This window comes from Pseudomonas sp. (assembly GCF_036387035.1).
GTDB lineage: Bacteria > Pseudomonadota > Gammaproteobacteria > Pseudomonadales > Pseudomonadaceae > Aquipseudomonas.
On the sequence record NZ_DASVUM010000187.1, the window covers coordinates 1 to 48,986 of the forward strand.

General features: G+C 58.9%; 41 protein-coding genes and 5 pseudogenes. 18 read left to right on the plus strand and 28 right to left on the minus strand.

Annotation, left to right across the window (positions count from 1 at the left end; genetic code table 11):
• Positions 1–99: 99 nt before the first annotated feature.
• The 5 genes from iolD to VF672_RS17585 form a co-directional block, all read right to left on the minus strand.
• A complete protein-coding gene (iolD, locus tag VF672_RS17565; RefSeq protein ID WP_331105830.1) occupies positions 100–2,031 on the minus strand; it encodes a 3D-(3,5/4)-trihydroxycyclohexane-1,2-dione acylhydrolase (decyclizing) in 1,932 nt (643 codons plus the stop codon).
• Positions 2,032–2,257: 226 nt separating this feature from the next.
• The gene (locus VF672_RS17570) at positions 2,258–3,757 is read right to left on the minus strand and encodes a CoA-acylating methylmalonate-semialdehyde dehydrogenase (protein WP_331105831.1); all 1,500 of its coding nucleotides are present in this window, start codon (positions 3,755–3,757) and stop codon (positions 2,258–2,260) included.
• A gap of 26 nt (positions 3,758–3,783) precedes the next feature.
• A complete protein-coding gene (iolB, locus tag VF672_RS17575) occupies positions 3,784–4,593 on the minus strand; it encodes a 5-deoxy-glucuronate isomerase (protein WP_331105832.1) in 810 nt (269 codons plus the stop codon).
• A gap of 2 nt (positions 4,594–4,595) precedes the next feature.
• Positions 4,596–5,531 carry a myo-inosose-2 dehydratase gene (gene iolE / locus VF672_RS17580; protein WP_331105833.1) on the minus strand — a complete coding sequence of 312 codons (936 nt, stop codon included), beginning with the start codon at positions 5,529–5,531 and terminating at the stop codon, positions 4,596–4,598.
• A gap of 76 nt (positions 5,532–5,607) precedes the next feature.
• Complete coding sequence (locus VF672_RS17585; protein ID WP_331105834.1) at positions 5,608–7,545, minus strand: bifunctional 5-dehydro-2-deoxygluconokinase/5-dehydro-2-deoxyphosphogluconate aldolase; 1,938 nt, start codon at positions 7,543–7,545, stop codon at positions 5,608–5,610.
• Positions 7,546–7,784: 239 nt separating this feature from the next.
• On the opposite strand from VF672_RS17585, the gene VF672_RS17590 reads away from it, so the two are divergent.
• The 3 genes and pseudogenes from VF672_RS17590 to VF672_RS24690 form a co-directional block, all read left to right on the plus strand.
• Positions 7,785–8,711 (plus strand): MurR/RpiR family transcriptional regulator, encoded by a 927-nt coding sequence (locus VF672_RS17590; RefSeq protein ID WP_331105835.1) that lies wholly within the window; start codon positions 7,785–7,787, stop codon positions 8,709–8,711.
• Between the two features lie 263 nt (positions 8,712–8,974).
• Positions 8,975–9,658 (plus strand): annotated as a pseudogene (locus tag VF672_RS24685) (PAS domain-containing protein); the annotation flags it as partial.
• 105 nt (positions 9,659–9,763) lie between these two features.
• Positions 9,764–10,195 (plus strand): annotated as a pseudogene (locus VF672_RS24690) (methyl-accepting chemotaxis protein); the annotation flags it as partial.
• A gap of 658 nt (positions 10,196–10,853) precedes the next feature.
• On the opposite strand, the gene VF672_RS17600 reads toward VF672_RS24690, so the two are convergent.
• From VF672_RS17600 to glsB, 8 genes are all read right to left on the minus strand, one after another.
• Positions 10,854–11,855, minus strand: coding sequence for a lysylphosphatidylglycerol synthase domain-containing protein (locus VF672_RS17600; RefSeq protein ID WP_331105837.1), 1,002 nt, complete (start codon positions 11,853–11,855; stop codon positions 10,854–10,856).
• Positions 11,852–13,093: a cardiolipin synthase ClsB gene (gene clsB / locus VF672_RS17605; protein WP_414705626.1), complete on the minus strand. Its 1,242-nt coding sequence runs from the start codon at positions 13,091–13,093 to the stop codon at positions 11,852–11,854. Before clsB ends, VF672_RS17600 begins: the two co-directional genes overlap by 4 nt.
• Positions 13,094–13,107: 14 nt before the next feature.
• On the minus strand, positions 13,108–13,821 hold the full coding sequence (locus VF672_RS17610) for an endonuclease/exonuclease/phosphatase family protein (RefSeq protein WP_331105869.1): 714 nt from the start codon (positions 13,819–13,821) through the stop codon (positions 13,108–13,110).
• A gap of 77 nt (positions 13,822–13,898) precedes the next feature.
• Positions 13,899–14,816 (minus strand): DUF72 domain-containing protein, encoded by a 918-nt coding sequence (locus tag VF672_RS17615; RefSeq protein WP_331105838.1) that lies wholly within the window; start codon positions 14,814–14,816, stop codon positions 13,899–13,901.
• A 139-nt stretch (positions 14,817–14,955) separates the two neighbouring features.
• Entirely contained in the window at positions 14,956–15,591 is a 636-nt protein-coding gene (locus VF672_RS17620; RefSeq protein WP_331105839.1) for a CGNR zinc finger domain-containing protein, read from the minus strand.
• Between the two features lie 167 nt (positions 15,592–15,758).
• A complete protein-coding gene (locus VF672_RS17625; RefSeq protein ID WP_331105840.1) occupies positions 15,759–16,754 on the minus strand; it encodes an Abi family protein in 996 nt (331 codons plus the stop codon).
• A gap of 245 nt (positions 16,755–16,999) precedes the next feature.
• On the minus strand, positions 17,000–20,407 hold the full coding sequence (locus VF672_RS17630) for a PAS domain S-box protein (protein WP_331105870.1): 3,408 nt from the start codon (positions 20,405–20,407) through the stop codon (positions 17,000–17,002).
• A 278-nt stretch (positions 20,408–20,685) separates the two neighbouring features.
• On the minus strand, positions 20,686–21,594 hold the full coding sequence (gene glsB / locus VF672_RS17635) for a glutaminase B (RefSeq protein ID WP_331105841.1): 909 nt from the start codon (positions 21,592–21,594) through the stop codon (positions 20,686–20,688).
• 239 nt (positions 21,595–21,833) lie between these two features.
• On the opposite strand from glsB, the gene VF672_RS17640 reads away from it, so the two are divergent.
• Entirely contained in the window at positions 21,834–22,604 is a 771-nt protein-coding gene (locus tag VF672_RS17640; RefSeq protein ID WP_331105842.1) for an SDR family NAD(P)-dependent oxidoreductase, read from the plus strand.
• Positions 22,605–23,544: 940 nt separating this feature from the next.
• Positions 23,545–23,748: pseudogene (locus VF672_RS17645) on the plus strand (isochorismatase family protein); the annotation flags it as partial.
• Positions 23,749–23,851: 103 nt separating this feature from the next.
• Here VF672_RS17645 and VF672_RS17650 read toward each other — a convergent pair.
• Positions 23,852–24,715: an alpha/beta hydrolase gene (locus VF672_RS17650; RefSeq protein ID WP_331105843.1), complete on the minus strand. Its 864-nt coding sequence runs from the start codon at positions 24,713–24,715 to the stop codon at positions 23,852–23,854.
• Between the two features lie 323 nt (positions 24,716–25,038).
• On the opposite strand from VF672_RS17650, the gene VF672_RS17655 reads away from it, so the two are divergent.
• Positions 25,039–25,677: a glutathione S-transferase family protein gene (locus tag VF672_RS17655; protein ID WP_331105844.1), complete on the plus strand. Its 639-nt coding sequence runs from the start codon at positions 25,039–25,041 to the stop codon at positions 25,675–25,677.
• 18 nt (positions 25,678–25,695) lie between these two features.
• Entirely contained in the window at positions 25,696–26,802 is a 1,107-nt protein-coding gene (locus VF672_RS17660; protein WP_331105845.1) for an alkene reductase, read from the plus strand.
• Between the two features lie 67 nt (positions 26,803–26,869).
• On the opposite strand, the gene VF672_RS17665 is transcribed toward VF672_RS17660, so the two are convergent.
• The 6 genes from VF672_RS17665 to VF672_RS17690 form a co-directional block, all read right to left on the minus strand.
• A complete protein-coding gene (locus tag VF672_RS17665; protein ID WP_331105846.1) occupies positions 26,870–27,592 on the minus strand; it encodes an SDR family oxidoreductase in 723 nt (240 codons plus the stop codon).
• 188 nt (positions 27,593–27,780) lie between these two features.
• On the minus strand, positions 27,781–28,335 hold the full coding sequence (locus VF672_RS17670) for a carboxymuconolactone decarboxylase family protein (protein ID WP_331105847.1): 555 nt from the start codon (positions 28,333–28,335) through the stop codon (positions 27,781–27,783).
• Positions 28,336–28,472: 137 nt separating this feature from the next.
• Positions 28,473–29,399 (minus strand): NmrA family NAD(P)-binding protein, encoded by a 927-nt coding sequence (locus VF672_RS17675; RefSeq protein WP_331105848.1) that lies wholly within the window; start codon positions 29,397–29,399, stop codon positions 28,473–28,475.
• A 20-nt stretch (positions 29,400–29,419) separates the two neighbouring features.
• On the minus strand, positions 29,420–30,859 hold the full coding sequence (locus VF672_RS17680) for an MFS transporter (protein ID WP_331105849.1): 1,440 nt from the start codon (positions 30,857–30,859) through the stop codon (positions 29,420–29,422).
• 178 nt (positions 30,860–31,037) lie between these two features.
• Complete coding sequence (locus VF672_RS17685; RefSeq protein ID WP_331105850.1) at positions 31,038–31,694, minus strand: peroxiredoxin-like family protein; 657 nt, start codon at positions 31,692–31,694, stop codon at positions 31,038–31,040.
• Positions 31,695–31,880: 186 nt separating this feature from the next.
• Positions 31,881–32,528 (minus strand): redoxin domain-containing protein, encoded by a 648-nt coding sequence (locus VF672_RS17690; protein WP_331105851.1) that lies wholly within the window; start codon positions 32,526–32,528, stop codon positions 31,881–31,883.
• Between the two features lie 102 nt (positions 32,529–32,630).
• Here VF672_RS17690 and VF672_RS17695 point away from each other — a divergent pair, with 102 nt between their 5' ends.
• The 5 genes from VF672_RS17695 (at position 32,631) to VF672_RS17715 (ending at position 37,478) form a co-directional block, all read left to right on the plus strand.
• Positions 32,631–33,536, plus strand: coding sequence for a LysR family transcriptional regulator (locus tag VF672_RS17695; RefSeq protein WP_331105852.1), 906 nt, complete (start codon positions 32,631–32,633; stop codon positions 33,534–33,536).
• A 546-nt stretch (positions 33,537–34,082) separates the two neighbouring features.
• Entirely contained in the window at positions 34,083–34,784 is a 702-nt protein-coding gene (locus tag VF672_RS17700; RefSeq protein WP_331105853.1) for a glutathione S-transferase family protein, read from the plus strand.
• A gap of 245 nt (positions 34,785–35,029) precedes the next feature.
• Positions 35,030–35,593 carry a TetR/AcrR family transcriptional regulator gene (locus tag VF672_RS17705; RefSeq protein ID WP_331105854.1) on the plus strand — a complete coding sequence of 188 codons (564 nt, stop codon included), beginning with the start codon at positions 35,030–35,032 and terminating at the stop codon, positions 35,591–35,593.
• 236 nt (positions 35,594–35,829) lie between these two features.
• Positions 35,830–36,630 (plus strand): enhanced serine sensitivity protein SseB, encoded by an 801-nt coding sequence (gene sseB, locus VF672_RS17710; RefSeq protein ID WP_331105855.1) that lies wholly within the window; start codon positions 35,830–35,832, stop codon positions 36,628–36,630.
• Between the two features lie 374 nt (positions 36,631–37,004).
• Entirely contained in the window at positions 37,005–37,478 is a 474-nt protein-coding gene (locus VF672_RS17715) for a T6SS immunity protein Tdi1 domain-containing protein (protein WP_331105856.1), read from the plus strand.
• A 217-nt stretch (positions 37,479–37,695) separates the two neighbouring features.
• Here the strand turns inward: VF672_RS17715 and VF672_RS17720 are convergent, their stop codons facing one another.
• The 4 genes from VF672_RS17720 to VF672_RS17735 form a co-directional block, all read right to left on the minus strand.
• Positions 37,696–38,034, minus strand: a complete 339-nt coding sequence (locus VF672_RS17720) for a hypothetical protein (RefSeq protein WP_331105857.1) — start codon at positions 38,032–38,034, stop codon at positions 37,696–37,698.
• A gap of 233 nt (positions 38,035–38,267) precedes the next feature.
• Entirely contained in the window at positions 38,268–38,573 is a 306-nt protein-coding gene (locus tag VF672_RS17725; protein WP_331105858.1) for a hypothetical protein, read from the minus strand.
• Positions 38,574–38,697: 124 nt separating this feature from the next.
• Positions 38,698–38,973, minus strand: a complete 276-nt coding sequence (locus tag VF672_RS17730) for a YrhB domain-containing protein (RefSeq protein ID WP_331105859.1) — start codon at positions 38,971–38,973, stop codon at positions 38,698–38,700.
• 412 nt (positions 38,974–39,385) lie between these two features.
• Entirely contained in the window at positions 39,386–41,128 is a 1,743-nt protein-coding gene (locus VF672_RS17735) for a hypothetical protein (RefSeq protein ID WP_331105860.1), read from the minus strand.
• A 23-nt stretch (positions 41,129–41,151) separates the two neighbouring features.
• On the opposite strand from VF672_RS17735, the gene VF672_RS17740 reads away from it, so the two are divergent.
• From VF672_RS17740 to VF672_RS17750, 3 genes and pseudogenes are all read left to right on the plus strand, one after another.
• On the plus strand, positions 41,152–41,337 hold the full coding sequence (locus tag VF672_RS17740) for a hypothetical protein (RefSeq protein ID WP_331105861.1): 186 nt from the start codon (positions 41,152–41,154) through the stop codon (positions 41,335–41,337).
• A 306-nt stretch (positions 41,338–41,643) separates the two neighbouring features.
• Positions 41,644–41,877: pseudogene (locus VF672_RS17745) on the plus strand (aldehyde dehydrogenase family protein); the annotation flags it as partial.
• A 42-nt stretch (positions 41,878–41,919) separates the two neighbouring features.
• Positions 41,920–43,014 carry an alkene reductase gene (locus tag VF672_RS17750; protein WP_331105862.1) on the plus strand — a complete coding sequence of 365 codons (1,095 nt, stop codon included), beginning with the start codon at positions 41,920–41,922 and terminating at the stop codon, positions 43,012–43,014.
• A 730-nt stretch (positions 43,015–43,744) separates the two neighbouring features.
• Here VF672_RS17750 and VF672_RS17755 read toward each other — a convergent pair.
• Together VF672_RS17755 and VF672_RS17760 are read right to left on the minus strand one after the other, a co-directional pair.
• The gene (locus tag VF672_RS17755; RefSeq protein WP_331105863.1) at positions 43,745–44,518 is read right to left on the minus strand and encodes an alpha/beta hydrolase; all 774 of its coding nucleotides are present in this window, start codon (positions 44,516–44,518) and stop codon (positions 43,745–43,747) included.
• Between the two features lie 494 nt (positions 44,519–45,012).
• The gene (locus VF672_RS17760; RefSeq protein WP_331105871.1) at positions 45,013–46,038 is read right to left on the minus strand and encodes a hypothetical protein; all 1,026 of its coding nucleotides are present in this window, start codon (positions 46,036–46,038) and stop codon (positions 45,013–45,015) included.
• Positions 46,039–46,279: 241 nt separating this feature from the next.
• Between VF672_RS17760 and VF672_RS17765 the strand changes: the two genes are divergently transcribed.
• The 3 genes and pseudogenes from VF672_RS17765 to VF672_RS17775 form a co-directional block, all read left to right on the plus strand.
• Complete coding sequence (locus VF672_RS17765; protein ID WP_331105864.1) at positions 46,280–46,579, plus strand: hypothetical protein; 300 nt, start codon at positions 46,280–46,282, stop codon at positions 46,577–46,579.
• Positions 46,580–46,757: 178 nt separating this feature from the next.
• Positions 46,758–47,078 (plus strand): type II toxin-antitoxin system RelE/ParE family toxin, encoded by a 321-nt coding sequence (locus VF672_RS17770; RefSeq protein ID WP_331105865.1) that lies wholly within the window; start codon positions 46,758–46,760, stop codon positions 47,076–47,078.
• Positions 47,079–47,080: 2 nt separating this feature from the next.
• A pseudogene (locus tag VF672_RS17775) lies at positions 47,081–47,404 on the plus strand (addiction module antidote protein); the annotation flags it as partial.
• Between the two features lie 705 nt (positions 47,405–48,109).
• Here VF672_RS17775 and VF672_RS17780 read toward each other — a convergent pair.
• Both VF672_RS17780 and VF672_RS17785 read right to left on the minus strand, forming a co-directional pair.
• The gene (locus tag VF672_RS17780) at positions 48,110–48,493 is read right to left on the minus strand and encodes a GFA family protein (protein ID WP_331105866.1); all 384 of its coding nucleotides are present in this window, start codon (positions 48,491–48,493) and stop codon (positions 48,110–48,112) included.
• A 79-nt stretch (positions 48,494–48,572) separates the two neighbouring features.
• The coding region (locus VF672_RS17785) for an N-acetyltransferase family protein (protein ID WP_331105867.1) at positions 48,573–48,986 on the minus strand (414 nt) is incomplete at its 5' end.

Consider the following 48,986-nt stretch of genomic DNA (forward strand, 5'->3'; position numbering starts at 1 on the left):
AGGAGCCGGCTTGCTGGCGAACGCGGTGGGTCAGCTGCAGAGATGTTGACCGATCCAACGTATTCGCCAGCAAGCCGGCTCCCACAGTGAAGGTGCTTCTCAATACTGACGGGCCTTGGCCAACGCCGCTGTTTGCCGCTCATACGCCTGGGCCGTGGTGCCCGTGGTCGACACCTGCGCCACGCCCACGCGCCACCACGACAGGTAGCCGTGAATCATGGTTTTAGGCAGCACCTTAATGTCGATCAGCGTCGAAACCGTCTGCGTGCGCGCATCGGCCAGTGCCGCTTCGAGCTCCCGGGCGTTGCTGACCTTGTAGGTTTTGCAGCCATAGGCCGCAGCACTCATGGCGAAATCCACCGGCACGAAGTCACCGTCCAACTGCCCGGTCTCGGGATTGCGGTAGCGAAATTCCGTGCCGAAACTGCCCATGCCGTTGCCCATCTGCAAATTATTGATGCAACCGAAGGCCATGTTGTCCAGCAGCACCACGTTGATCTTGCGCCGCTCCTGAATCGAGGTGGCCAGTTCCGAGTGCAGCATCATGTAGGAACCGTCACCAACCAGCGCATACACCTCACGCTCTGGCGCCGCCATTTTTACGCCCAACGCGGCGTTGACCTCATAGCCCATGCACGAATAACCGTACTCAACGTGGTAACTGTCCACGCTGGTGCTGCGCCATGCCCGCTGCAAATCGCCGGGCAGACTGCCGGCCGCTGCGACGATCACTGCGTCCGCAGGCAATTGTTGGTTGAGTACGCCCAGCACCCGGCTCTGGGTCAGGCACGAGCCGGTCATCTCGATGAAATCGCGCAGCACCTGCGGATCGAGATGGCCGCTGACTTCCGGCTCGAAATCCTCGGCCTGGTATTCCACGGCGTACAGGCGATCCACTTCTGCCTTCAGCGCCGCCCTTGCTTCCTGAGGCTGATGACCCCACTGCGCGCGGTAATCACCCAATTGGTCCGCCAGAGACCGAAGCGCCAGGCGCGCATCGGCCAGCACTTGCACGCCATCGAGCTTCTGCACGTCGAACGCGCCGACGTTGAGGTTGAGGAACTGCACGTCAGGGTTCTGAAAGAGGGATTTGGACCCGGTGGTGAAGTCGCTGTAACGGGTGCCGACGCCGATGATCAGGTCCGCTTCCCGCGCCAGAGTGTTGGCCGCCAGGGTGCCGGTCTCGCCGATGCCGCCCATGTTGAGCGGATGGGCCGAGACGATGGCGCTCTTGCCGGCCTGGGTTTCACTGAACGGAATGCCGAAGCGCTCGGCAAACGCCTGCAGTTCGGCGGCCGCGCCGGAATAGCGCACGCCGCCGCCACAGATCAGCAGCGGTTTGCGTTTGCCTTTGAGCAGCGTCACGGCGTCGTTGAGCATCGCTTCGGTGGGCGGACGGCGGTCGAGGCGGTGCACGCGTTTTTGCAGAAAGCTGTCGGGATAATCGTAAGCTTCGGCCTGCACATCCTGAGGCAGCGCCAGGGTCACGGCACCGGTTTCGGCGGGGTCGGTGAGCACGCGCATGGCGTTGAGGGCCGCGCTCATCAGTTGCTCGGGCCGGTTGATGCGGTCCCAGTATTTGCTCACGGCTTTGAAAGCATCGTTGGTGCTGATGCTGAGGTCGTGAAATTGTTCGATCTGTTGCAGCACCGGATCGGGCTGGCGACTGGCGTAGACATCGCCAGGCAATAACAACAGTGGAATGCGGTTGGCCGATGCGGTGGCGGCGGCAGTGAGCATGTTGGCGGCGCCGGGGCCGACCGATGAGCTGCATGCGTAGACCTTGCGCCGCAGGTGCTGCTTGGCGAACCCCATGGCGGCGTGGCACATGCCTTGTTCGTTGCGGCCCTGATGCACGATCAAATCGCCGCTGTCCTGCTCAAGCGCCTGGCCCAGGCCCAGCACATTGCCGTGACCGAAAATAGTGAACACCCCGGCGACGAACTTGCTCTGCACGCCGTCGACTTCGACGTACTGGTTATCGAGAAACTTCACCAGGGCCTGGGCCATGGTCAATCGAGTCGTGGTCATGCTTGCACCTTGTTGTTATTAGAGGTGTTGAAGCCCTGCTGTGCTGACTCCGCTGTTGGCGGGCTCACTACACGATCTGTGGGAGCCGGCTTGAGGGCGAATGCGGTGGGTCAGTCAACATATCTGGCACTGATCAACCGCGTTCGCCAGCAAGCCGGCTCCTACGGAGCGAACCCTCGCCAGCGCGTCCGTACAGGCCCAAACGAATATCGGCGTTGGACGCGTGTTACTTGGCCGTCGGCATGCTGAATTCCGCGCCCTTGGCGATGCTGTCCGGCCAGCGCTGCATGACGCTTTTGTAGCGGCTGTAAAAGCGCAGGCCTTCTTCGCCGTAGGCATGGTGATCCCCGAAAAGCGAGCGTTTCCAACCGCCGAAGGAATGCCAGGCCATCGGCACCGGGATCGGCACGTTGATGCCCACCATGCCGACCTTGATGTTGCGCGCAAACGCGCGGGCGATGCCGCCGTCGCTGGTGAAACAGGACACGCCGTTGCCGAACTCATGGGCGTTGATCAGCTCGACCGCCGAGGCGAAATCAGGGACGTGGACGATGCCCAGCACCGGCCCGAAGATTTCTTCTTTATAGATGGTCATTTCCGGGGTCACGTCATCAAACAGCGTGGCACCGACGAAAAAGCCCGCTTCGGCCCCCGGCACCGTGAAATGACGCCCGTCGACGATCAGTTTCGCGCCTTCCTGCACGCCCTGGGCGATGTAGCCTTCGACCTTGGCCTTGTGCACCGCCGTGACCAGCGGGCCCATGTCCGAATCGGCGTTCATGCCGTTGCCCACCTTGAGCGCATCGATGCGCGGCAGCAGCTTATCGATGAGTTTCTGCCCCACGTCACCCACCACCACGGCGATGGAGATCGCCATGCAGCGCTCGCCCGCCGAGCCGTAAGCCGCGCCGATCAGGGCGTCAGCGGCCTGATCGAGGTCGGCATCGGGCATCACGATCATGTGGTTCTTCGCACCGCCCAACGCCTGCACGCGCTTGCCGTGGGCCGTGCCCTGTTGATGAATGTACTCGGCGATGGGCGTGGAGCCGACGAACGAAATCGCCTCAATGCCCTTGTGCTGCAACAAGGCATCCACCGCGACTTTGTCGCCCTGCACCACGTTGAACACGCCATCCGGGAGCCCGGCCTGCTTGAGCAGGCGCGCCATCAGCAGGCTCGCCGACGGGTCGCGCTCGGACGGCTTGAGAATGAAGCAGTTGCCGGTGACCAGCGCCATGGGGATCATCCACAGCGGCACCATCACCGGGAAGTTGAACGGCGTGACGCCCGCGCACACGCCCAGGGGCTGACGCAGGTTCCAGTTGTCGATGCCGCCGCCGATGTTGTCGCTGTAGTCGCTTTTCAACAGGCTCGGCGCGCCACAGGCGAATTCGACGATCTCGATGCCACGGACCACTTCGCCCTTGGCGTCGGAAAACACCTTGCCGTGCTCACGGCAAATGATGGCCGCCAGCTCGTCATGATGCTGATCGAGCAGCTCCTTGAACTTGAACATCACCCGCGCCCGTCGCAGGGACGACTGATCGGCCCAGGCCGGAAAAGCGGCCTGCGCTGCAGCGACGGCTTCGTCAACGGTTTTCTGCTCGGCCAGCGCTACGCGGCCCTGCACGGCACCGGTTGCAGGATTAAACACGTCGCTGAAACGCTCGGCGCTGTCGTGCACCTCGCCGTTGATGTAGTGGCCGATGATCGGGGCAGTGTTCATTGCGGGGCTCCTGCAAAAAAAGGGGATTACAAGTCGAGCAGCCAACTGTGCTGCGGATCGTTGTGAAATTGCCAGGCGCGTTTCGGTCCGGCCATCACGTTCAAATAATAGGATTCGTAGCCATACGGCACGCTGACCGGGTGGTAACCCTTGGGCACCGTGACCAGATCGTTGTTCTCCACGGCCATGGCCTGATCGATGCTGCGGTCGTCGGTGTACACGCGCTGGAACACATAGCCTTGGGGCGGGTTGACCTGATGGTAATAGGTTTCTTCGAGGAAGCTCTCGTGGGGCAGGTCGTCCTTGTCGTGCTTGTGCGGCGGGTAGCTCGACGAGTGACCGGAAGGCGTGCGCACTTCCACCACCAGCAGCGAATGCGCAGGCTCGGAATCGGGAAGGATGTCGCACACGTACCGGGTATTGGCCGCCCTGCCGCGCACGCTGCGTTTCATCGTGTCCGGGGTGATGAGCCGCGCCGGCAAATTACCGGAGGCATTACCCGGCGCGGCGCACACAGCGATCTGCACCGCGCTCAACGCCGTGACTTCGGCCTGACTGCCCGGCGGCAGGTACACCGCGAAGGGCGATTTATCCTCGAACACTGATTGCCGGTCGCCGAGGTTTTCCCAGCTGAAACTGCCCTGCCCCGGCGCTTCGCCACTGACGCTGACGCGGCCGCTGAGCAGCACCAGACAGATTTCCTTGTCGCCGGCGTTCACCGGCAGACGTTCGCCAACGCTCAATCGGTGGGCGGAGAAACCCACGTACGTCAGCACGCCGTCCGCCAGCGCTACCACATCGCGCCCTTCGGGCTTGCTCTTGACCAAGAGGTTCATGTTCACAGGCTCCTGTGTTCAGGCGATTGTTGAGGCGTGTGCTGCAGTTGCGCGGCGGACAGCAACGTTCGCAGCGTTTCATAGCCCTTTTTGGCGTAGGCGTAACTCGGCGCAACGGCCGGGTCCTGTTCGGCCTCGACCACCAGCCAGCCTTGGTAACCGGCCTGCATCAGCACCTCCAGCAGCGCAGCGAAATCGATGTCGCCGTCGCCGGGCACCGTAAAGGTGCCATTGACGATGCAGTCCGGAAAGCTCCAGAGGTTGTTGCGCGCCAGTTGCACCACCGGTTTGCGCACGTCCTTGAAATGCACATGGCAGACGCGGCTGACGTGTTTGCTCAATACCTGCAGCGGGTCGCCCCCGCCCATGTAGCAGTGACCGGAATCGAACAGCAGGCCAACCTCGTCGCCGGTCAGCGCCATCAGCGTGTCGATGTCCTCCGGCGATTCGACGTACGCGCCCATGTGGTGGTGATAGGCCAGACGCACGCCTTGGGACAGGGTGAACCGCGCCAGCTCGGTGAGTTTGTCGGCGTAGGCCTGCCAGGCACTGGCGCTGTGCAAGCGCGGCCGCTCGACCAGACGAATGCGCTGGCCCTGAATGGAATCGGCGACTTCACCGTAGACCAACACCGTCGCGCCGTTGTGTTTTAGCAGCTCGACGTGGCTGGCAATGGCGTCGATCTCTTCGGCCGCGGAGCGACTGGCGAGTCGCCCGGAATACCAGCCCGACACCAGCGCCAGTTCATGGGGACGCAACACATCGGCAACGCCCTGGGCATCTTTCGGAAATTTGCCGTTGAGTTCGAAGCCTGCGTAACCGATTTCCTTGCCCTCACTGAGCGCAGTGCTCAGCGGCGTTTCCCCGCCGAGGGCCGGCAGGTCGTCGTTGCTCCAGGATATCGGGTTGATGCCAATTCGGATTACGGAAGCGGGCATGGCTGCACCTTTATTGTTTTATGACGTTCGACCGAGCACTCGGTCCAGACGCTACGTTCAGACGTCGAGTCCAGCATCAGGCCCGGGCGTCGCGCCAGGATTCGATCAGGAAACCGAAGTTGCTTTGCACTCGATTGATCAGGTCCGCGTCGTCGACTTCCCCCTCCAGCCAGGCGCGGCTGGGTTCATGAAAGATCGTGCGGCCGACAGCGAAACCCCGGCAGGTGGTGCTGTTTGCCGCCTCGCGAAAGCCGGCCGCGAGGGTTTCGGCGGGGGCGTTCAGCCCCAGCAACACCACGCCCCGGCAATACGGATCGCGCTCGTGTATCAGCGCGTCGAGCTGTTCCCAGACCTGCGCCGGTTGCGATTCGATTTTCCACCAGGCCGGGTAGATGCCGAGGTTGTACAGGCGCTTGAGGGAACGGTAGATCACGTCCGGATGGGGCGAAGGATGATCCTTGGGCGGAATGACTTCCAGCAGCAGCTCGTGACCGCTCACCAGCGAGGCCTGATAAAGGCCCAGCAGTTGAGCCTCCTGCTCAAGACGCAGCATCGGCTCGTCGTCAGGGTGGTATTGCACCAGGCACTTGATGATCTGCTCTTCGGGCCAGGCCTGCAGGGTACTCCCGACCGAACGGCCGTGCTCGAACGCCAACGGGCGCGAGCCCTGCACTTCCACCGGTCGGGCTATCCACCAGCCGCGCCCACTGGCCGCATTCAGTGAATCCTGACCAAAGCGCTGATCGGCGAGCAAACCGACATCCGCCGCGATGCCGCGTTTCTGTAAATCAGCCTCGACCCGCGCGACCGCCTGGACAAACAGCTGCTTGAGCTGGCTGACGCACGCCGGATCGCGTCCGGCCTTTTGCGCCAGCTCCACCAATTGCCCGCGATGATCGAAGGCGAAAATGAACAGTTGTTGCCATGCGCGACGGGCCACGCTGACGCGGTGCAGACGTTGCAAAACCGGGTCTTGATCGGGTCGCGTAATCGGCACCGGGCTGTTGAACAGGTATTCCAGCTCGGCCAGGGTCGGCATCGCCGGTGCGCAAGCATGCCGCGACACCACCAACCCGCCGCAGGCATTGGCCAGCTGGCAGCAGCGCTCGTCGCTTTCATCGTTGAGCCAACCCTTGAGAAAGCCCGACATGAACGCGTCGCCCGCACCCAGCACGTTCAGCACTTCTACGCGGACGCCGGGATAGAGGGCGCCGTCTTCGAGCTTCTCGGGAATGGCGCCGTGAATCACCGTGCAACCTTGCGGCCCGAGCTTTACGACCAGCGTTGCCGCCGTGAGCGAGCGCACCCGACGCAAGGCGCTGAGCAAGTCGGTCGAGCCGCCCGCGATAAGGAATTCTTCTTCGGTGCCCACGATCAGGTCGAAGCGCGGGAGGATGCGCTGCACGTGCTGGCTGACGGTGTCATCGGCGACAAAGCGGGTTTCCCCGTCAGCCTTGCCGGCCAGACCCCACAGCACTGGGCGGTAATCGATGTCGAGGACGCGTTTGACGTTGTGTTTTTCGGCGTAATCCAGCGCCTGGCTGCTGGCGCGGAACACCTGATCAGTGGAGAAATGCGTGCCGGTGATCAGCAGCGCCTTGCTGGAGGCGATCTGCGCTTCATGGACGTCTTCCGGCTGCAGCGCCATGTCGGCGCAATTCTCGCGGTAGAAGACTAATGGAAAGGTTTCGCGGTCCTTGATGCCGAGCAGGACCATGGCGGTCAGGCGTTCGGCGTCGACCCTGATGCCGCTGACGTCGCAGCCCTCCCGCGCCAGGGATTCAACCAGGAAACGGCCCATGTGATCATCGCCGACGCGGGTCAGCATGGCCGACTTCACACCCAGGCGGGCGGTCCCGAAAGCTATATTGGCGGAGGAGCCGCCGAGGTATTTGGCGAAACTGCTGACGTCCTCCAGACGCGCGCCGATCTGCTGCGCGTAAAGATCGACGCCCAGCCGCCCGAGACAAATGACGTCCAGCTGACGCCCAGTGGCAAAACGAGTCTGGCCCATGCCGGCCCCTCTTCTTTTATTGTTATGAGTTTGAGTGCTGTGCGCCCGGCAGCAAGGGGTGCTTACGGCGAGTGCGTGGGTGCAGACTAGAACGGCGCCGAGGCTTGATCAATGAATTTTTCTAAATTATTTTCAGGTGGAATATTTATTCCACTTTGCATTGCGGGTCGCAGCCTGCAAAACTGGCTGCCTGTCCTTACAAAACCGCCACACCACCACCCGCCAAAGGATTCGCCCGTATGCCCAGCCTCAATCAGCCTGGCTCGCCCGACACCGGAGCCGACAGTGCAACCGCCGTCACTGCCGCCCCGGAGACCGCCGACGCATTGCTCAAGCTGATCACGGCCGAATACGAAAGCCTGCCACGCCAGCTCAAGCGTATTGCCAGTTACATGAGCCAGCAGAGCGACCGGATCATGGTCGACCGCATCAGCGACATCGCCCGGGAATGCGAAGTGCACCCGTCGGCCATCGTGCGGTTCTCCCAGCGCTTTGGCTTCAGTGGTTTCAGCGAAATGCAGGCGCTGTTCCGCGAGGCCTACACCCATAAAGCCACGCCGGTGCAAAACTACCAGCAACGTATCCGCAGCATGATCGCCAACAAATCGCAGAAGGCCAACGCGGGCGACCTCGCCCGCGAATGCGTCAATGCCACCCTCTCGGGGCTCGAACGACTGGCGCTGGAACTGGACGACGAGGCCTTCGAGAAAGCCGTGGACCTGGTGGTCAATGCCGACAACATCTACGTGGTCGGGGTGCGCCGCTCGTTCGCCGTCGCCGATTACCTGGTCTACAACCTGCAGCACACCAACAAGCGCATCCACCTTGTTTCCGGCCTCGGCGGAAGTTACCGGGAGCAGATGCGCAGCGTGCGCGCCAACGATCTGGTGATCGCCATCAGTTTCACGCCCTATGGCAAGGAAACGCAGCACTGCCTGCGCATTGCTCAGCATCATCAGGCCAAGACGTTGATCATTACCGACAGCAACCTTTCCCCGCTGGCCAAGCGCGCCAACGCTGTGCTGCTGGTCAACGAAGGCAGCTCGTTCGCGTTTCGCTCACTCAGCGCCACGCTGTGTTTGTGCCAGGCGCTGTTTATCGCCGTCGCCTATCGCCTGGAGCTGAAGGTGGACGAGATGTCAGAACAGGGCGGTTTCGAGGACTGAAGACTGACCATCCTATACAAAGCCGACGAACTGTATAACTTTGGTATAGCTTTTTAATATCAGCTGCGTGATGATTCTGCGCTGCAAATGGAACACGCATCTGAGCTGCTTTTCGCTCGCAAGGTCATGGATCAGGACCACACCTCTTCCACTTGCCCTGAGCCGCCATTATGTTTTTCGACTCGTCCAAGAATAAAACCATCCAGGACCTGCAACTGACCGTCGCCCATCAGGCCAGCCTGCTGGAAGCCATCAATCGCTCGATGGCCAGTATCGAATTCGATCTGAACGGTGTGGTGCTCAAGGCAAACGACAACTTCTTCAACACCATGCGCTACCGGCCCGAGCAGGTCATCGGCAAGGAACATCGCCTGTTCTGTACGCCAGAGCACGCCCGCAGCCCTGAGTACGCGCAGTTGTGGACGCGCTTGCGCAACGGCGAGTTCGTGACCTCGACGTTCCAGCGCGTCGCGGGCGATGGCAGCACGGTGTGGCTGGAGGCCAGCTATAACCCGGTCAGGGATTCGGATGGCAAGGTCATCCGGGTGGTGAAGTACGCGATGGACGTGACCGCCAATCTGCAGGCGGAGAGCGAAACGCGCAATAAATTACACGCCATCGACCGCGCCATGGCGGTGATCGAGTTCAATCTGGACGGCACGATCATCGCCGCCAACGACAACCTGTTGCGCTTGCTGGGTTACAGCCGCCAGGAGCTGCTGGGCAAGAACCACAAGACGCTCTGCCCGCCGGAAGTCGCCAACAGCGCCGAGTACCAGGATTTCTGGCGTCGGTTGAACAAGGGCGAGTTTTTCAGCGACCAGTTCAAGCGCGTCGGCAAGCATGGTCAGACGCTCTGGCTGGAAGCGTCCTATAACCCGGTGTACGACGCCGCCGGTAAGCTGTGGAAAGTGGTCAAGTTTGCGTCGGACGTGACCGCGCGCATCGAGAAGCACGAGCAGGACTCCCACAGCGCTGCCCAGGCTTATCACATTTCGGTGCAGACGCAGAAGTACGCCGAGCAAGGCACGCAGGTGATCCAGCAGGCGGCCAGCGAGATGCGGCAGATTTCGCAGAATATCGATGATTCGTCGAGGATCATTGGCCAGTTGGGTGAGCGGTCCGAGCAGATTACGGCGATCGTCAATACGATACGCAGCATTGCCGATCAGACCAATTTGCTGGCACTGAACGCGGCGATCGAGGCGGCCCGTGCCGGGGATCAGGGTCGTGGTTTTGCGGTGGTGGCCGATGAGGTCCGGCAACTGGCGGGGCGCACGAGCCGTTCGACGCAGGAAATTTCCGAGATGATTCAGGTGATTCAGAACGAGACGCGGCAGGCGATCGTGAGTATGGACAACACCCGAAGCACGGCGGTCAAGGGTGTGGACCTGGCGGATCAGGCCGGCGAGGCGATTGTGCAGATCAGTTCCGGGACGAATGATGCGGTGGATGCGGTGAGGATGTTTGCCGGTCGGGATTGATCTTTAACGTCAACAGCGTCTGCCTGGGGGCAGACTGTTTCGCCTTCGGCGAGTTACTTGATAAAGCCCAAGTAACCAAGGGCTTGTGCTCCCGGTTAGGCCCCTCCTGCGTCGGGGTTCCTTCACTCCGGTCCCGCTCCGTGGGCCCGCGCCGAACGGACATCCATGTCCTGACGGCGCTCTCGCCGCATCCATGCGGCTCGGCCCACTGCGCGACACCTGCGTTCAGCCTGCACCCAAGTCGCGTTTGGCGGTGTCTGGAAGTTCTGCGTATGAAGATCAAAGGCGGATCAAGGGCTTCCCGGCTAATGCCGGTCCCACACAGATTGTCTGAAAACCAGATAGCTGGCCGCTAACCATAAAATGCTGATCGTTCCCACGCTCCGCGTGGTAACGCCGTTTGGGACGCTCCGCGTCGTCTGCGTTCAGCCTGCACCCACGTCGCGCCTGGCGGTATTGGGACCTTCTGCGTATGAAGATCAAAAGCGGATCAAGAGCTTCTCGGCTAAAGCCGGTCCCACTGACTGCATGAACACTCACTGTAGGAGCCGGCTTGCTGGCGAACGCGGTGGATCAGTTGCAGAGATATTGACTGACTCAACGCGGTCGCCTACCCGCCGGCTTTTACAGGCTAATGCAGGTGGCGGTTATTGCAGATCTACACCTGCCCTTCGTTTTTCTTGCGCATGGCCTTGGCGCGTTTTTCCAATACCACGTAAACCACCAGCGCGAGCATCAGCGGGATGAGGAAGTAGATCACGCGGTACCCAATCAGCGCAGCCAGCAGTTGGCCTTTGCTGAATTGGTGTTGCATCAGTGTGATGAAGACCGTTTCCAGCACGCCAAGCCCGGCCGGGATGTGGGCGATGACGCCGGCAATGCTGCTGATCAGCAGTATCCCGAGCACGGCCGGGTAGAAGGCTTTTTCAGGCAGCAGCACGTAGATCAGCAGCGCCATCAGGCCCCAGTTCAGCGCGCCCAGCAAGGCTTGGCGCATTGCCTGGTTCAGCGATGGCAGCACCAGTTTTTGCTTGCGAAAGGTCCAGGTGCGCTTTTTGGAGAAGCGGCAGGCGAGAAAGTACGACAGGCAGATCCCAAGCAGTACAAAGCCGATCAGTTGCAGCGTGGTGTCGCCAATCTTCCAGCCTTCCGGCAGGTCGACAAAGTCGCCCGCAAATACAAACCCGGCCAGCAGCATGTAACCCAGCCAGTTGGTAATCAGGCTCAGGCTGAGGATGCGCGTGATGGTCGGTACGTCCAGCCCCAGCCGGGAATACAGCCGATAGCGCAGCGCAATGCCGCCGACCCACGAACTCAGGTTGAGGTTGAAGGCATAGCAAACGAAGGTCACCGGGATGATCTGTTTTACCGACAATTTGTGTTCGGTGTAACGCCGGGCGAGGACGTCGAAGCCGCAATAGGTCAGGTAACTGCCCGCGGCGATGACGAACCCCAGCGCCAGGGTGCTGGCTTTGTAGGACTCCAGCGCATGCATCACCTCGTTCCAGTCGAGGTTTTTCATCAGCGTGAACAGCAATACCGGCACGGCAATGAAAAAGAACAAGGTGAACGCGCGCTTGGCCCACGTCAGCCACGGTCGATTCTTGCCTGCGTCGGCAGGTTTCTGCTCGTGAGCAGAGGTTTGGGAGACACCGCTCATAGGGATTTCTCCTGATCGGGCGACAGTTCGGTTTTAAGCGCGGCGGCTTCCGGCAGCGTTTCCGGCGCCCGCAAGGGTTTCAAGCGTGGGCCGTGTACCGGGAACAGGCCGGCAATCGCCGGGAAGTGGCGCAGGAAGTGGAAGCTGAGGAAGATCATCGGCGCGCGCCACCACTGCCCTTTCGCCAGGCCCTTCAGATTGACCTGTTTACTGTGGGCGACGGCCAGATCGCGCAGGTGATCGTGAAGCCGCTGGTTCAGCGCGTGATCGCGAATGAACAGGTTGGCTTCCAGGTTCAGCGCAAGGCTCAGCGGGTCGAGGTTGCTGGAGCCGACGGTTGACCACTCGTGATCGATCAGCGCGACCTTGCCGTGCAACGCGCGTTGTTTGTATTCATGGATGATCACGCCTTCGCGCAGCAACCAGGTGTAGGTCAGGCGCGAGCACACACGCACGAACGGCATGTCCGGCTGGCCCTGAAGGATCAGCGTCACTTTGACCCCGCGTCGGGCGGCATTGCGCAGTTCGCGCAGAAACCGGTAGCTGGGGAAGAAGTAAGCATTGGCGATGGTGATGCGCTGAGTCGCGTTGCGCATCGCCAGCAAGTACTGCTCTTCAATGTCCGTGGTGTGATGGCGATTGTCGCGCTCGGCGAGCAGCATCCGTGCGCTGCCGGCCTGCCGGGTCACCGGTTTGAGCGGCGTGAACGTCTTGCGCACTGCCGGACCGAGCATGGCCAGCGTCGAGCGATAGATGTCGGCGACAATCGGCCCGCGCACCAGCACGGCGTAGTCCTGCTTGGCAGTGATGCCCGTGTCAGCCATGTGATCGACGCTGTAGTTGATCCCGCCCATGAACGACAACTCGCCGTCAATCACCACCACTTTGCGGTGCAGGCGTCGAAACAGGTTGGTGCGCATGCCCATCAACTTCGGGCGCGGGTCGAACAACTGAACCTGCACGCCGGCTTCGATCATCTTGCTGACGAACTCGGTGCTCAGGTCGCTGGTGCCGTAGTCGTCCACCGTGATGACCACGCGAACACCGCGGCTGGCGGCTTCAATCACCGCCTGCTGCAAGCCCTCGCCCACGCGGTCTTCAAAAATGATGAACGTCTCGATCAACACTTCCTCACGCGCGGCACGTATGGCATCGAACACACGGGCGAAAAAGTCTTCGCCATTGATCAACAACTCCACCGAGTTGCCGTCCCGCCAGATACCGCACATGGCGCTCATGCCCTTCATAGCCTTCATAGCGTTACCTCCACCGCCAAAGGCGCATGATCGGAAAGGTGCGACCAGGGACGATTGGACATCACCCTGGGCGACCGGATTTGCGCGTTGCGCACGTAAATGCGGTCCAGGCGCAGCAAGGGGAAGCGCGCCGGAAAGCTTTTCGCCGGCGCGCCAAACGATTCAACAAAGACCTCGCGCAGCCCGGCAGGATTCAATACGTCGTCGGCTTTTTGCCGCCAGTCATTGAAATCCCCGGCGACGATCACCGGCGCATCCGCCGGCAAACCCCTGACCAGATCGGCGAGCAATCTCAGCTGCTGCTGTCGATGGACCTCCTTGAGGCCCAGGTGCACGCATACCGCATGCACTTCGCCGACATCCGGCACGTCCAGCACACAGTGCAGCAAGCCGCGCTCCTCGGTGCCGAGAATGGAGATGTCGAGGTTGTCGTGGCGGATGATCGGGTACTTGGACAGCAACGCATTACCGTGGTGGCCGTGGGGATACACCGCGTTGCGCCCGTAGGCGAAGTCTTTCCACATGCTGTCGGCGAGGAACTCGTACTGCGAGGTGGTCGGCCAGTTCTTCACGTTTTGCGCGTGGTCCTGCTGTTCGCCGTGTACTTCTTGCAAGAAGACGATATCGGCGGAGACCGTACGCACCGCATCGCGCAGTTCCGGGAGGATGAAACGTTTATTGAGGAAACCGAAGCCCATGTGCATGTTCATCGTCAGCACGTTGAGGGTGACGGGGGCCGACGCGCGTTGTCGTCGCCCCTTGAGGTCTTCGGTCATCAGGGCACTGGTCACAACGTGGCTCCATGCAAATCGCCTGGCGCAACTTCCAGGTTCTCGGTGAGATTGAAACGTTCAAGCAAGCGGCGCGCGTCGTAGGGCGCGCGGACCTTGATGTCGTTGTCGAAGTAGCAATAAACGTCGCGGGATTTCCGCGCTCTCGGAGTCTTCTCCACGATCAGCCTGGCATCCTTGGGCTGCGTACCCTGCTGCCAGGCATCGAGGCGGTCGCCCCACTGTTTGATCGCCTCGTCGGAATAGCCGCTGGCGTAGAGTTCCTTGTCGCCGTGCAGGCGCACATAGACAAAATCGGTAGCGAGGTCTTCTACATGGGGCCATTTGCCGGCGGTATCAGCCACCACCAGCGCCACTTTGTACTTGCGCAGCAGCGCCACAAACGCCGGCACCAAAAAACTCTCATGGCGGATTTCCACTGCGTGACGCAGGGTCAGACGCGCCGGAATGTCCAGATACCCCGGCTGTTTCAACCGCTCGGCGCACTGGCTCGCGCAGGCCTTCGCGGCTTTACCGTTGTGGGGCAAAAGGGCAAGAAAATGCTCGAAACGCTCGGCATCGAATTTGAAGTTGGGCGCGAATTGCCAGAGGATCGGCCCCAGCTTTTCCTTGAGCTGGAAAAGACCGGAAGCGAAGAAGTTGGCGATGGGCTCATCGATTTCTTTCAGGCGGCGGACATGGGTGATGTAGCGCGGGCCCTTGACGCTGAACACGAACCCCTTGGGCGTATCGTGGTACCAGCGCGCGTACAGGTCAGGCGACTGCAGCGAATAGAACGAGCCATTGATCTCGATGCTGTTCACCGCCCGGGAGGCGAATTTCAGCTCGTTTTTCTGCGCCAGGCCGTCAGGATAGAAATCCCCGCGCCATGGCGTATAACGCCAGCCTGAAATGCCAATCCGTATGTCGCCCATGCCTTTGCTCTCTCATGCCCTGTCGCAACACCTGCCGCGAACTCCCGAACTAGAGATAAGAAGCTTGAGAACCGGGCAGGTTCCCTGGTATTTGGCGGCATGACGGCGAGTCTGGCTGCACGCTCTCCGGCTTCTGTGCTCAGAAGCCCACGGTGGCTCTTTTGGCTTTCTCCCGCGCGCCGCAGACGTTCATCTGGCACCAGCGACGGCGTCCGTTTTTCGAGGTGTCGAGAAATAGCCAGTCGCAGTCGGTCATGGCGCATGCCTTCAAACGCGCCAGATCGCCGGAGGTCAGCAGCGCCGATGCCTGAACCGCCAGCCGGCCGATAAAACCGGCGGTCATCGCGCCCAGGTCATCACCGACGCGCCAGCGCCACATGACACCGGCCGGCGTCGCCACCAGTACGCGCTGACCTGCGGTGTCGGCTAACGCCTGGTTCAACGCATCAAGGCTGGCTTGCTCTGCGCCCTGATCCAGCGCAAGCGGCAAGAGCAGCCGATACAGCGCTTCGCGGAAATCGATCAGTTGGCGGAATGCAGTTACCGTATGCCAGGAAGAACGCTCGACCACGGCCATGAAGTGCTGATGCTCTTCAAGCGTGATAAATCCTGCGTGAAAAAACCAGTGGACGATGTCCTCCAGGCTGCTCAGTTTGTCGATCACCTCCCGCGACCTCGAGCCCGGGCGGCGCCCGTCACAGGTATTGAGAAAGTCCAGCACAGCGGTCCCGCCGACGAGGCGGATGGCGTTGATCTTCAGTTGTCCGATAGACATTGCACGACCTCAGCGTGAAGCGATGAGGGAATGATGGCAGAGAACCACGAGGTTGCTGAAGTTTCGGACGGTTGAGGGTTGGCGGGCGCTGGCCTCCCAGAGATGACCAGCAGTCCTTAGACGGGGTCTACCTCTGCCGTGCGCAGGCGGGTCCGGGCTGCGGAGATTTACATACCAAAAAAATGCCTTGGGAACCCTTTCTCGGATGGGAGCCCAAGCGAGGCGAACGTGCAGCCAGGCAAACCGGGCTTCGTGTCGACGATGTCCGCCACTTGGCGCAGCCACTGCGATCCTGGCCCGATCTGGCGTAGCAGAAACCACATAACGGAAATCAATCCATAGAGACGGCTGAGCGCATTGTGATCCAGCGCCAAGCCTTGAAAGTAGGGCTCCGCCGACAATACCGGTACCGGGTTGGACGCGACTTGGTTCCAAATGCGGGTATGGTGAGCGCTGCGGTTTCGCAGCGTGTTGATCTCCTGCAACCACTCCTTTAATACCTTGGCATTGCTGATACCCAGTCGCGCCGCAATGCGGTTTTGATAGCTTCCTTTAAGGATCTCAAAGTATTTGGAGAGCGTCCCAAAGTCCCAGGCTTCCACGACTACCCAAAAAGGCATGGCTTTTTGGTTCTGCCGGTGCCATTCGATGCAGTCTTCCCGGCTGCGGTTGATTTGCTCTGTTTGCCGGTTCTGCCACTCATTCCAGGTGTTGCGCTGCCTCCCGCGCCGGTCCTGCCAATTTGTGGCTTGCTTTGGGTTGATGAATCGCATGTCCATGTAAGCAAGCGGATCGTGGTATCCCACCTCATGGGCAATGACCGAGCGCATATGAATTTCAATACGCTCGATTGCATCGAGCATCAACTGGCGAAGCTTCTTGTCGAAGAGATAGAGGCCGACGACCGAATCGAAGGATGAGCCCGCCCTAAAGGCATCTTGTCGAAGCGGCTTCAGCGTGGCGTTGCAGAGGGCAACTTGACCGTTCTGATCCCGCACGAACTCCCGTGCCGGAAACCAGAACCCACTGAGCCGGTAATAACCCACCTGCGCGAGCTTGCGCTCGGCACGCAGCGGATCTGCAACCTCCAGACCGCGACTGGCTAGAAGTCTGGCCAGGTCGGCATAGGATCTGAATGGTTTGGGTGGAGCGAGTTGTCGCAACTTCCATGTCCCAGATACGAGAAGGCCCAACCATAGAACCGGACTTGCCGGTACCAGAGGATTGGGCGCAATTGCGGCAAATGTTCCTTCACACCATGCGGTTTGTCAAACGATGCTGCTAACAGGCCGCAGAGCCATTGGCCATTCCGCCAATGGAGAGGGTACGAGAAAGTCGGCTAAAAAGCCCATCTTCACAAGGTGTGAAGATTGTGAAATCCTCGCCACCCCCTAGCCCCGCCGCCCGTTCAGGATTCAACCCCCAACTGCTCAAGACTCGCCGCCAGCTCGCTCTTGCGGAACGGCTTGGCCAGCCGCGGAAGGTCCGGGTCGAGCCCTTCATGTTCGGCGTAGCCCGAGACCAGAAGGATCGCCGTGCCAGGCCGGGAGGTTCGAACAATCCGGGCCAGATCGGTGCCATTGATGCCCGGCATGAGGTGGTCGGTGACGATCAGGTCAACGTGCTCACCGGCGTCCAGCAGGTGCAATGCTTCTTCACCGGACGAGGCCTCGATCACGCGGTAGCCCAGGTCGGCCAGCATGTACGCCGTGCTGGCGCGCACCAGCTCTTCATCATCGACCAGCAGCACGATCCCGCGCGGTGTACGTCGCTCCGGCGCGTCGTCGATGCGCAAGGCCGTTGCCGGTACGGTCATGCTGCGCGGCAGCCAAAGCTCCACATTTGTTCCCAGCCCCGGCGAGCTCTGAATCGTCAGCGCACCCTTGAGCTGGGATGCCAGGCCATGAACCATCGACAGCCCCAGCCCCGTGCCCTTGCCGACGCCCTTGGTGGAGAAAAACGGCTCCACCGCCCGGGCGAGAGTGGACGCATCCATGCCAATGCCGGTGTCCGCCACCGACAGGCAAAGATAATCGCCGGTGGGCAGCTGGGAGCGATGCCCCTGGCCCACCCATTCGGTGCTGGCAGAGATCCTCATCGTCCCGCCTTCCTGCATCGCGTCGCGTGCGTTCACGGACAGATTCAGCAGCGCCATTTCAAGCTGGTTGGGGTCAGCCATCGCCGCTGGGAGATCGGGCGGAGCGTCGACGACAACGCGGATTTGCGGCCCGGTGGTGCTGGCGACGAGATCGCCCATGCCATTCACCAGCTTCGCCACGTCGACCGGAACCGGCTGTAGCGGTTGGCGGCGGGCGAAGGCAAGCAACCGCTGCACCAGGGTCCTGGCGCGATCAGCCGATTGCACGGCACCGGAGATCAGTCGCTGCTCACGTTCGCCGCCTACCCCTCTGCGCTGGAGCATGTCGAGGGTGCCGACGATCGGGGTGAGCAGGTTGTTGAAATCATGGGCCACACCGCCCGTCAGCTGCCCCATCGCTTCCATCTTCTGGCTCTGGCGCAGCGCTTCCTGGACTTCTTCGCGCTCGGCGATGGCCCTGGCCACGCGCCCTTCCAGGGTGGCATTCAGTTCACGCAATTCCTCCTCGGCTTCTTTGCGGGCGGTGACCTCGACCGCCGTGCCGGTGACGCGCAAGCAATGCCCGGCTTTGTCGAACACGCCCCGGCCCTTGGCCGCCACCCAGCGAACGATACCGTCGTCCCTGCCGACGGTGCGGTAGTCGACGTCATACAACGCGCGGCGCTCAGGATCGCTGGCCGCCATGAACGCCTGGATCGTTGCGTCCCGATCCTCGGCATGCAAGCCGTCGTAGAAGTCCTGAATGGTGACCGGCACGTCAGCGTGGATGCCGAACATCGCCTTGGTTCTGGGCGGCCAGATCAGCGTGTCGTGAACGAGGTCCACGTCCCAGAAACCAATATCGGCGTGCTCAACGGCAAGGCGCAGGCGCTCTTCGCTCTCGCGCAGACGCATCTCGGCGCCTACCCGTTCGACGTGCGCCCAGCAACGCTCGACGACTTCCCTGACCAGCATGACTTCGAAGGGCAGCCAGTCTCGAGGCTGATCTTGATGAACAGCCATCATCGCCGCCAGCCGGCCATTTTTTACAAGCGGACAACAGATGATCGCGTCGATGCCGATGCCCCGAAACGTTTCAAGGCCTTCGCTGGGACTCAGCTCTGCAATCACGTCGCGCACAATCAGCGTGCGGCCTTCGCGCATGTCAGCCGCTGCCCGCGGGCCGAACAGATCGAGGCTGTACGTTCCGGCCGAACTCTGGACGCCAGGCGCGTTGTAGTCGTTGCGGATCCAGAAGCGGTCATTATCGGGATCGACATCCGCATAGGCGCAGCGCGACACGTTGAGCTCGCGGCCCAGCAACTCGGTCGCTGCAAGCATCGCGTCTTCGGCGCGGCGAATGCTGAAAAGACGGTTATCGAGCTCATCAAAAAAACGCAGCCGTGCCGCGCTCTCTTGCAGCGCCGCTTCTGCCTGATGCTCGGCCGTACGGTCGCGGAAGATTTTCACGAAGCCGCCCTGATCCATGGCGAGCGGCATCATCAGTCCCGACCCCCAGAAGCGCGCGCCGTTTTCATGGACGTGCCACCGCTCATTGACGGCCCGTCCCTGATCCCTGGCACGTGCAAGCTCGGTCTGGAACACCCGCTCGGCCTGGTCAGCATCGGTGTAGAAAAGGTCGCCCTCACGGCCAATGACTTCGTCGGCGCGGTAGCCGACGACGCGCTCGGCACCGATGCTCCACCCCGTCACCTGACCTCGCGCATCGAAGGTAATAATCGCGAAGTCCTCCGCGCCCTCGACGATCTGGCGGTAGCGCGCCTCACTGCTGCGGATCGCCGCCTCCGTCCGGGACCTGTGCACGACGAGTCCGACGGTCTTGACCACGAAGTCGCTGATCTCGAGATCTGCGGGGACCGGCTCGCGCGGCTCTGGGTGATACATGACAAATTTCCCGAGCCTGGCGCCCTGCGCCGAGCGGATCGGGATGGAGGCGCAGACGTGCAGGCCATGCCCGATGGCCAACGCCCGGAACTCGGCCCACTGCGGGTCTTTTGTGATATCCGACACTGGCGCCGGGGCCTTACGGGCCGTGACCGCATCGGCGAACCCGGTGCCTGCGGCGGCCGCGATGTTTTCAACGGCGTCGGTGTAGGCGCGAGGCAGGCTGGGGCCTGCGCAATGCTGCAGTTGGCTGCCCTCCTCGTTCAGCAGGAGGATGCTGCCCAGGAACCGAGAAGGCGACAGTGCTTCCACTTCGTGGACGATCGCATCGAGCGCAACAGCCAGGCTGGTCTCTTCAACGGCCAGCTTGAGGATGCGATTCTGGGCTGCACCCAGTGCTGCCGCCCGATGGCGTGCCTGACTAAGGCTTGTATTTTCAATGGCAATCGTCGCCAGACGCGCCAGGCTTTCCAGCCGTTTGACCGTATCGTCGTCGTGGGTACGGGCCTGCGCCCAATAGGCGCCGAGCGCCGCGACCGGAGCAGGTCGGCCGATAGGCGCCATGATGAGGCTGCGCACAAAGGTGGGCGCATAGACCTCCTGCGGGATACGGGGGTCGAGCCGGATGTCGCTGATCGCGACGGTTTCGCCGTGCCGCACGACCCAACCCGAAATGCAGCGATCGGCCGGAAACGTCTGGCCCTGCCAGAGCGCAGAGACCGCATCTTCGGCGACATAAGAACACTGTCCGTCATGATGAGTAACGATCGCAACGCCATCCGCTTCAACCGTGGCACGCGCCACGTCGCGCAAGACGGCGACAACCTCCCCCATTGATCCCGCCATCACCAGCCGCTCACTGGCATTTAGCGCATCAGACAGGCGCTCATCGCCGCGCGGATTGACCGGAACAGTAGTCAAACGAATCTCCCGACATCGCCACGGAGTCAACTTCCGCAGCCTGGCTCGAACTGGATAGGGCTAAAGCGGCATTCTATCGGGTATCGCCTGGGCCTCAACACGGTTCGGTTTGAGTCTTTCAGAAAGGCGACCAGCGAGCATCCGGGTTGCTCGTTTTGGAAGATTCCTCACAGACGCAGCGTCGCGCCTCGTCAAAAAACAGACCAGCCAATCCGCGAACTCAGCATTTCGAGTGCTGCCATCCCGGCCAGCGAATTGCCCGCTGCGTTCAGCTCGGGGGACCACACGCACACGGTGAATTGCCCTGGCACAATCGCCACGATGCCGCCCCCTACCCCGCTCTTGCCCGGCAACCCTACGCGGTAGGCGAAATTGCCGGCTTCGTCATACAGCCCGCTGGTGGCCATGATCGAGTTGACCTGTTGGGTCTGGCGCGGCGTCAGGATCTGCTCGCCGCTGTGCTTGCAAAAACCGTTGTTTGCCAGAAAACAAAACGCCCGGGCGAGGTCCAGACAGCTCATCTTCAGCGCGCAGGAGCTGAAGTAACTGCGCAGCACGGTTTCGACCTCATTATGGAAGTTACCGAAAGACTGCATCAGGTACGCCATGGCGGCGTTACGTGCGCGGAACTGGTACTCGGAGTCTGCCACCCGGGCATCAATCAATACGTGGGGATTGCCCGACAGTCGTCGTACGAAATCGCGCATGGACAACGTCGGCGCGGCGAAGCGCGACTGGTTGATGTCGCAGATCACCAGGGCGCCAGCGTTGATAAAAGGATTACGCGGCCGCCCGCGCTCGAACTCCAGCTGCACCAGCGAATTGAACGGCTGGCCCGAGGGCTCATGACCCAGGCGCTCCCAAATGGCTTCGCCGGAATGGCCAATCGCCTGGACCAGACTGAACACTTTGGAAATGCTCTGCACCGAAAACGGTTCAAGCGCGTCGCCCGCGCAGTAATACGTGCCATCGTTGCCATACACGGCAATGCCGAGCTGCTGCGCCGGCACGTCGGCCAGCGCGGGAATGTAATCCGCCACTTTGCCTCGGCCGATCAAGGGACGCACTTCGTCGAGAATCTCGTTCAACAGCGTTTGCATGGAGGGTCCTGGAGTCGTTCCCCTGACGGCGGCAGGGGTTAGGATTCATGACGCATGCAGAAAGGGCGGGATCACACATTCGGTGAAAATTCGAAGGTTTCTGTTGACGAGATGAGACCTTGAGGCCGGCGAAAGAAGGCCGCTTTAGTTGAGGCCTGGCTGCAAGCAACCGCTTGCCTGAACGCAGTACCTTGCCTCAAAGTCAAAACACACTTCAGCCATGCTCCTAAAGGTCCGTCATGAGTTTGATACCCGAACTGAACAGCGACGCTCACGTGCTGATATGCGGAGCCAGTCGAGGTATTGGCTTGGCGCTGTGCACGGCTCTGCTTGCGCGCGATGATGTGGGCCAAGTCTGGGCCGTGGCGCGAAAAGCCGGTACCTCTGCAGAGCTGGCAACGCTTGCGCAACGCTATGGCCCACGCCTGAGGCGCGTCGACTGCGACGCGCGCGACGAGCAATCCCTAGAAACACTGGTGAGCGAGACGCTGGAAGGATGTGACCATCTGAACCTCGTCATCAGCACGCTGGGCATCCTTCATCAGGACGGCGCAAAGCCCGAAAAGGGTTTGGCACAACTGACGCTGGCGAGCCTGCAAGCGAGCTTCGCGACCAACACCTTTGCACCGATCCTGCTGCTTAAACACCTGATGCCGTTATTGCGCAAAGAACCTTCCACCTTCGCGGCGCTCTCGGCGAGGGTCGGGTCCATCGGCGATAACCGCTTGGGTGGCTGGTACAGCTATAGGGCCAGCAAAGCGGCCCTCAATCAGTTGCTGCACACGGCCAGCATTGAATTGAAACGCCTGAACCGCGCCTCTACTGTGCTGGCCATACACCCAGGTACGACTGACACGGAGCTCTCTCGGCCGTTTCAGGGCAACGTGCCTGATGGCCAGCTCTTCGAACCGGGTTTCTCGGCGGAGCGCATTCTTGAGGTGGTGGGCGCACACGGACCGTCCGACAGCGGCACGTTTTGGGCCTGGGACGGCCAACCGATTGTCTGGTGACTTATTCGAGCGGGGAAGACAAGATGGCTACCCGTTCGATCGCCTCCGAGAACCGTTTGTTTAGGGCAGAAGTGGTCGTTTTTAATCGCGTTGGTGTGAGTCAACCAACCCGGGCGTACGTTTTATCTTTCAGCCCGCCTTGTGCGGGCTGAGCGCGTAGGAGAGGAGCGATCTAGCGCCTCATGGACGAGCCGGAGAATGGATGAAAGCTGACATTAGCGATGCTCCCGAACGCATCACCCGAAGGCGTCACAAACACAGCGTTATTTACGCCGTCACCTGCCTGGTGATCGGAAGCGCAGCCACGATAGGCGCGCTCCCGCTGATAAGCGGTACATCCGGTCTGGACTTCACACACAAACAGACGACGAGTCCTGCCGGAAGCGATGAAGGATTCGCGCGGGCAAGTAACATGCTGCCGATGCAGGGCGTCGAATCACCGCAACATCGAGCACTACCGGATACGCCTGTCGCAACCAACACTGCTCGGCAAACCGTGTTCAACGATCAGAATTTCGTTGCCAGAGGCGCTGATAACGTCGTCTCCCTTCGAGTGGGCGCCGACCCTTCAAAGGACGAGGCCCCGAAGCAAGCAAAGCTCACGATTGTCCGTCAATCGCCGAGCATGAAAGACCGCGGGTGCTGGCCTTACAGGCGGGGAAGTATCGAATCCCGAAACTGCCGCGCCTCGGTAGGCCTCAAGCATCGAGACTAGGCCATGGAGACTAGGCAACGGTGCAGGCGCAGTAAAAGGATGGTCACCGCTGTAGACCTTTTAGCCAAAAGTGGCGAAACCCGGCAGCGGCCTCGCTATTTTTTTCGCTGAAGCATCCCAACAGTCAGCTTTGCGCGCCCAGACCTCGTATTGCCGCTCCGTAGCGGCCATGCGGTTGAGATGCGCTTGCGTTGCAACTTCGAAGGTAGGCTCACTGGTCATTACGTTGTTACGGGCATGAAAACTCAATATTGCGTAGACAGCACGTGACGCGCCGCCCGCGATTGCGGATTCGACGCTGTGCTCGTCGCAAACGGACCTACCTGCTCCGATACCCCAAGACTCAAAGCAGAAGCCATCGTTGCCCACCATAATGCAACGTTAGCTGGGCCATTCTGCCGAGTCGTCCAGGCTGAGGAATGGCGGTTCTGGTTTTCTCCCCGGGTCGACCCGGCTAAGGTCGATCAGGCATGGCGCTTTCCTTGCCATAGACCATTAGCGGCCAGAAGCGGTTACTGGCTCTGCGCACAGTTCACCTCTCGTCGAAGAAAGTTTTGAGTGTCTTAGCCAATTCGACTGGAGCCTCTTCAGCCATATGGTGGCCGCAGTCGATGCCCGCGCCCGTTACTGCCTGCTCCGCCCAAGGCTTCCAAACGGACAGAACATCCCCATATATTTCTTCTAAGTCGTCCCTTAAAGACCAGATAACGTGAAGCGGGCACTGAAGTGTGCGGCCAGCCTCGCGGTCTGCTCGGTCATGGAGATGGTCGATCGCCATTCCCGCGCGATAATCACCGAGCATGCCGATAACGGTTTCTGGGTCCTGAATCGCGGCTTGAAAATCCTGATAATTTTCGCTCCCCATTGATTCAGCGCTGGCCTGATACCAACCTGCGGGGTCAGGAAGGATTGCTCGTTCTGGTTTGTCCGGCTGAGCGTAGAAAAACCAGTGCCACCATTTGGAGGCGAACCTCGCGTCACACCGCTCAAGCGCTTCAAGAATGGGCACCCCATCCAGGATAGCCAGCTTCAGCACTCTGGAGGGATGGTCAAGTGCTGTGCGAAAAGCAGCGTAGCTGCCCCGGTCATGGCCCGCTAAGTAAAACGCTTCAAATCCAAGGAAATCCATAAGGGCGACGCAGTCACGTGCCTTCGCTCTTTTTGAATAACACTCAAAATCATTATGTTGCGTAGGTTTGCTGGACTTGCCGAAACCTCTGAGATCAGGGCACACCACTGTGAAGGATGCAGCCAGCAGCGGGGCAACCGCATGCCACGTCGTGTGGGTACGGGGGTGACCGTGAAGCAGCAATAACGGCGGGCCTGAGCCGCCGTAGCGAACGCGTAAAGTTGCCTCAGGCAATTCGACCATTTCAAGCTGAAAACCCTCGAACATCATCCCCTCCTGGTGGTTTCAGGCGATGGTCACAGAGTAGAGCAAAAGTCAGGGAGCCCCCGCTTTGGATCGACTGCGGCCGTTCAGGAAAGCCAACAAACGGCCCGGAGCTGCCTTTGTGCGCTAGCGCGCTACCCGCAACGCCACGTGAGGGCACATAAGCTACCTGCCGATATTCCTGCACGGAATGACTCTTATCACCTCAACCTCACTGCTCTAAAGCGGTCAACGCGCACAGACTCGCCTCCTGCCTTGCTGCCGGCGCTATGCCCCTACTGCGGACGTCGCCAGCCAGGACAGCTTTCTGAAAGAGGGTTCGAGGCATGTTAATCGTTTACGCGTTCGCCACTCCCAACAGTGTCAAGGTGCTCATAGCACTGGAAGAACTGCAGCTCGGGTATCAACTTGAGCCTGTCAACATTCGCCAGGGCGAACAAAAGTACGAAGCGTTCATCACCCTCAACCCAAATGCCAAGGTTCCGGTGCTTATCGATACAGAAGGCTACGGTGGACAGCATGTGGTCCTCACCGAGTCCGCAGCCATCCTTGTCTATCTGGCCGAGCGCTATAAACAGCTCCTGCCTGAAGACGGATCGAAGCGCGCCAAAGTATTTGAGCAACTGTTCTTCCACGCCTCCGCCATCAGCCCTTCTTTTGGCCAATCCGGCTTTTTCCTGAAGCTGGCCAGCGAACCCAACCCTCTCGCCATCGCCCGTTTTCACGGTGAAGCCAAGCGCACGCTTGCAGTGCTGGAAGCGGTACTGGCGAACAACGAGTTTGTTGCGGGCGAGCGATTCTCAATTGCCGATATCGCGCATTTCGGTTGGATGTGGCGCCGGGAATTTGCCGGCATCGATTTCTCCGTCAGCCCAAATGTGGAGCGCTGGTACACCGCCGTCAGCAACCGTCCTGCCGTGATTCGCGCCATCGAAAAAACCAACGCCCTGATCCCTCAATCCTGACATCCGCGGAGCAATCCAATGAGCCATCAAGACCTGTTCACGCCGACTCCGGTCGGTCCCTTTACCTTGCAACACCGCGTGGTCATGGCTCCCTTGACCCGCATGCGTTCCAGCCCCGGCGATGTGCCAAACGAGCTGATGGCTAAGTACTACGCGCAACGCACAACCCAAGGCGGACTCATCGTCTCTGAAGCCACGCCCGTTTCACCTCACGGTTACGGTTATGCCCATGCACCGGGTATCTATACCCAGGAGCAGGTTGAAGGCTGGCGCAAGGTAATCAAGGCCGTGCACGACAAAGGCGGGATCATCTTCCTGCAACTGTGGCATGTGGGCCGCCAATCTCATTCACTGCTCCAGCCCGGCGGGGTCGATCCGGTTGCACCGTCAGCTATCCAGGCGCAAGGGGACGCCTATGCCGACAGCGGGCCCGTGCCTTTTGGCATGCCTAGGGCACTGCGATTCGAAGAGATCGCAGGCATTGTCGAAGAGTTTCGCCACGGTGCAGAACTGGCCAAAGCGGCGGGTTTTGACGGTGTCGAGATTCACGGTGCCAACGGCTATCTGCCCGACCAGTTCCTTCAGGACGGTACGAACAAAAGAACGGATGCGTACGGTGGCCCCATTGAAAACCGCGCTCGGTTCATGCTCGAGATCACGGCTGCTGCGGTTTCAGTCTGGGGCAACGGGCATGTTGGCGTACGGCTGAGTCCGTCCAGCAGCTATGGCTCGATGCACGACAGCAATCCGAAGGAAACCTTTGGCTATGTCGTGCAGGAACTCGACAAGCTTGGGCTGGCCTATCTGCACGTGGTGGAGCCGCGCGTCAAAGGTAATGAAACCATCGACGAGCATGCAGCACCTGTGGCGGTCCAGTACCTGCGAACCTTGTTCAAGGGCCCCATCATCGCGGCTGGCGGCTTCAATCGTGAGAGTGCCGAGGCCATCATTTCCCAGGGTGGTGCGGACATGGTCGCGTTCGGTCGCTCCTTCATTGCCAACCCGGATCTGCCGCGCCGTTTGCGAGAAGGCCTGGCGCTGAACGCCTATGACCGCGACACCTTCTATGGCGGAGATGCCAGTGGCTACACGGACTATCCATTCGTAGATGCAGCCACTACTTAAAATCTGCGCAGAGAAAAAAAGGCGCTGTCATGTGACAGCGCCTTTTTTTATGCGTCGCGATTGCACATCAGATCGACGATTTGCCGATAGAAGCGCCGCCGTCCACGAACAAGGTTTGACCGGTCATGAAGCTGCTGTTCTGCGACAGAAGAAATTGTATGGCGGCTGCGATCTCCTCCGGCTGGCCGAATCTGCCCATGGGTACACCCGAGAGATAGCGCGCTTCACCCTCGCTGTCCGGTGCATTGTTGGCTCTGAACAATAGCGTTTCAGTAGGTCCTGGCGCGACGGCGTTGACCGTGATCCCGGTACGAGCCAGTTCAAGAGCCCAGGTCCGGGTGAAACTGATCAGCGCCGCCTTGGCAGCGGCGTAGGAAGTGCGGTGGGTGATGCCTAATACCGTCAGGCTGGAAATATTGACGATGCGACCCCATCCGCGCTCGCGCATTCCGGGCAACAGCGCCTGAGTGGCTTGCAGCGCCGAGTGCAAATTGACCCGGATAACCGCATCGAAATCATCAAGGTCGACTTCGCCAAGCAGTTGCTGGCGCACCAGGCCGACGTTGTTCACCAAGCCGTCAAATGCGTACTGCTGAGTCAAGTCAGCCAGCGCTTGTGCGGTGGCTGCCCGGTCGCCCAGGTCGACCGGGACCAGCACGCCAGGAAAACCCGGATCATCGGCGTGTCGGGCTATACCGACGACTGTGTGCCCTTCGGCAGCCAGCGCGTTGGAAAGAGCGCGGCCGATGCCTTTGCTGGCCCCGGTAATCAAGAAGGTACGAGAAGTCATTCAAAGCTCCAGAAATTGAACGCCCGCCCGCGTGAGCGCGGTGGGCGGCGTGAAAACGACGAGATAGTCGAACCAGCGGTGAGGCCTAAACTACGGCTCATTCGATTTTCCGACTCTTGAAAACAACAACGCCCGCATGGCGCGGGCGTTTTTAGTGGTGAGTCGCTGTAGATAAAGCGCCGAACCTGTCAGATCGGTTTGGTCCATTCATTGCCTTTCATGAACGGATCGAGCTGGGTGTGCACCAGGTGATTGGTGTAGTTGCTCATCAACTTGGTGGCCACACCGAGCACTACCTCCAGAACGTTCTGACGGGTATAGCCCGACGCGAGGAAGGCATCGATAGCAAGTTCAGGGACGAAGCCACGCTCACGAACCACCTGAGTTGCGAAGACGTGAAGCGCTTCGAGCTTTGCGTCCGGTACAACAGTACCAGCGCGCAGTGCGGCGATGACCGCCGGGTCCATCTCGATCATCTTGGCCAACGTGCTGTGGCCCGCCATACAGTAATGGCAGTTGTTTTCGAAGTTGGAAGTCAGGTACACCACTTGTTGCTCATGGGCCGTCAATGTGGTTTTGCCGAACAGATCCCACAGTTGCGAATAGCCAGCGAGCAGTTCAGGCGACTCGGCCATGTTCGCTTGCAGGTTCGGCAAAAAGCCAAAGGCCCCCTTGACCGCTTGCAGAATTGGCTTGGAGGCGGCCGGCGCGTTATCAGCGGTGTACACGGTAAAAGTGGTCATGAGAGTTACCTTCAGAGAAAGCGGTGGGTGTTTGTTGAGACCGATAGTGAAGGCCCGAGGGCTGATGCGAAACGCAGCCACCGGGCATAGCACTCATTCTTGAATGGAATGAGGCTGCCCGTTTTTTCCGCGGGCAGTCAGCTTTTCACCGATGTGGCTTCGACGAAACCGAGCAATTTCTCGCGGTTCTGTTGAATCCATTCGCGGAACGTTGTGGCCGGACGCCCGAGCACGTAAGGCACATCGTCACGCACGCTGCCGATGTAGCCCATGCGCCCATCCGCCAACTGCACGCAAAAGTCCACCGCGCCCTTGGCGTACCAACTTTCCACTTGCAGTGCGCCGGCCTTGAACAAGGCTTCGAACTCAACAGGGCTGCGTACGTCACAGGTGATCGTGCGGTCCAGCTCTTCGCTGAGAATCGCTGCCATATCGGCTCCGGTGTGTGTTTCTGTGCTCATCCAGTAATCGCGACCGGCATGCTTGGTCGGCCCTTGGCGCAGCACCGTGGCGGCGACTTCAGCCAAGTCTTTGGAAGCAACCCATCCAGCGCGTGCATTGCCCCAGAACACCGAAAAGCTACCGCCCACGGGCGGGCCACTGTTCAGCAGATATTCCATGAAGATATTGGGGTGCAGGTGGGTCCAGGCGATGCCACTGGCCTCGATGTACTTCTCGACCATGGAGAACCAGACGAAGTGGGGGTCGGTGCAATCCCATTCCGCAAATACACCTTGATTGACGATGTGCTTCACGCCCGCCTTGTAGGCAGCATCCACCAGCGTCTTGCTTTGATGCACCATGGCGATGGTGTAACCCGTCAGCAGGTAAAGACGCTCGACGCCGGCCAGTGCCTCGCCAAAGGAGCGCGGCTCATCGAGGTCAAAATACACAGCGTCTCGGCCAAGTGCGCGTAGCCGGCCCACTTCGTCCCGATTGCGTACGCCGAGGCGCAGTTGCACGTGTCCAGGGTTGCGGTCAAATGCCTCAATGATCAACCGTCCGGTTTGACCGGTAGCGCCGACGATGAAGACGATAGGTAGTTCAGGTGTTGGCTGAGTCATGATGGGTTTTCCAGTAGAGATCAAACAGCGGTGGGCAGGTCGGAGATCGGTTTTTTATGAAAAGGAATTCGTGTGAGAGCGACGAGAGCCGCCAGCGTCGCCAGCAGGGATGCGGCGAAAAGGGCTGATCGTAATCCGCCCGTGATCGCATCAATTGAAGCCAGCGCACTGACGCCTGCGCCTTGCGGGCCGGGTGTGGCGATACCCACCAAAAGGGCGAGCCCTAGCGCGGCACCGACCTGCTGCGCGGTACTCGCCATACCGGACGCAATGCCTCGGTCCCGCGCATCGATGCCAGAGGTGGCGGCTATCCACATCAGCGTCCAGCTAATCCCCTGCCCCAAGCCATCGAGCAGGAAACCTGGCAATAAACGGGTGGCGTAGCTGCCGTCCGCGCTCAGGTTGAACGCCACCAACAGCAGGCCGGCAATCCCCAGCGCCAAGCCGACCACCAGACCGTTACGCAAGCCGACTCGGGTGACCAGAAGGCCACCTAAGCGGGTGCCTGCCACGATGGACAGAGCAAAAGGCAGGAAGGCCAGACCGGCCATCTGCGGTGCCAGATGGCGCACCTCCTGCAAATAAGTGGTCAACAGGAAGTACTGGGCACCGAATGCTGATGCAAATAGCGCACAGATCAGCATGCCGGTAGGAAGGCTCGAATGACGCAGCAGCCGCAAGGGCATCAGGGGGGCTGCCGTCCGTGATTCGATCAACAGAAAGCTGCAGAGAAGCACGGCGGCGCCCACCAGCAAACCTGCGACAAATGGGCTGGTCCAGCCAAGCTCGGGGCCCTCGATGCAGGCAGTCACCAAAGACACCAAACCTGCCGTGGCCGTTAACGCACCCGGTAGATCGATACGAACCTTGCCGGTGCGTAGCTCGTCGTGCGGCAATACCCAGAGCGCCCCGATCATTACCAGCGCCGCAATGGGTACGTTGACAAAGAACGTCCCGTGCCAACCGAAGGCACTCGTCAGCAATCCGCCTAGCAGTGCCCCGCTCGCCCCTCCACTGGCGCCAGCTGCGCCCATGACAGCCAACGCTCTATTGCGCTCTTTGCCCTCAGTAAAATACGTGGCGATCAACGCCAGCGTCGTCGGAAAGAGCAAGGCGCCTCCGAGACCCTGCACGGCTCTCGCGCCGATCAGCAAAGCGGGGCCGGTCGCCAGGCCGCCGGCCCAGGAGGAACCGGCGTAAAGGGCCAGCGCCACAACGAACGCGGTTCGCCGACCGAAGACGTCTCCTAGCCGGCCACCCAACAGCAGGAAGCCGCCGAACGACAAGGCATACGCGCTGACCACCCATTGTAAGTGAACGGCCGAAAAGCCAAGGGCGGAACCAATGGAGGGCAAAGCAACATAAACGATGTTGTAGTCCGCGGCGATGATGAACTGCGCCATTGCCAGCAGGCCGAGTCCCGCTACTGGATGTTTGAGAACAATATGAAGGCTTGGCATCAATGCAGCTCCGATTTGGCCTACCCGGCGAGGGTCGGCCGGACTGCAACTGAAGGTAGGCTTGTCAAAGTCAAGCCGGTAGGCAGGTGAATGCGATAGGTTTCATTCCGCAGGGGAATAAGCAGCCTCAAGTTCTGTCCTTGAGCAACGGCCGCTAACTGGAAGGCGGCCGGTGGCGTTATCCCTGCAAAACAGGCAACAACTCAGTGGGATCAGGACGCTGGGTGTAGTCCGGATTGACCTCGGCATAGAGGATGATTCCGTCCTGGCCAATCACGAAACGGGCAGGCATCGGCAGCGTCCAGCTCGGATCATCGTTGAAGACTGGCAGGTTGTTGCCAAAGCCTTTGTACAGATCGATCAGGTAGTCCGGGAGGTTGAAGCGCAGGCCGAATTGCGCGCTGACGTCGCCCTTGACATCGCTGAGAATCGGAAAGCTCAGCTTGTTCTGGCGGACAGACTTGCGACTGTTGGCCTTGATCTGAGGAGAAATCGCTACCAGGTTTGCACCCAAGCCGCGGAAGGCTGGTAGCGCCTCTTCAAGTGCCTGCAATTCCATGTTGCAGTAAGGGCACCACACCCCCCGATAGAAGCTCAGCACCAACGGGCCTTTGGCGAGCAAGTCGGTGGAAGACACAGGGTTGCCATCGGGATCATCGAGGATGAAAACAGGCGCCCTGTCGCCAACTTTCAACGCCCGATCGGCCTGCCCGGTAGCGACCAGCTCAGCCGTCGCACGCTTCATCACGACGTGAACTTCAGGCGGTGCGTTGAAAGGCGGTTTGCCGCCGACGAAGTCAGCTTTGAATGCATCGAGTTTCGCTTGAAGCGTCATGGAGGATACCTGGCTGAATGGAGTGGATCGGTTCGTTGATCGCCAGGTAATACTCTGCGATAGCCCTGCAACGCAGTAGAGAGGACGTCGGCATAGCATTTATGCCGTCAGGGAATGTGAGCGATCCAGGACATTCGAAGTTGGCAGAAACGCGCCCTCAGAGACGGCATGTTGCCGCGCGTCGTATCAGAAGTCCTGCCGCCGAGATAACGCTTCAAGCATCCGAAGCAGCGCAACGGGCTGAAGGTAATGGGCAGCATTGGCGTCTATAGAGGCAAATACAATTTCGCCACTGCGGCTGATAACGTATGTCGCAGGCAGGACTAACGGCTCGGCCAGATCGGCGTCGGTTTCGCCGCCTCCAATCGATTCGGCATGCAGTCGCGTCGGGCCACCGCCCTGAAGCGCCAGACCGTAAACGGTAGCGACACTGCAATGCGAATCGACCAATGTGGCGAACGGAAGCTCGTCAATGTCTGCGATATCCCACCTTGGTGCGAGCACGATCAGAGTCACGGACCGCGAACGCATCTGAGGGTAAACGGCGGCGAGATCCAAGAGCTGTGTCCTGACGTTGTCATGACACCCACCTTGGGAAACTATCAACATTACCGGTCCCGACAGCAGGCTTTTGGCCAGTGAGACCTTCTTGCCTTGACGATCAGGCAGGCAAAACTCAATAGCGTAATCACCCGCCTTCAGTGCGTGCCGTGCCCATTGTCCTGAATCCAGCACGGCGGACAGCCCATGCTGCCGCCGCTCATTGGGTGCTTCGACGATGTGTCCGGCTTTGGTTTGAGTTTCCGCGATTGCGGAAGACAATTTGTCTGTCATGACTGGCAATCCTGGAGCGCTCACGACTTAAAACTTTGCACCAAGCGCCGTCAACCGGGCAGACTGGGAAAATGGATATAAATCATTCCGAGGTGGAATAAGATGGACCGGTTGGCCGCAATGGAAACATACGTATATGTGGTAGAAACCGGCTCTTTTTCGGCAGCAGCCCGCCGGCTCAATATCGGGCAGCCCGCTGTTTCGAAGATCGTCGCGCAACTGGAAGAGCGGCTGTCCGTGCGCCTCCTCTTGCGCTCCACACGTGGACTGACCCCTACCGAAGCTGGGCTAGCTTATTTCGAACGTGCCAAACGCGCCATCGAGGAAGCAGACGAGGCAGATCTCGCGGCTCGAGGCGCGGGCACGGGCCTTACCGGCACGCTACGCATATGCGCCGCAGTGACCTTCACTCGGCTGCATGTGCTCCCCCATTTGGGTGCTTTTCTGGACGCGCATCCGGACTTGAACATTGACGTGGTGCTGGATGACCGCAACGTTAACCTGGTGGAAGAAGGGATCGATGTCGCATTGCGTATGGGCGCCATGAACGACTCCGGCCTCACGGCACGCAAGATTGGCGAATGTCGGCGGCTAGTGTTGGGCACTCCCGATTATTTTCGGCGGTTCGGTGAGCCTCAGTCGCCCATCGATTTGATGGCGCATCAGGCCGTTGTCTATTCGCAAGGCGGCGGCGGAGCCAATTGGGTATTCAGCCAAGGAAGTACCGAACAGTCCATCACCGTGGCGGGCAGGATTCGCGTCACCGCTGCCGAGGGCATCCGAACCGCTGTGCTTGCAGGTCTTGGCCTGACCCTCTCTTCTGAGTGGATGTTCGCCCCCGAGATTGCCTCTGGAGAGATACGTACTGTGCTGGAAGACTGGCACCTTCCTAATCTGGATCTGTGGGCCGTATTCCCCACCGGTAGGATGGCCAGCGCGAAGGCTAGAGCATTCATCACGTTCGTTGAACAGCTTCTGAATCCACAAGGAGACGCGCTGCCGCAATAGAATGTAGACGAGGCTATCGGCCCCGAACCCATGGCCATCTGTTGGGGGCGTGTCGAGCCCCCGGGCGGAGTGGAACGTCGGAGGTTCTGTTTGATGAATACAGGGCATCAGGCAATATCGGCCAGAACGGGCACTCTCAGCAGCGAAAACGTTTTTCCGACCCCGTTACAAGGTTCAATCTCTTGGCGTTAGACACGAAGTTTTGCAGGGCGGTTTCGACGCACTGAGCCTGGGTATCGTCAAGATGGCCCGGCTGGCTTTGGGCTCGGATGGCAGTTAGTGACACACTTGAAAAATCGCACTGCACTTGAGCACCCGCTTGCATCCGACCTGACCAATCATTTGCATTCGCTCGCCCCCCCCCCGGCGTCGTTCCGCCCCCGCCTTCAGCTATGCAGACGCTGAGGGATCGGATCAAGCCGGACGGCACCCAAAAAATCCACCTAACAACTGTTAGATAGGTGTTGACGCGCACCAAATCCGCAGCTAAGGTTTGCCTACCTAACGCTCGTTAGATAGACCAGCCACCTACCTGCAGGATCGACCATGACTACTCAACTTCAGCTTTTCACTTCGCCTTCAGCCTTTCCGAACCCGCAGCGTCTGCGTCTGTTCATGCACGAAAAGGGCATCGCTGACCAATTTGCCGAAACCATCTATGACATGTCCCCTGTGGGAGAACAGCGTGGCTGGCGTCATTTGAATATGAACCCGTGGGGCGAAACGCCCACCCTTCAACTGGCTGACGGTAGCTACATTTCCGAAACGGCTGCCATCGTTCGTTATCTTGACCAAGCGTATCCCGGTCGCAAGATCATGGGAGAGACCGCACTGGAACAGGGTCTAGATAACATGTGGGATAACCGGGTGTGGGTGCATATCCTGTACCGCATCGTTACAGCATTCCACGTGTTGCACACCGGCCTCGGCTTCAAGCTGGAACTGACCAAGAATGAGGCGTGGGGCGAACACTGCCGTAAGGAAGCTTTGGCTCACGCCGCACTGGTCAATCGTCATCTGTCAGACGGCCGCGAATGGCTGCTCGGCGGCGATGCCCCGACCTTCTCGGACATCACCCTGGCAACCGCGATTGCCTTCTCGAAATTCCCGGTCAATGCCACTCCACTGGACGAGCGTTTTGAGTTCCTGGATGCGTACTGGCAGCGCTGGACAAAACGTCCAAGCTTCCAGGCGGCCTACGCCGATCGCAACAGCGGCATTCCTGAGCTGGATTCGCCAGCCCGGTAACAGCTTCTCATTGGAAACTCCGGTGCGCCGAGATCGCCCGCCTGGCTTTCTCGGTGACCGTAGTGATCTCGATAGTGTCGGCTGGCGATGCCGCTTGCTGAACCATGCTGGAACGGGTTCGCCTGAGCACCCTGGTCGCGTTGAACGCACTGCTCTCCATGACAATCTAGCGGTCAAACGGTAGGCTTTTGCTGTAAATTCGCTTTTCCTGTTCAAGAGATCGTCCCAAGACGAAAGGCACCAAAATGAGCGTCAACTCCAAGGAAGCCATTTTGCTGGCGGCCAAGAAAATTGCCCAATCGCAGGGCTACAATGGTTTGAATTTCCGCGACCTTGCACAAGATGTTGGTATCAAAGCGGCGAGTATTTACTACCATTTTCCAAGCAAAGCCGATCTGGGTATTGCCGTTGCCAAACGATATTGGGAGGACGGTGCGCTCGCGCTCGAGATGATCGAATCAGAAAGCCCATCTCCGATTGACGCGCTGCGTCGATTTCCTGAAATCTTCCGAAGATCGCTTGAGGCGGATAATCGTCTCTGCCTGGGCAGTTTTATGGGCGCTGAAACCGATACCTTGCCCATTGAAATGACCAAAGAAATTCAGACCTTTGCTGATGTCAACATTGCATGGCTAAACAAGCTTCTACTGGCTGCGAAAGTGTGCGAACCAAGTCAGAGTGAAGCGAGAGCACGAGCAATTTTCGCAGCTATCGTCGGTGCCCAGCTCTTTGCCAGAAGTCGATCGGATATCTCGCTTTTCGATGGCCTGGTCGATTCATACCGCGCGTTCGGACCACTGCCGGCGTAGCAACTCTCGGTTCAAGGAACAGGGGCTTTGCTGCATGCGCGGCCAATGCGAAGCGGCGCTCGGTAGCGTTTGTGCGTTTCCCCTCACAAATGCATTTCTTTTCTTCAAAATCTCGTAACGGTGAGTCCACTATCAACGATGAGTCGAATCCAGGCCATCTATGCTCGGACTCATGTCGGCCTTTAAGGACAACCCTTTGCGCTCAGTTTTGTCTTTTTTTTTTGATGGAGCCACGGATGGATATCATGGATATCAAGCAAGAAAACGCTCTCGAACAATCACTCAGGCTGGCGGCTGATGAGCCGGCCCATCGACCTGAGTTTTTCAGGACTCTGCTGAATTCCACTGTGTACGTACTGGGTACTGCCGGCACTGGACAAGGTCAGGTCACACTCGACGCGGGCAGCGACATCAGCATCGCGCATTGGCAAAAGGCTGACGGCTCCGCTGTCATTCCGTTTTTTTCTTCGTTGCGGACACTGCAAGGATCCATCGATAGCAAAGAGTCCTACGTAGAGATCCCGGCCAGCTCGCTATTTGAAATCACACTGGGTGCCCCTCTTTTCCTCAATCCAAGGTCTCCTTATGGGAAAGAGTTTTTGCCCGAGGAAGTGCGCCATCTGCTCTCCGACGGGATAGGCCAAAAGCCGGTGCAGCGCACGGTCAAAAAAGACACGAACGTGCTGCTCGGACAACCGTCGCAATACCCGTCCAGGATGGTCAACTCGCTCACGCAGCTACTCAGCAAACATCGCAACGTAAAGCGCGCATTTCTGGCGTTGATGCATGACGGATCATCTGATCAAAAGCCCCATCTGATCGTGGGTATCGACATGGACGGAGATTTTGAACGGGTCATGCGCGAAGCCGGAACCGTTGCCGGAGATACTGCGCCGGATGGCGAACCCGTCGACCTCTATCGCGTTCACGAAGGGGAATCAGGCCTTAGCGATTACTTCCTCACGGAAACAACACCTTTCTATGAAAGGAAGTCCTCAGGCTGGCTGCGGTCAGTGCTTGGTTTTGGGAAAGCGTGAGGGAGATTGACCACGTGCTAACAGCAGAGCAGGCTTGCGACATCGTGCTTGGCCTGTTTGACGGCGCCATGAGAGATGGCACACCTGAGCGTTTTGTTATTCAGTCATGCGAGCTTTCCGCCAACGGTGATTACTGGGTTATCTGAATAACCCACCTTCATTACGATAACGCCTTAAACAGCCCGCGCACCCGTATGTGGCTGTGCAAGCAAGGCGCGGTTTCGGGCTCAAGCCAGGATGACTTTTCAAGATCGTTGCGACGAGATGTGATATCTGCGGCAGTTAGCCAAATCGAATGTGGCGGCCTGTCGTTTTCGACCACCGAAATTTATAAGCGCGTTCTTGCCAGTCAGCGCTCAACTTGAGGTTTCACCTTGGGACTTTTCTCTAAAATATTCAGAAAGCCGTCCGGACCTGTTCTCTACACACTCTTTTCGCTTCGACCCTCGAGCGATCTGGGCGCATGGGCCGCCAGTTTCCCGAATCACACCGAGGTTGTTGGTTACTCAAGCCTCGGCCATTTCTTTCTTCGCAACCCACACGACTCAGAGTACCTCGTGCTGCATCCTTTCAAGTGCGCGGCAAAGTCGTACGGAAGCCACCGGTCAGTCGAAGATTTTGAAGCGCAGATACTGAAGGAACCGGGGTTCGAGCTGTATGTATTGAGCTCGGATCACGTTGCCGATCTAGTCCGACATCTAGGCCCCCTTGCTGAAAGTCAGGTCTACATTCCACAGCCGTACCCGTTTCTCGGCGGCAGCGAAGCCTTGGATACGTACGAAAAGGGTGATGCCTGGGTCTTTATGCACGTTGTCGCCCATATGCATGGCCTCGACGGCGGCGCCTGAAAGGCCGCCCGGTGGCACTGAAAGGCAGTGGGGATGTATGCGTAAGGGTATATCCCGTCCTGTGTGATTAGTCCGGAAGACCCTTGCTCTGTCGGGAATGTCTCAGCGTGGGGACCTCACGCTGCGACAGCAAGATACTCGCGATGTCCGGCCGCGTGATCCTGATTGCGTTCAGTTCCCTCTACACTTGTGTAAAGCTGGGACCCGTAGACAGTATTCATTCTTTTTCAGGCACGAACATTTCGGCTGTTGAAGACACCTGAGGATCCTGGCATAGCTCTGTAAGCGCTTTCAGCGAATTCCCGGAAACCTGAAAGTAAATATTCTCCACCTCATTATTGTCATCAAGAAATAGGGACATACCTATATTCTCGCCTACGTATCTTTTGATCCCTGAGTACGTCTCAACAAAGTCGAGCCTCAATGCCGCTATCAGATGTCCTGCAACCTCATTGGATAGCCGGTCAGAGCTCTCAAACTCCCACCCATCCTCGCCTAAATTCTTACATGCGCCGATAGGAATTATAAAAGCTGCTGTATATTGTGTTTTCATCATATCAACTTAAAACTCGCTTCTTGGTTACGCAAGGGCGCTTCTGCGCTCAGACCTGCGCAAATTACAAGGCTGCGGCTAAAAATCTGAAAAAACTGTACGCCTCAAGGGATCCAGGTTGGGACAGATAAAAAATACTCTACCGCTTTTGCCTTTCATAAATGATACAAGGCTAGCGATCCACCCGGCGTGAGTGCGCTCTGCCTGTCATACAGAGCGAATCACGATTCTTGCAATTAACGTCGGTCGAACTCTTTATCTGACTCTGACTCAGTCTTGAAACCAAAAATCAGACCGACCTCCAGAAGTTTTATTGCCGCCTTTCCAGATAATTTGAAAGTGGACGCTTCTAGCATAGAAACGACGTTTTCATACACCAGACCGTACTCTCCCGCGTCATTCACCCACTCAGACAATTGATCAATTTGCTCTTGATAAGATAAGGACTCAGGGGGGAAGAACGAACCCACCTCCGGCTGAGATCCGAGCTCAGCAAGGACGATACTCAGGTTGTTTTCAATGAGTTGGTAATCAGCTTTCATGGCTTAGGATTCTTTGGAGTGTTAGTTGCATATCCGGTCACGACCCGGTCTTTCACCGTGTCGCAAACCACTTTTATATCAACGCCTTCGTGACTCGAAGAGGCCGTTGTGTAGCGGCGCAAACTCACGGGGCATAGTGCTCGTGAAGGTAATCAGCAATGTACGCTGCTATAGGCTTAGCCGTCCCCAACTCGATTAACTCACCGGTGTTCCGATCAGTCAGGAATGGGCTGTTTCCCGCTAACTGATCAGACGAATCACCAGTTCTTAAATACTCAGCTGACTGATAACAAAAGAACCACCCCTCGGCGAACTCCCCTTCAGACGTTATCTGCAAAGGTATCTCTGAATCCTCAAGATAGTCTTTCGCCCTATTCAGAGCATATTCGTAATCGAACATCAATTAGTCCTCAACAGCTGCAAGGTATCGAAATTCAGTAAATGTGCGGACTTTCCGGTCTGCCCATCAAATACCTAACAGTACCACTCTGATTGAGAACGTTAAAAACATGCCCCGGCTGCACGGGGCCGTGCGAACCGTAAACGATCCCTCTCGCCCCAGTCCCTGCTTCAAGAAATTATGGAAACTGAGTACTTCATGACCCGAGCGGCCACCATAGGCCCAACCTCCCGCGATGACGTAGGAAGATTCTGAAGTTAAGCAACAGGATCTGCCACATCTTGATTTACCAGTTCGCTAAACCCTCCCGTCTGCCGCTGCACTTGGGGCTCGGGTTTAGCTGCAGGATCAGACCTGCCAGCAGCCCTTGGACGACTGCGGCCGGCGGTTTCACACCTTATCGTCCACTCGCTCAAACCGGGCTTTGCGGCGGAGTAAGGTAGACCGATTCGTCATCTGACGAACCCGCCGCAGCAGTGTGATAACTGGATGCGTCGTCATCCGAGGAATCAGCTGCCTGCACCGCGGGTTGAGCCGGGCGCTCGGCAGGGGTACTCGAAGCCGTCGACGCAGGGCGTGCTGTCTCGCTGGAGGGTCCGCCGTTGTTTGTTGGTTGCGCTTTCTTGGCCTCAAGGCTTGCCCGGGCACTGCCTGCTGGAGACTGGATGGAGGGGCCTGCCGTGTTCTCGGCATTCGTGATCCGGTTGCTAGTGAGGCTGGTTCGCGGAAGAGAACCCGAATCAGACCCCGCTCGTGGGGACCGTTGACTGGAAGGTCTGCTGACACGGCTTGGCTCATCGCCGAGAGTCTCGCCAGCAGCTTCAGCCGGATCGTCATGCACTGATTGAGCGGTTTCTGTAGCACCTGCCGCGGGTTCGGCCTTTGTCTTGCCTTTCGACCTCAAATCCTCCACCAGCTTGTCTGCGACGGCGACGCTGGCGGCGTTGCCGCCGAACACAGCGGCGCCGCCTACTGTATTGATGGCGTGTTTTGCCAATGAACCCAAGGCTGGGTGCTGTTTGCTCAAGGCGTTGACCGCAGCGCCTTTACCGGCTTCCAGCGCCGCAAAACCGCCGGTCAGCGTGCTGACATTGGCGGCGCCGGAAGGGGTGAAAGTGGCTTTGGCGGTTCTCGATATCGCCCCCAGCGGATCGGTGACCAGTGTGCGGCCGGCGTTGGCCAGACGTGCCCCTCCATTGGCGAGAGGCGTACGGACGGTTTTCGCGTCCCGCAATGCCTTCAACGTGTCGAACCATTCGGTTTCTTGACTCAGGTCCGGTTTGGGCGGGCTGTCTCTTCGTCCCAACAGCAGCGCGGGGCCACTGGTGCCTTGCTCGGTGCGCCGATTGTGGGCGAGGTACCCGGTACCGGTACCGGCAGCGAGACCACCCGCAATAGCAAGGGCTGTGTCCACAATGGGCTCGGCCTTCGGATTGATCGCGGCCGCCACCGGGCCGACCACCGTCCTGATGCCATTGCGGATCGTGAACGTCTGCGCCTCCTTGGCGTTCTGGATGGCCAGGTTCGCGGTGGTATCGATGGTCTCCAGCGCGGCATTCAAGGACTCATGCAGTTTGTCCGCGGGCGCGTGCAAGTAGTACGCGTCTTCTCGAAGCTTTTTAATAGAAGCGCCACCGACCTGATCCATCGCTGATGCCGCCGCGAGTGAAATCGTGCCCAAGGCTGCCGCTTTTGCCACCGGGTTTTGTATGTTTGCCCCGATTCCCGTGATCACGGGGATGGCCGCCTGGAGCGACGACGCGACCGCAAAAGGCACGCCGCCAGCCGTACCCGACACCATTGAAGCGTTGCGGTCCATTTTCTTGGCTTTATCCATCAACGTCCCAAGCTCTTCGAACGAGATGTTCTCTGCCATCAGTTTGTCGACTCGGCTCTCTATGATTCGATCGATCTCCCCCCGGTGCGGCGATTCCACATCCAGACGATCCTTGTAGGGCTTGAACTGACTGCTCACGTAGGTGGTGAGCAAATGCTTCATCTCACGGGCTTCGTTCAGCGCCGCTGCGCTTACCTCCCCGGATTGAGGATGACCCTCTCCGACGGAAGCGTGGCCGGTGACAGCAGTCGAATTTGAGCGCTGCTGAAGTTCGATGGAGTGGGAGGAAACGGGGGGTTGCTGGCCAGACACGCGCATGGTGAGATCCTCTGGATATAGGGATGCAGCTCGACATCGCTGCTATCGACGATGGTTTTCCAGAAGGTCTGTGGCCGGAGGCGCCATTCCGGTTCCTGTTGCGATGGTTGTATTTGAAGGTTGTGTTTCAGGATGATGACGCTTTCTCTCGACGAGAATCGACGTTAAAGGCCAAACCGCCGTTAACAATCGTCCTGCGCCAAGGATAAGAAATTCGACCGGTGCAGAGCGGCCGCCGCTAAGCAGTCACCGCCCTGCCCCGCCCCCTCAAATCGACAGACCGCTTTGGGTCAGCGGCTATGTCGATTTACCTACGTGGCCCTGCACCAGGGGTGTCGGGACCTTTCGCTGGTCACGTATATCCCTCGACACGCTGCCTATGAGCCGCAGTCATAGGATAACAACATGCCTTCCTGGGTCTGTCGGGCCTACCTAGAGTGACGGACATCGCAGCGCAAAAAGCGCTGCACTACCGTTAACGAGGTGATACCGATGAGCAACCCGAATGCCACTTCAACCCAAGCCGCCTTCGCTTGGGCGGCAGCCTGTGGACCCAAGGCCTGGCTCGCGCGCGGCGCATCAGTCGACGTCTGGAAACCGGCGGGGTCTTCATCAATAGCTTCCCGGCTTCTAACGCACGCATTCCGGTAGGCGGCGTGAAAAAGAGTGGTTACGGGCGCGAGCTCTCGCATTTCGGGTTGCGGGAGTTCACCAACGCCCAGGCTGTATGGGCCAAGACCATCGACTAAACGCAGCTACCGCTTTCCTGAATTGCAGAGAGAAAAAAAACCATGACTGATCGTTCCGCAAGTCCCGTTCTGCAGCCCGTCACGCTAGGCGGACTGCAACTGAAAAACCGAATTGTGATGGCGCCGATGACCCGCAGTCGCGCGGATGATGCCGGCGTCCAACCCGGCTACGTCGCTGACTACTACGCCCAGCGGGCGAGCTCCGGACTGATAGTGACTGAGGCGACCAACATTACCGCCCAGGCACGAGGGTACAGCCGAACGCCGGGCATCTGGACCGATGCGCAAATCGATGCGTGGAAGCGTGTGACCGAGGCGGTGCATCGTCAGGACGGCAAGATCTTCCTGCAACTCTGGCACACCGGACGCATGTCGCACCCTGACATGCACAACGGCGGCCTTCCTGTAGCGCCATCGGCGATCAAGCCTCATGGGCAGATCCGGGTTCATGAAGGCATGAAAGATTTCGTCACGCCGCGAGAGCTGGAAACCGATGAGATTCCGCTGATCGTAGAGGATTACCGCAGGGCAGCCCAAAACGCCAGGATTGCCGGTTTTGACGGTGTTGAAGTGCATTCTGCAAACAACTATCTGCTTGAGCAGTTCATTCGCGACAGCACCAATGTGCGGACAGACCGTTACGGCGGTTCGCTGGAAAACCGCCTGCGTTTTCCTCTGGATGTGGTCAAGGCAGTCATCGACGTGTGGGGCCCCGAACGTGTCGGCATCCGTATCTCGCCAGTGACTACAACGCCCGGCGAAACCCCGCTGGACAGCAACACCATGGCCACTTTCGGTGCCTATGTTGCCGCGCTATCGGATCTGGGAATGCTGTACATCCATGAGATTGAGGGCGTCACTCAGCTGAGTCGCGAAGAGGTCAACGGCGTGGACTTTAAAAAGCTGCGGCAGGGTTTCAGCGGCGCCTACATCGCCAACAACCAATACACGCTCGATCTGGCCGAGCAGACGCTGGCGGCGGGAGAAGCTGACTTGTTTAGCATCGGCCGCCCTTTTATCGCCAACCCCGACCTGGTTTATCGCTTGGGCAGCGGAGCGCCGTTGGCGGAAGCGCCCAAGGTCTACTGGTACGGTGGCGATTCGACCGGTTACTCGGACTGGCCTGCAATGGGTTGAAACCCTCCTGCGAACCTATATCCCCCTCCCCTCCAAGCCGTCGCCAGTCGACGGCTTTTTCATGCTTGGATAAAAGCCTCCGTTACCCAGAATGGGCGAAGCTTAAAATGCTTCACTTCCAGGACGTTCCAGATCCAGCCAACACACCCTGCCGAATCCGACCTAAATGAAACACACCGCAGTGCGCGAAGCGTTGGGATCAGAACGAGATATCAGCGAACGCTGGGCATTGATTAATCCGCTCATGCTGGGAGGTGTCGATGCACACACCACCATCTTGTAGGTAGCGCTCCAGTGCGGTGTCAGTGAATGCGCCTTGAGGCTCGAAGGTGTCGCTCGAATGATGCGGGTTAATGCTTCTGTGTCGTCAAGCAACCGCGACTACCCTGTCCTTAAAGGAAGAGATGCGGTGCCGCGCGATCCCGGTTTTTTCATCTCATCAGGACATGCGTATCTCGTCGGCAGGCACACTTGCCGGGTCGAAACAAAACTCCTGGGTGAGGGCAGGACCCTATCCACAAGATCAAACCGATCTCCAGGGACGGAAGAGGTAGCAGCGTGTCCGTCAGATCCAAATGAGTTATTCGCTTAACTTAGCGCACTCAACGAAAAAGCCCGACATTAAGTCGGGCCTGATTAAACACATCATTTATTTACCAGTTCATAACAGTCATCTCACGTGCCGGAGTAATAGAAATGACATGATTATAATGATCATACCGTCAGCGAATCATTCGGCTGCCTTAATGATCAGACCCGCAACTGCTTTCGGATAAGCGAGCATTGCAACGTGGCTTGAAGGTACTTCTATCGAAGTGGCATGCATGCGCTTGGCCTGATCGCGTTGCTGCTGCGGCGAAATGATCAGGTCATTAGCGGCGACGACCGCAAACGAAGGGACCTTGTGCCAGGCAGCGTGGGCTACTGTTTGACCCAGCGCCTTGCTGTTCAACGCGCCTTGCGTTGCGGCAATCAGTTTTTGATCGGAAGGTGACAGGTCAGGCGCAAAGAACTTGGCCACGCCTGCGTCGCTGACCTTTAAGTAACCCTCGTTATCTTTTACGAAAGACGCGAGCGCTGGCATTTGCGGGTAGCCTTTAGCTGAGTCGTAAACAGACTGGCCGTCATCGGGTGCGTAAGCCGCCACATACACCAGGGATTTGACTTTGTCGTTGACGCCGGCGTCACTGATAACAGCGCCCGCCCACGAGTGCCCTACCAGCACCACCGGCCCCTCTGCATCGTTGATCGCGCGATTGGTAGCCGCGACATCGCCGTCCAGTGAGTCCAGGGAATTCTGCACCGCAACCACCTTCAGCCCAGCTTTCTCAAGCAGCGGAATCACTTTGTTCCAGGATGAACCGTCAGCGAAAGCGCCGTGCACGAGTACGACCGTTTTGGCGGTCTGTACTGCGGCCGGATTTTCCTGTGCAACGGCCGCAGTTGTAAGCGCAGCCAGCGTCAGGGATGAGATAAGAGCGGCAATTTTAGTTTTGGATTTCATCTATTTATTCCTTGTGGCAAGTTTGATTAGGGTAAGCATTGCGTCGGAGAACTAAGCTTTGTCGGTTTATTCACCACCATCACCCGTGTGAGCAGCACCACAAGTAATTCTGAGGTTTGGTTAACCAGACCGTGTCCTAGGCTCGTCTTTCAATCATCAAGCGCTTGATGCGCTGCGATGGATGCCACTCTAGGCAGGACGCCAAATGCCAACAAGGAGTGTTGTTATCCTATGACTACGAATCATAGGCGCGATAGAAACGAGGATGAGGGGGAAGGTTCGGAGGTTCACGTTTGCCAAAGTTAAACTTCGAGCAGTCGAGCAATGCGCGCACCGCCAGCTTTTTAGTCACTGGGCCGTATGTGCATAGACGCACTAAAAGCCGATGCCCACGCGGGCGCACCCGCTCAGGACGTCAGAATCTCCAGTACCTGCACCACGAGGCTTGCGAAGTCTACCCAAGCGCTGTCGTTCGATATTCGACCAAGTCTTCCCTATGGGACGTTGGCGCTTCGCGTAACGACCAGAGGATCGGATATGCTCGTCAGATCGCCTTCGATCTGAGCGGAGATGTGCAGCGCACCGGCCATCACGCCGCTCCTGGGATCCTGTACCCATTTTAGCCACGCCTTATCGAACGTGCTGCCCAGACTGCTGCGGATCAGGGCCTCACTGTCCGGGCGGTCGTTGGCCTGGATGACTGCGCGAACGCCCGCCACACCGACGGAAATCAACGCACCGGCCAGTTTGCCCGCCACTCCCGCAACCACACTGGCAGCTCCGCGCGGCGCCATTTCTGCTTCGATCCTTTGACTCGCGCGCGTGGCCACAGGCGCCATGGCCGCAGCCGTAGAGTCTATGCCGTTGTCGCCGCCGCTTTGATGAATCTTGTCGATCAGCGCTGTGTAGGCTGGCAAGGTGCTCAGAGGTTCGCTGTGCAATACCTGATACAACGAGGCGTCGCGGGCTGACGGTGGGCCCAGGCGGATGGCCGGGATTTTCTGGATATGGCCGTTGAGCTGGGGTAAGGGAACCTCGTAACGGCGGGATATGACCTGCAATTGCTGCAAAATAATCTGTGCGTAGAACGCTGTCGTCTCGTTGAGGATGGCGTCCGGATCGATCTCCACCGCGACCGGCCTCAAGACTTTCTCCTGATAAGCCTCAAGCAAGTAGGCAGCCAGCCGTCTGGCGGACTCATCCTGCTCGCCGTTGGCACTGAGGGCGTACCAGCTCACCTTGGCCGAGAGCCATTCCTGCGTCCAGTAACTGCTGAACCAGGGAATGAAGACTTCTTCGGTCTGTTGGTAAACCCGCATGCGCCAGTGATCCATTGATCCGTGGGCGTAGGTTTTCGCTTGCTCGATGGCGGATCGGGACGCTGCAACGATGTCACCGTCGACCTGCCGCCACGTCGCAGGGCCGACATAGACCGCCTTGGGCGTCACAGGCGAAAGCGCGGGCGTGACGCATCCGGTCAAGACCATCAGCATTGCGGCGATCACCGACGGGAGAGTCAGCATCTCGACGTCCTTTGGTATTTCCCAGATGAGGTTTCTGGTGACCAAACTTCCACCGTGAGTATAGCGACGGGTGTAAGGAAGAACCCCGATCAGGATGTTTACTGATCAGAGGTAATCCGCTGGAAACCAGCACGCTGTCCAGGCATGAATCCACGGCTTCTGTCTCATGGGCGCCCAACAGCGTCTAGTCTGCTCATAAAGCGACTTGACGCTCTGCACTTAACTTCGAGTGACCACGATGAGTATGAACACCCCGGTTCGATGCTCGTCCTGGGCGCTGTCGATCCTGCTCCTGACCTGTCTGGGGATGACGGCGGGATGTGGAGGCCACGCAAAAAGTACCCGTTATTACGCGTCGGCCGCGGGTTCAAACTGTTATGCCAAAGCGTTGCCTACAACGGGTGAAGGAGGCCTCGCGTGGGGCAATACTCTGGGTGTTGCACGGCAAAAACCCCTGAATAACTGCACCCGTTATGCCGGGCGGTCCGGCGGTACCCCGGACACTTGCAAGGTAGTCCTCGCCGGGTGCAAAGAGTAATCATGCTCACCCATAAACTTCTCCGAAGGGATGGCTGATCGGCATTGGTCTATACGGGTTGCCAGCAGCACTTGAATGCGTCACGTGGTGTAGAACCTGATCAAAGTCGACGCCGCCCAAGCGTCCGCGCGACCGGCGCGCATCGACACAGATGTAGCCACTAGGCTACTCTGGACGTATGACCAAAAACAATAAACCCATGTATGCAATCGATACCACGTCAGAATTTACTGGTTGGCTGGGCGGGATCAAAGATGTTCAAGGAAAAGCAGCCGTAACCGTCAGGATGTTGCGGGCACAAAACGGTAACTTTGGTGATACAGAGCCCGTCGGCAACGGTCTGAGTGAAATGCGCGTTTTCGTGGGTCCTGGCTACCGGGTGTATTACGTCCGATCAGGCCAGACAAGCTACCTGATGCTTTACGGCAGCGATAAGACGGATCAAAAACGGGGCATCAAACGCGCCAAAGAAATTCTAGACGCACTCCGAGGTGCATGATTATGAGTAACCAGAACAAACCCGATGACATGCCCATTCTCAACCTGAATCCGGGCAATACAAGCCGCTTCGAGGCCTCCCGCTTCCTGGACACGCCCGAAACTATCAGTGCGTTCCTGGCCGAAGCGATGAAAGAACACGACCCCGAAGTCATGATGCAAGCGATCGCCGAAGTGGCCAAAGCCCAAGGCGTGAACAGGTTGGCGCAGAACGCCGGGGTGAACCGTGAGAGCCTTTACAAAGCACTGAAGGGCGGCACCCACGTTCGCTATGACACGGTGATGCGCCTCATGCTTGCTGTCGGGGTTGAGCTCACTGTGAAGCCAGCACAAGAGCTTCGACCGGATGACTTAGTGGTTATGAATGAAGAGGCTTACGGGCTTCTCTGCCACAGCTCAAAACTGCGCAAACGGACGGGGTCGGAATTGATAAAGCGAGAAGGCTTGCGCCCTGCAATAGCGAAAGCTGCTGCTAAGCCAGCTGCGAAAGCGCCTGCGAAATCTGGCGTTATACCAGCTGCAAAACCAGCCGCGAAAGTGCCTGCGAAACCTGGCGTAAAACCGGCTGCCAGGCCCGCAGCGAAAGCGCCAGCGAAGCCCTCGGACACTCGCGCCAGCGCCTAATGACGCCAGATCCAGCCCGGCCGGCTGGACGTGATGCGCGCTGACGTCCTCCATGAGTGCAACGCACACGGCATCGAACAAGTCAGGGCGACGGGGTGGCTTCGCGCTGCACCTCGTCCTTTCCGGCGATACACCATTTGCCGTTGACGTCCATCTTGCTGGGCATACGGCTGCCCTGATCGAGCAGCTCGTGCTATAGGCGTCGGTAAAGCTGACCCGACTGTCCTTTTATCGCTTCTTTTGCATGCGCGAGGAATGGCCGCGCTCACGATCCGGCGCGGCTCTGCTGCCATCCGAACACAACGGTAAGAGAGAGCGTCTGCTTGGGGTCCAAAGCAGCCCTTAGCGCTCAGTTCGCAGCATAGTCCGGGTGGACTCCCCAGACTCGCGTCTCTGAGGAAGAAAGGTTCAGTCCATATAGGCCCATGTATCAGCGCCATCAAAGATTCGGACGGGTATGCTCTGGATGAGTTGACGATCGAAGTTGTTTAGATTGACCCCGACTTCGGCACCTGCCTCCGGCGTAAGCGCTTCCCAATGAGTTACGCATCCACAGGTTCTGCATCGGATGGTACTCAGGGTTTCTTTACCCCATACATATGCCGATGTGTTTTGCGGATGCCCATCAATTTTCACCATCGCGGACTCGAAGTGAGCCCACAGCGTCCCCAGCCGAACACAGATCGAGCAATTGCATTTGATTGCATAGGCTGGGGGTTCGGAGATCACCAAGCGCACACCTGCGCAGTGGCATGAACCTTCCAGCAGTTTACTTCCGGTTTTGATGGACATGGCGTTCCTTGGGCGTTCTGCCCCAGTGTGGTGTTCGGGTCAGGCGATCCCCCGCATACCCAAGGATCGGACAGCGGTGCTAACCATGGGGCGCGCTGCCGGCCCCTTCGCCTAACTCACGCTGCATGATAACGGTGTCGAGCCAGCGGCCGTGCTTGAAGCCTACCGATTCAAACACCCCGACCTTGCGAAATCCCTGGCGCTCGTGCAAGCGGATCGACGCAAGGTTTTCGCTGTTGCCAATGATCGCGACCATTTGCCGCCGTCCACCTTCGATACAACGCTCGATGACCCTACTCAACAACGCCTGCCCGATGCCCAGACCAGACATGTCCTCGCGGACATAAACAGAATCTTCGACTGTAAAACGGTAGGCCGGACGTGGTCGATACAGCGTGGCGTAGCCATAGCCGACCACTTGTCCATCGTGCTCGGCCACCAGATACGGCAAACCATGGGCACAAACATCAGCGCGCCGTTGGCGCATCTGTTC

Bases quoted from the DNA above. Each gene is read 5' to 3' on its own strand.
- VF672_RS17630 (WP_331105870.1), bottom strand. From the start codon at position 20,407: ATGGGGGAGGTTGTCGCCGTCTTGCGCGACGTGGCGCGTGCCACGGTT.
- VF672_RS17660 (WP_331105845.1), top strand. From the start codon at position 25,696: ATGAGCCATCAAGACCTGTTCACGCCGACTCCGGTCGGTCCCTTTACC.
- VF672_RS17585 (WP_331105834.1), bottom strand. From the start codon at position 7,545: ATGGGCCAGACTCGTTTTGCCACTGGGCGTCAGCTGGACGTCATTTGT.
- VF672_RS17655 (WP_331105844.1), top strand. From the start codon at position 25,039: ATGTTAATCGTTTACGCGTTCGCCACTCCCAACAGTGTCAAGGTGCTC.
- VF672_RS17675 (WP_331105848.1), bottom strand. From the start codon at position 29,399: ATGACTCAGCCAACACCTGAACTACCTATCGTCTTCATCGTCGGCGCT.
- VF672_RS17590 (WP_331105835.1), top strand. From the start codon at position 7,785: ATGCCCAGCCTCAATCAGCCTGGCTCGCCCGACACCGGAGCCGACAGT.
- VF672_RS17705 (WP_331105854.1), top strand. From the start codon at position 35,030: ATGAGCGTCAACTCCAAGGAAGCCATTTTGCTGGCGGCCAAGAAAATT.
- VF672_RS17725 (WP_331105858.1), bottom strand. From the start codon at position 38,573: ATGAAAGCTGATTACCAACTCATTGAAAACAACCTGAGTATCGTCCTT.
- iolD (WP_331105830.1), bottom strand. From the start codon at position 2,031: ATGACCACGACTCGATTGACCATGGCCCAGGCCCTGGTGAAGTTTCTC.
- VF672_RS17615 (WP_331105838.1), bottom strand. From the start codon at position 14,816: ATGGGCGACATACGGATTGGCATTTCAGGCTGGCGTTATACGCCATGG.
- clsB (WP_414705626.1), bottom strand. From the start codon at position 13,093: ATGAGCGCCATGTGCGGTATCTGGCGGGACGGCAACTCGGTGGAGTTG.
- VF672_RS17700 (WP_331105853.1), top strand. From the start codon at position 34,083: ATGACTACTCAACTTCAGCTTTTCACTTCGCCTTCAGCCTTTCCGAAC.
- VF672_RS17720 (WP_331105857.1), bottom strand. From the start codon at position 38,034: ATGATGAAAACACAATATACAGCAGCTTTTATAATTCCTATCGGCGCA.
- glsB (WP_331105841.1), bottom strand. From the start codon at position 21,594: ATGCAAACGCTGTTGAACGAGATTCTCGACGAAGTGCGTCCCTTGATC.
- VF672_RS17690 (WP_331105851.1), bottom strand. From the start codon at position 32,528: ATGACAGACAAATTGTCTTCCGCAATCGCGGAAACTCAAACCAAAGCC.
- VF672_RS17680 (WP_331105849.1), bottom strand. From the start codon at position 30,859: ATGCCAAGCCTTCATATTGTTCTCAAACATCCAGTAGCGGGACTCGGC.
- VF672_RS17755 (WP_331105863.1), bottom strand. From the start codon at position 44,518: ATGAAATCCAAAACTAAAATTGCCGCTCTTATCTCATCCCTGACGCTG.
- VF672_RS17765 (WP_331105864.1), top strand. From the start codon at position 46,280: ATGAGTATGAACACCCCGGTTCGATGCTCGTCCTGGGCGCTGTCGATC.
- VF672_RS17735 (WP_331105860.1), bottom strand. From the start codon at position 41,128: ATGCGCGTGTCTGGCCAGCAACCCCCCGTTTCCTCCCACTCCATCGAA.
- VF672_RS17570 (WP_331105831.1), bottom strand. From the start codon at position 3,757: ATGAACACTGCCCCGATCATCGGCCACTACATCAACGGCGAGGTGCAC.
- iolE (WP_331105833.1), bottom strand. From the start codon at position 5,531: ATGCCCGCTTCCGTAATCCGAATTGGCATCAACCCGATATCCTGGAGC.
- VF672_RS17610 (WP_331105869.1), bottom strand. From the start codon at position 13,821: ATGAACATGCACATGGGCTTCGGTTTCCTCAATAAACGTTTCATCCTC.
- VF672_RS17750 (WP_331105862.1), top strand. From the start codon at position 41,920: ATGACTGATCGTTCCGCAAGTCCCGTTCTGCAGCCCGTCACGCTAGGC.
- sseB (WP_331105855.1), top strand. From the start codon at position 35,830: ATGGATATCATGGATATCAAGCAAGAAAACGCTCTCGAACAATCACTC.
- VF672_RS17650 (WP_331105843.1), bottom strand. From the start codon at position 24,715: ATGTTCGAGGGTTTTCAGCTTGAAATGGTCGAATTGCCTGAGGCAACT.
- VF672_RS17665 (WP_331105846.1), bottom strand. From the start codon at position 27,592: ATGACTTCTCGTACCTTCTTGATTACCGGGGCCAGCAAAGGCATCGGC.
- VF672_RS17695 (WP_331105852.1), top strand. From the start codon at position 32,631: ATGGACCGGTTGGCCGCAATGGAAACATACGTATATGTGGTAGAAACC.
- VF672_RS17730 (WP_331105859.1), bottom strand. From the start codon at position 38,973: ATGTTCGATTACGAATATGCTCTGAATAGGGCGAAAGACTATCTTGAG.
- VF672_RS17780 (WP_331105866.1), bottom strand. From the start codon at position 48,493: ATGTCCATCAAAACCGGAAGTAAACTGCTGGAAGGTTCATGCCACTGC.
- VF672_RS17640 (WP_331105842.1), top strand. From the start codon at position 21,834: ATGAGTTTGATACCCGAACTGAACAGCGACGCTCACGTGCTGATATGC.
- VF672_RS17770 (WP_331105865.1), top strand. From the start codon at position 46,758: ATGACCAAAAACAATAAACCCATGTATGCAATCGATACCACGTCAGAA.
- iolB (WP_331105832.1), bottom strand. From the start codon at position 4,593: ATGAACCTCTTGGTCAAGAGCAAGCCCGAAGGGCGCGATGTGGTAGCG.
- VF672_RS17685 (WP_331105850.1), bottom strand. From the start codon at position 31,694: ATGACGCTTCAAGCGAAACTCGATGCATTCAAAGCTGACTTCGTCGGC.
- VF672_RS17620 (WP_331105839.1), bottom strand. From the start codon at position 15,591: ATGTCTATCGGACAACTGAAGATCAACGCCATCCGCCTCGTCGGCGGG.
- VF672_RS17740 (WP_331105861.1), top strand. From the start codon at position 41,152: ATGCAGCTCGACATCGCTGCTATCGACGATGGTTTTCCAGAAGGTCTG.
- VF672_RS17670 (WP_331105847.1), bottom strand. From the start codon at position 28,335: ATGACCACTTTTACCGTGTACACCGCTGATAACGCGCCGGCCGCCTCC.
- VF672_RS17600 (WP_331105837.1), bottom strand. From the start codon at position 11,855: ATGAGCGGTGTCTCCCAAACCTCTGCTCACGAGCAGAAACCTGCCGAC.